This window comes from Mesorhizobium sp. WSM4310 (genome assembly GCF_007003935.1).
Classification (GTDB): domain Bacteria; phylum Pseudomonadota; class Alphaproteobacteria; order Rhizobiales; family Rhizobiaceae; genus Mesorhizobium.
This window is the reverse complement of sequence record NZ_VFTA01000030.1, coordinates 1-55863: the sequence shown is the minus strand read 5'-3', so window position 1 is coordinate 55863 and position 55863 is coordinate 1. Positions and strand designations below refer to the sequence as shown.

The window sequence follows — 55863 nt, the reverse complement described above, 5'->3', positions numbered from 1 at the left end:
ATTTGCCGGCCTGCTTGGCGCGCCGGGTTCCGGCGCCGGCGTCTCGCTCGACGGCGTCAATGGTGAGATCGCTTCGCTGAAAACCGAGATTGCCGGGTTGAAGGACGGCGGCGGCAACAACGACGCAGCGGCCAAGGTGGTCGGACTTTCCTCGGGACTGGAGCAGGTAAAAGCCGATGTCGCGGCGCTGAAATCGGCGGTCGAACAAGGCGGCGCGGGCGACAATGCCGGGCTTGCAGCCCTTGGCGACAAGGTCAAGCAGATCGAAACCGCGGTCGCCGCCCTCGGCAAGGCCGGCAGCGCGGTGCCGGTCGATCTCGGCCCGCTCAACGAAAAACTCGCCGGTCTCGACGCGCTGGTGAAATCGACAGGCGAAGCGGCGAAGGCCCAGGACAGCCGGCTCGCCGCGCTGGAACAGTCGGTGTCGCAGCTTTCCGGCAAGGTCGAGGCGGCGGCAGGACAGCCGAAGATCGCGCTCGCCATTGCCGCGTCGGCCTTGAAGTCGGCGCTCGAACGCGGTGCGCCGTTCTCGGCTGAACTCGATACGCTCGCGGCGATTTCGCCCAACGCGCCTGAGCTCGCGACCTTGCGGCCCTATGCCGAAAAAGGCGTGCCCACCCGCACCGAGATCGCCGCGCAGATGGATGCCGCCGCCAATGCCATGGTCGCCGCCGCCACGCCGGTCGACCAGAATGCCGGCTTCCTGCAGAACCTGATGGCGAGCGCCGAATCGCTGGTCAATGTGCGGCCGATCGGCGCCGTCGAGGGTCCCGGCGCGCCGGAAACCGTGGCGCGCATGGAAGTCGCCGTCACGCAGGGCGACTATGCCAAGGCGCTCGGCGAGTACAATTCGCTGCCTGAGGCCGTGAAGGCCGCCGGCGCCGACTTTGCCGGCAAACTGAAGGCGCGCATCGAGGTCGAAACCCAGGTCGACGCACTGATCTCCGGCGCGATGAAGGCATGAGGGCAAAACGATGATCCGCCTGCTCGCCTTCCTCATCGTCGTCTTCGCGCTCGGGCTCGGCTTTGCCTGGCTGGCCGACCGGCCGGGCGACATGGTCGTCACCTTCAACGGCTATCAGTACCAGGTCAGCCTGATGGTGGCGGCGGTGGCCATCGTCGCCGTGGTCGCCGCCGTGATGATCCTGTGGTGGCTGGTCAGGTCGCTGTGGAACAGCCCCTATACCATCTCGCGCTATTTCCGCGTGCGCCGCCGCGACCGCGGTTATCAGGCGCTGTCGACCGGCATGATCGCGGCCGGCGCCGGCGACGGCGCGCTGGCCCGCAAGAAGACCAAGGAAGCGGCCAAGCTGATCCGTTCCGACCAGGAGCCGCTGATCCATCTGCTCGAGGCGCAGGCCTCGCTGCTCGAAGGCGACCATGAAGGGGCGCGCCAGAAGTTCGAAAGCATGCTCGACGATCCCGAAATGCGGCTGCTCGGCCTGCGCGGGCTTTATCTCGAAGCCGAACGGCTGGGTGACCGCAATGCCGCCCGCCACTATGCCGGCCGCGCTGCCGCCGTTGCGCCGCAGCTGGCCTGGGCGGCCGAATCGACACTGGAGGAATTGACCGCGCGCGGCGATTGGGACGGCGCCTTGAAACTGGTCGACGCGCAGAAGGCGACGCGGCAGATCGAGCGCGACGCCGCCAACCGCCGTCGCGCCGTGCTGTTGACCGCCAAGGCGCAGTCGCTCGCCGACAGCGATCCCAATGCGGCAAGAAGCGCGGCGCTAGAGGCCAACAAGCTGCAGCCGGATTTCGCCCCTGCCGCGGTTGCCGCCGCCGCCGCGCTGTTCAGGCAGAACGATGTGCGCAAGGGTTCGAAAATCCTGGAGACCGCCTGGAGGGCCGAGCCGCATCCCGAGATTGCCGAGCTCTACACCCATGCCAGGCCGGGTGACGCCGTGCTCGACCGTCTCAACCGGGCGAAGAAGCTGCAGGAGATGAAGAAGAACCACGCCGAATCGTCGATGACCGTGGCGCGTGCCGCGCTCGACGCACAGGATTTCGCCACCGCTCGCGGCGAGGCCGAGGCGGCGATCCGGATGGACCGCCGCGAAGGCGCCTATCTGCTGCTGGCCGACATCGAGGAGGCCGAGACGGGCGACCAGGGCAAGGTGCGGCAGCTGCTCTCCAAGGCGGTACGAGCGCCACGCGATCCGGCCTGGGTCGCCGATGGCGTCGTTTCGGAACGCTGGGTGCCGGTATCGCCAGTTACCGGACGGCTCGACGCCTTCGAGTGGCGCGCGCCGATGGAGCGGCTTGGCCAGTTGATCGACAGCCGTGACGATGCGCCTGAGACCACCGTGCCGGTGATCGAGGCGCTGGCGAAGCCGGCCAGTGAAAAGCCGGTCGAAGCGATCGAGCCTGCCACGGCGGGCAGCGAGACAACGGGCAAGGGAACCGATAGAAGCGAAGACCAGGTCACGCCGGTCACGGCGGCTGCGTTCGCGGCGGTGCCGGCCGATGCCGAGGCCGTCGAGCCGGCTGAAGAATTGGCGCGGCTGCCGGATGATCCGGGCGTCGATCCGGACGAGGAAGCGGAAAAATCGCCGCGCCGCTTCCGGCTGTTTTGATCTTGGCCTTCGGGTGATTGACTTGGCCCTTGGGCCGTTTGGGAATGGATTGATGTTCGAACGCGTTCTATCGTTTCTCAGGGATTTGCCGGCCGGCGCCGGCGCGCATACCAGCACGGACGATCCGCGCGTCGCCGCCTCGGCGCTGCTCTACCATGTGATGAATGCCGACGGCGTGCGCCAGGATGTCGAATGGGAGCGGTTCAAGGCCGTGCTCTCCGAGAGCTACTCGATCAGCGGCGCCGAACTCGAAGCGCTCGCCGCTGCCGGCGAGCGGGCCGACAATGAGGCGATCGACCTCTATGCCTTCACCAGCGTGCTCAAGCGCCATCTCGACGCGGGCGGGCGCAAGGCCTTCATCGGCCTGATGTGGGAGATCGTCTATGCCGATGGCGAGTTGCACGAACTCGAGGACAATACGGTCTGGCGCGTCGCCGAACTGATTGGCGTCGAACGCCACGACCGGGTCGAGGCGCGCCGCAAGGCGGCGGCGCAGGCGCCGGGCGCGCGCGGAATTTCGAGCGACGAATAGACGGGAACTCGCCTGACGATGCCGCGCGCAACGAGCTCGAAGCCAAAAATCCTGATCCTGCTGCACCAGGAGAATTCGAGCCCCGGACGCGTCGGCCATATGCTCATCGAAGAGGGTTTCGAGCTCGATATCCGTCGGCCGCCGCTCGGCGACGCCTTGCCGGAGACGCTGGACGGCCATGCCGGCACGGTGGTGTTCGGCGGACCGATGAGCGCCAATGACGAGGATGAGTTCGTTCGCCGCGAGACCAACTGGCTGGAAATCCCGCTCAGGGAAAACCGGCCGTGCCTGGGCATCTGCCTTGGTGCGCAGATGCTGGTCAACCATCTCGGCGGCAAGGTCGAGGGCCACGGCGAAGGGCTGGTCGAGATCGGCTGGTATCCGATCAAGGCGACCGAGGCCGGCAGGAACCTCATGCACTGGCCGGAAATGGTCTACCAGTTCCACCGCGAGGGCTTTTCCCTGCCCAGCGACGCAACGCTGCTGGCGACGGCCGAGACCTACCCCAACCAGGCGTTTCGCTATGGCGACAATGCCTGGGGCATCCAGTTCCATGGCGAACTGACCCGGGTGATGATGCAGCGCTGGGTGGTGCGCGGCGCGCATCGCTTCGAATTGCCGGGCGCGCAGCCCGGCCGCGATCACCTCGGCGGCCGGCTGATCTGGGACATGCATCTGAAGCGCTGGCTGGACGAATTCCTGCGCATGGTGTTCGGCAGGCCGGCGGTGCGATAGCTCCGTCCGTTTCGCAATTCCGGGCGGACTGTTATTCTAGGGTTCGAGCACCGGCCGCATGAAGCTGCGCTCATAGCTCAAAATGCTGCGATTGCGTTTTTCCGCTTCAAACACATCCTGGCATTCCGGGTCGGCCGCCATCCGCATGCGATAGTCCTCGTAGTCGGCAAGGCTCGGAAAGCTGAACATGGCATAGGCGATATTGTTGGCTCCTTCGCTCGGTAGGAAATAGCCATGATGGTTTCCGCCGAGGCGATTGACCAGACCGATCCAGCGGCGGCCATATTCTTCAAACTCGGCAAGCTTGTAAGGGTCGATGACATATTTCAGGTAGCACGTGATCATGGGATTTCCTGTGACAGGGTGAGGTATCTTGCCGGCCATCGGCGAGCGTCAGTTGCGCCCGTCGAGGTGGCGAACCTTGCGCAATTGCGGGAACAGATACGCCCACAGGCCGGCGACCGCGATGGCGCCGACGCCGCCGATCACCACCGCAGGGACGGTGCCGATCAGCGCCGCCATGGTGCCGGCACGGAATTCGCCGACCTCGTTGGAGGCGCCGACGAAGACCTGGTTGACGGCGTTGACGCGGCCGCGCACCTCGTCCGGCGTCCACAGCTGGATCAGCGTCTCCCTGATATAGACGCTGAACATGTCGGTGGCGCCGAGGAGGGCCAATGCGACGATCGACAGCCAGGTGAGGGTGGACAGTCCAAACAGCACGGTGGAGGCGCCGAATGCAGCGACGAAGCCGAGCATGATCACGCCGGCATGGTTGCGGATCGGATGCCCGGCGAGCCACACCGCCACGCAGATGGCGCCGATGCCCGGCGCCGAACGCAGCAGCCCGAGGCCCCACGGGCCGAGCTGCAGGATGTCGCGCGCATAGACCGGCAGCAATGCCGAGGCGCCGGAGAGAAGCACGGCGAACAGGTCGAGCGAGATGGCGCCAAGCACGATCTTCTCGCTCCAGATGTAGCGGAAGCCGGCAAACAGCGTCGCCATGGAGGGCTTGTCGGTGGCGGTCCGCTGGGCGGGCCTGGGAATGGTGAAAATCAAAAGGGCGGCAGCCAGCATCAGGATGGCGGCGCTGGCGTATGCGACCTCCGGAGAAACGCCGTAGAGCAGGCCGCCGGCAACCGGTCCAACGATGGTCGCCGTCTGCCAGGCGGACGAGTTCCAGGCAATCGCGTTGCCGAAATCCTCCGGCGGCACCAGATTGGCGAACAGCGAGGACGAGGCCGGGCCGTAAAAGGCCCGTGCCGTGCCGAACATCGCGAGCACGGCGAAGATCGGCAGCGGGCTGGCGAGACCGCGCAGCGTCAGGACCAGCAGAATGAGGGCGCATATGCCCTCGATCACCGTCGACAGCGCCATGATCAGCCGGCGTCCGAAGCGGTCGGCGACGACGCCGGTGACCAGCACCAGAAGCAGGGACGGCAGGAACTGGACGATGCCGACAATGCCGAGGTCGAAAGGATCGCGGGTCAAATCATAGACCTGCCAGCCGACGGCGACGGAGACGATCATGGTCGCGAAAGTGGTGAGGAAGCGCGCCGTCCAGTAGCTGAGGAAGGCTTTGTGCCGGAAGGCAGCGTAACGCTGCTCAGGTGAAGTTTGCAGGGATGTCATGAATATAAGGGCCCCGTTGCGATGGCATTGGAGCGACGTCCAATTGGACGCACAAAGTATGCTCCAACACTGTTTGGTTTCGCATCGTGCTTTCCGAAAATCGGAGTGGATTTTCGGGCCGATGCGATTGCCGGCGGGGCACTTCCCGGATGGGCGCTGGTCCGACCAATGGAACGTCTAGCAAAGTTCGATGCGCGATGTGTGCGAAAATCGGCACTGGATCAAGGGATTTTCAGCCCGTTGCGTCCATCGCACAAGGAAGTTACCGCCGAAGTGCTGCCGAAATGGCGTCGAGCCCGCCTCGCAACTCGGCCTCCGTCGGCCAGCCGAAGCCGACGCGGAAGAAGCGCTTTTCCATTTCGAACCAGTGGCCTGGCCCGACATAGGTGCCATGGTTTTCCAGCAGGTTCACATAGAACCGGTCGAGATCGAAGCCGGGTTCGACATTGAGGCGCGGGAAGCCGACGACACCGCCTTCGGGCCGCACCCAGTCGACCAGTGGCTCGCGGTCGATCCAGGCCTGGACGATGTCTCGACGCTTCGCCATTTCGGGCAGCAGCACTCCCAGGAAGGCGTCCCGGCGTTCGAGCATGCCGCGCGCAATGCCTTCGTCGATGACGCTGCCGCAGATGCCGATCTGTTCCTTGGCGGCAAGGAACGTCTCCTGTAGCGCTGGATCCCTGGTGATCAGCCAGCCGATGCGGATGCCTGGAATGCCGAAGGCCTTCGACAGCGACGCGACGCTGATTGCCTTCGTGCTGAGCGAGGCCGCCGACGGCAGGCGCCGGCCATAGGAAAGGTCGCGATAGGTCTCGTCGACCAGCAAATGGCAGTTGCGGCTTTCCGCGAGCGCTACCAGCGCGTCGAGATCGGCCTGGCCCATCATCGTGCCTGTCGGGTTGTGCGGGCACGTAACGCTGATCAGCCTGGTGTTCGGTCGCATCGCCGCCTTGATGGCCTCGACGTCGATGGCAAAGCCGTCCTCGAAGGCGAGATCGACAAAGCTGATGGCGCAGCCGATCGCGCGTGGGGTTTCGATGTTGGTGGCGTAGTTGGGCCGGATGACGACGAGATGGTCGCTCGCCGACAGCAGCGATGTCGAGATGATGAACAGCGCGCCGGCGGCGCCGGCGGTGACCAGCACATCGTCAGACGAGATGCCGGCATCCTGCGCCGCGATCAGCGCACGCAAGTCCTTGTCGCCGCGATGCTCGCCATAGAACAGCGTGAGGTCAGGCAGCGACAGGCCGATGTCGGAGAGCTTCTGGTCGGCGATCGAGCTCTCGGACAGGTTGAAGCAGATGCGGTCGTAGCCGTACTCCTCCGGCGCCTCTTTCTCGATCACCATCCTGGTATAGTTCATGGCTTCCCCCACATGACCTTTGTCCGGTCTATCCAAGCCACAAAAGCAGGAAGCCTGCCAAGGCGGTTTCGCCGGCAGGCTCCTGTTCCAGTCGTCCTAAATATTGGCTCAGGCCTGAATGCTCAGGCCGAAACCTTCGCCCTGCGGCCCTTGGCCTTGACAGGCGCCACCTCGACCTTGCGGCCGAGGCCGATGGACTTCGCCAGTTGCGAGCGCGAGGCCGCATAGTTGGGAGCAACCATCGGATAGTCCGAGGGCAGGCCCCATTTGGCGCGGTAGGCGTCCGGCGTCAGGCCAAAATGCACGCCGAGATGGCGCTTCAGTGATTTGAACTTCTTGCCGTCTTCGAGGCAGATGATGAAATCCGGCGTCACCGACTTCTTCGGGTTGACCGCGGGAACCAGGGGAGCCGCCACCGGCACCGCCGGCTTGCCGAGCCCGCCGATCGAGGTGGCGACGCTGGCGATGAGGTCGGCCAGGCCGGAGGCGGGCAGGCGGTTCTTCTCAACGTAGGCGGATACGATGTGGGCGGTCAGCTCGAGAAGGTCGATGCGAGCGTCGTTGCTATCGTCGGTCAATGTTTCCTCCGTCTATGGTGCACGGCCTCGAAAATGGGGATCGTTTTCGAAAGGACGAGGCACAAATCAAAAAATGCTGAAGGGTCTTCAAGCGTATCCAGTGGAGCGCGCGGGTTAGTGCGCGAAATTCCTAGTCGGCAAATCTGCGCAACGCAATGATTAAGCGCGGCGTCACACGTTATTTTGAACAACTATACTAAACAGTAATAATATCAGACAATCAGCGCCTTGTCTCGCCACAGACGAAATCCGCCTTCGAAGGCGCGTGTGTTGTCACCGCGCCTGGCCTCGGCCGGTAACTCGTCGAGCTTATCGACATTGCCGCCGCCAATGATGACATAATCTGGCTGCAGGGCGGCGCGCAGACGGGTGACGACGTCGACGACGTATTTGCGCCACTTCTTCTTGCCGTACTTTTCCAGGCCGCGCTCGCCGACATAGTCCTCGAAACTTCGGCCTTTCCTGTAGGGAAGATGGGCGAGCTCCATCGGCTGGCCGACATTGTCGAAGACCATCGCCGCACCGAGGCCGGTTCCCAGCCCGAGGAACAGCATGCGCCCGCCTTCATAGCTGCCGATAGCCTGCATCAACGCATCGTTGACCACCTTGACCGGCTTGCCGAACTGCGCGTCGAAATCGAAGCCGGCCCAACCCTTGCCGAGATTCTTGGGATCGAGCACCGGCTTGTTGTGACGCACCGGGCCGGGATAGCCCATCGAGATGACGTCGTAGGACAGGCCCTCGGCGAGCTTCTTCACCTTGTCGATCATCTGCTGCGGCGTCAGGTCCGGGCCGGAATCGTCCCGGCGCTCGGCGCCGCCGGCGCTGGTCAGGATCTTGACGTGCGAGCCGCCAATGTCGATCGAAAGCACGATCTGCCCGGCGTCCGATGCCGTCTGCTTCACCGCCTTGGCCATCGTCTCTCCTCCGCTCATGCCACCGGGTCGATCCAGCCGTTGGGAGGCCCGAAGCCGGCCATGGCGTCGGCCGGCCCCCATGTCTTCGGCTCATAGAGATGCGGCGGCGTGGTGTCGCCGAGCACCGGCCCGACAATGCGCCAGGCAAGCTCGGCCGCGTCCTGGCGGGTGAAGAGCTGGCCATTGCCGTTCATGGCGTCGCCGATCAGGCGCTCGTAAGGCGGCATGTCGGCCTTGCTGTCGTCGAGCGCCGTGAGTTCCACCTGTTCGCCGACCATGTCGTCGCCGGGTGCCTTGCGCTGCGCGCCGATGGCGATCACCACTTGCGGGTCGATGCGGAAACGCACGTAGTTCTGGTCGGCGGGCTTGATCGGGTCGAAGACGTCGAGCGGAGGGCGCTTCAGCCGCACCACCACTTCCGTGACATGCACGGGCATGTTCTTGCCGGCGCGGATGAAGAAAGGCACATCCTGCCAGCGCCAGGTGTCGACGAAGAAGCGCACCGCCGCGAAGGTCTCGACCGGCGAATTCGGCTTCACGCCGGGCTCGGCGAGATAGCCGGTGAACTGGCCGCGCACGACATCGTCTTTTGTCAGTGTCCGTATCGCCCTGAGAACCTGCACCTTCTCGTCGATCAGGTCGTCGGCCGAGCGGCCGACCGGCGGCTCCATGGCCAGCAGCAAGAGGATGTTGAGCAGATGGTTCTCGATGACATCCCTGATGCAGCCGACATCGTCATAGAAGCGGCCGCGGCCCTCGACGCCGAAATCCTCGGCCATGGTGATCTGTACGCTCTCGACGAAATTGCGGTTCCAGATCGGCTCGAGAAAGGAATTGGCGAAGCGGAAATAAAGCAGGTTCTGGATCGCTTCCTTGCCGAGATAGTGGTCGATGCGGAAGATCGACTGCTCGTCGAACACCAGATGCAGCACGCGGTTCAGCCAGCGCGCCGACTGCAGATCATGCCCGAACGGCTTTTCCACCATCAGCCGCGCGCCACGCGCGGTGCCCGACTGCTCCAATCCTTGCACGACAGTCTCGAACATGGTCGGCGGCACCGCCATGTAGTGGAGCGGCCGCTGGGCGGTGCCAAGCGCGGTCTTCAGCTTCTCGAAGGTGGCCGGATCGCGGTAGTCGCCGCTGACATAGCGCAGCAGCGAGGCGAATTTGGCGAACACCTTCTCGTCGATCTTGCCGATGGCGTTGACGATGCCGTCGCGGGCGCGGGCCTGCAACTGCTTGATGTCCCAGGCGTCGAAGGCGACGCCGATCACCGGTTCGGTGAGCGTGCCCTTGGCGACCATCTGGTAAAGGGCCGGAAATATCTTCTTGTGGGCGAGGTCGCCGGTGGCACCGAAGAGCACCAGCGTGTCGGACCGTTCCTGGCTCATGCGTGCGTCTCCCCAGGCCGCGTCACTTGCCGGCCTTCGGCTTTTCGACATGGCCGCCGAAGGCATAGCGCATGGCGGACAACAGCTTGTCGGCGAATTCGGATTCGCCTTGCGAGGAGAAGCGGTCGAACAGCGCCGAGGACAGCACCGGCGCCGGCACGCCGGTGTCGATCGCGGCCTTCAGCGTCCAGCGTCCTTCGCCCGAATCCGAAACCCGGCCGCCGAACTGCGCCAGGCCCGGGTCGCCCTTCAGCGCGCCGGCGGTGAGATCGAGCAGCCAGGAGCCGATGACGCTGCCATGCCGCCAGACCTCGGCCACCTGCGGAAGATCGATGTCGAACTGGTAGTATTGCGGGTTTTCCAGCGGGCTGGTCTCGGCGTCGGCCGTGCGTTGCCGCTTGCCGGCATTGGCCGACTTCAAGATGTTCATGCCTTCGGCATAGGCGGCCATGACGCCATACTCGATGCCGTTGTGCACCATCTTGACGAAGTGGCCGGCGCCGCTCGGCCCGCAATGCAGGTAACCGAAGGGCGCGGTGCCGGCGGCCTTGTCGGGAGCCGGCGCGCCGGCATCGGCGCCGGGCGCCAGCGTGGCGAAGATCGAATCGAGGTGCTGCACCGCAACGTCGGGACCGCCGATCATCAGGCAGTAGCCGCGCTCGAGGCCCCAGACACCGCCGCTGGTGCCGACATCGACAAGATGGATGCCCTTGGTGGCCAGTTTCGCCGCCTGGTCGACGGCGTCGTGATAGTAGGAATTGCCGCCGTCGATGACGATGTCGCCGGGCTCCATCAGGACCGAGACCTGATCGATGATTTTGCCGGTGATCGCCGCCGGCAGCATCAGCCAGACACAGCGCGGCTTGGCGAGCTTGCCGACGAATTCCGTCAGGGATGCCGTGCCCAGCGCACCGTCGCTCACCAGGGCGGCGACGCTTGCCGGGTTGATGTCGTAGACGACGCATTCATGGCCGTCGCGCATCAGGCGCCGCACCATGTTGGCGCCCATCCGGCCCAGTCCCATCATTCCGATCTGCATGGTTTCGTCCTGTTTCCTAGAGATTTTCTGGGTTTGTCGAGGAAGGATCTAGCCGCTATCCCGCTCGCCTGATGTGACGGAGAAGTCGACATTCTCCCAATCGCCGGTTCCGGGCCAGAAAAAAGTGAAGATCAGCGTGCTTCCGCCGCGGAGGCTGGCGGTGGGAAGATCGGCAAGATGGATGCCGAAGGCATTTTCCGCCGTCTGGCTGTCATGGGCGGTTGCCCAATTGTCGCTGCTCCAGTGCACTGTGGCCGTGGCCAGCAATTCGATGCGCAGCGTCTTGCCCTCGGGCAGCGTGCGGATCTTGTTGTTGAAGCGCCAGGTCCTGAACGGCGATGTGGTCTTGCCCTGGATGTAGCGCTTGACGCCTTGCGGCGGCATGTCGAAGACAACGCCGTCGCGCAGCGAGCGCAGCAGCTTGATATGCTCGGAATGCGCCCAGACCAGCGGCATGGCGCTGCCCGAGGGGCGGCCGTGCAGCAGTTCGCGCTCGGGCAGGTCGGCGCTGTCCCAGACCTGCTCCGGCAACAGGCCGCCGGGCTCGGCCGAACCTTCCAATGCCGCCAGAAGATTGGCTGCCTTGTCCTTGCGCCCCGCCGCCAGTTCATAATGGGCGCGTTCGCCGGCCAGAAGCGGCCATGGCCGGCCCTGGCCGGTGCCGTCGAAAGGGGCGCCGTCCTGGTGTTCGCCATAGCCGTCGCCATTGTAGCGATACCAGAGCGGGCCTTGCGGCAGCGCGCAGCGTAACTGCGCGTCGATGACCTTGACCGTATCGACGATGCGCGGGTCATCAGCCGACCTCAGGCCGAAGCGCACCAGCGCCAGCGCGTCCGGGCTGACGATTTCCTGCGCCGGGCGGTTTGTGTCACCGGGCGGCCGGTTCTTGATCGGTACATAGCCGTCCTTCGGCGAGGCGGCCTCGGCGCTGTCGGGCGGCGCGATGCGGACATAATAGCCTTTGACGCCGGCCGCCTTGCCGATGGCCGTGTCGGTGGCATAGGTCCAGCGTTCGACCTGGTCGTTCCAGCCATCCGATGTCTCGCGCAGATAGATTGCTTCGTCCTTCTTGCCGCAGGCATCGAGCAGGTCTGCAGCGGCAAGCAGCGCCGCGATCTCCACCGCCAGCGTGAACGGGCTGTAGCCGGCATCCTCTTCCCAGCGATCCTCGCCGGTGACCGGTCCATTGCGCACGACATAGGTCGCGGCGCGCTCGATCATCGGCAGGAAAGCGGCAAGCCTGGCGCGGGGCAGGTGTCCCGCGCGATGCAGGGCGTCGGCCAGAAGCAGCGGGAAGGCGCATTCGTCCATCTGGATGCCGGGCCAATAGGCCGACCCGTCGAGCCAGGCATTTTGCGGCCAATGTCCGTCCGGCTGCTGGATGGAGCGCAGATACTCGAGGATCTGCAGCGCCGAGCCGGCATCGCCGGCGGCGAGGAAGCCGCCCGCCGTCTCGACCAGATCGCGCGGCCAGACCAGATGGTAGCCGCCGAGGTCGTCGTCCCCCTTGTTGAAGCCCCAGGGGATGGACAGGCTGGCGACCGCCGCGCCCGGCATGGCGGTGGAGCGGTGCGTCGCCAGAACCGCGGTCGAGGCGCGATAGGTGTTGATGCCGGATGCCGCGTGCCGGTCCAGGGGCAGCAGTCCCGCCTGCCATTTGCGCCAATTCTGGACATAGGCCTTGGCGGCGGGCTCAAAGCCCGTCTTCAGGCTGGCGAACGCATTTTCGGCGGCCTCGTCCGCTGTCGCGCCGAAACCCAGCGCCAGCACGGCTTTTGTCTTGGTCGGCGAAAAGCCGATCTCGCCGGTCAGCGCGACATTGCCGTCTTCTGCCCGTCGGCAAGCCGGATCGAGCATGCCGGTATGATTGAGTTGCTGCCAGCCGTCGGAGAAGCCGACGTAGCCGGCTGAACAATCCCGCCAGGGCAGCGACGAGGCCAGCGCCAGGCAAGAGCCGCGGCCCGAGGCGAACAGCACGGGCTGTCCCTTGTGGTCGCCGACCCAGGCGGTGTTGCCCATGCCGGCATTGACCAGATGCGGCGCCAGAAGCGCGTAGACGCGGTAATCGCCGGGAGCACCTTTAAGCGCCGTGAAGGTGATTTCCTGCAGCAGCACGGGCCGCGCCGGGTCGCAGAGGATGCGCTTCTCGATGCGGTAGGCGCCGTCGCCGGCGGTGTTGACCAGCCGGTAGGCGGGCACGCCGGCCTCGAAGGGCTCGATTTCATGCGCGGCATCGCGCTTCTCTTCCGAGAAATAGCCGCCGGGACCGGTGACGATCAGGCCGAGATCGCGCGTGCAGGCGCTGTCGAGCCGTGGATAGTAGACTTCGTTGAGGATGCCGTGGCTGATGGTGAACCAGATGTGGCCGGCCGGCGAAAGCGACGTCCCGACGCCGCTCTTGGCGCTCGACGTCCAGCGCGCCGGAATGCCCGGCGCGCCCGGGGGAACGATCGGCGTCACTGCCATCTCTGTTGGCCTCCTGTGCGCATGGCTTACCCATCCACCGACGCCATTTCAATTGGCGCACCGCAAGTTGATCGGCAGGCTTTGCGGATTGCAGTTGACAGGCCGCTATGCCATCTTCATTTGTCTGACAATCGATAAAAAACAGGAACGCAGGCGCGACTTTCCACCTAAAATCCGCACGACCAGCAACTCTTGGGAGGAGTATGAACATGAAGAAACTGTTAGCTCTGAGCGCTCTTGCCGCGATGCTCGCATCGGGCACGGCACTTGCCGATACCAGCGGCAAGAAGATCGCATTCTCCAACAATTACGCCGGCAATTCGTGGCGGCAGGCGATGCTCGACAGCTATGGCATCGTCACCAAGAAGGCGGTTGAAGACAAGATCGTCGGCGCGGCCGACATCTTCACCACCGCCGACAAGGAAGTGCCGACGCAGGCGGCCCAGGTGCAGAACCTGATCCTGCAGGGCTACGACGCCATCGTCATCAACGCCGCCTCGCCGGACGCCCTCAACGGCGCCATCAAGCAGGCCTGCGACGCCGGCATCACGGTCGTCTCCTTCGACGGCACCGTCACGGAGCCCTGTGCCTACCGCGTCGTCGTCGACTTCAAGGACATGGGCAAGCAGGAAGTCGAGCAGATGGCCAAGTTCCAGCCCAAGGGCGGGAACCTTTTGGAAATCCGTGGCCTGGCCGGCACCTCGATCGACGATGCCATCCATGCCGGCATCCTCGAAGGCGTCGCCGCGCATCCCGAGTTCAAGATCGTCGGCTCGGTGACCGGCGACTGGGATCAGACGACGGCGCAGAAAGCGGTCGCGACCATCCTGCCCTCATTGCCCGATATCGTGGGCATCGTCGACCAGGGTGGTGACGGCTATGGCGCCGCACAGGCTTTCGCCGCCGCCGGCAAGCCGCGCCCGACCATCATCATGGGCAACCGGCAGGACGAGCTGAAGTGGTGGAAGGAACAGAAGGACAAGGACGGCTACAAGACCTGGTCGGCTTCGATCGCGCCCGGCGTGTCGTCGCTCGCCTTCTGGGTGGCGCAGCAGGTGCTCGATGGCCGCAAGGACATTCCGCACGACCTGCTGGTGCCGTATCTGGCCTTCACCCAGGACGACTTCGAGGCAGCCCTTCCGAAGATCAAGGAAGGCGGCGTCGCCACCCACGAATACACGCAGGAAGACGCCCTCGCGGCGATCAAGGCCAACATCAAGTGAATGTCGCGCTTGCGTTGCCCTTCGTACCATCGCGCGGATATATCTAGGCATGCCCGAAGGGAACGCTGACATCATCAGACTGAACGGCGCCGAAAAACATTTCGGCGCCGTTCGCGCGCTGGGCGGCGTGGACTTCCACGTCCGGCCCGGCGAATGCGTCGGCCTGGTCGGCCACAATGGCGCCGGAAAATCGACGCTGATGCACATGGTGGCGGGCACGCTGACGCCCGACAGCGGCAAGATCGGCGTGCATGGCGGCATCGAGGACAACTACGCGGTGTCGCGGGCGCAAAAGCTCGGCATACGCTGCGTGTTCCAGGAACTGTCGCTGTGCCCCAATCTCAGCGTCGCCGAAAACACGCGCATCAACCACGCCTCGCTCTCGGGCCTCGGCTGGCGGCGCAAGGCGGCCGCGCTGATCACCGCCAAGCTTGACGAGATCTTTCCCGATCACGGCATCTCGGCCTGGGATATTGTCGGCGACCTGTCGATCGGCCGGCGCCAGATGGTCGAGGTGGCGCGCGCCTTCACGGTGACGCAGGACAGGCTCGACCTCGTCATCCTCGACGAGCCAACATCATCGCTGGACGCGCACACGGCTGGCCAATTGCTGGCCTTCGTGCGCCGCTTCATCGCCGGCGGCAAGAGCTGCATCCTGATCTCGCATGTTCTGGGCGAGGTGCTCAGGAATGCCGACCGCATCGTGGTGATGCGCGACGGCAAGGTGGTGGTCGCCGACGCGGCGAATGCCTTCGACCGCGACCGGCTGGTGACCGCGATGGGCGGGGCGGAAGCGCGCCAGAAGATCGCCGCCGAGATTGCCGCGGCCAAGCCGGCTGACGGTCCGTTGCGGGTGCGGGCGCGTCCCGCCGCGCAGAAGGACGGCGCCGACCTTGTCGCCCGCGCCGGCGAGATCATCGGCCTTGCCGGGCTGGCGGGACATGGCCAGACCGACCTGTTGCTGGCGATCTTCGCGGCCGCCTCCCGCGCCAGGACCGGGATCGAAGTGACCGCGCCGGTGGCGCTGGTCGCCGGGGACCGCCAGTCGGACGGGATCTTCCCGCAATGGTCGATCGCCGAGAACATCGGCATCCGATCGCTGGCGCGGCTGCGCAACGGGCTGCTGATCTCGCCGCGGCGCGAGGCCGAGTTGGCCCAGTTCTGGCAGAAGAAGATCGGCATCCGCACGCCCGACATGAACAACAACATCTTCTCGCTTTCGGGCGGCAACCAGCAGAAGGCGCTGTTTGCCCGCGCGCTCGGCTCGGATGCCCAGATCGTGCTGATGGACGATCCGATGCGCGGCGTCGATATCGGCACCAAGCTGGAAGTCTACGACCTCGTGCGCGAGGAGGCTGGCCGCGGCCGCACCTTCCTCTGGTACACCACGGAAACCGAGGAACTCGACAATTGCGACCATGTCTATGTCTTCAAGAACGGCCGCATCGTCGCCAATCTGGGTCGCGACGAATTGACCGAGGAGAAGATCATCCAGTCCTCCTTCGGCGATGCGGCCTGAGATGACCGCCGCCAGCCTCGACGCCACCACCAGGAGCTCCGCCGAGCGTGGCGCGCTGGCCCGTGCCCGCATGCTGCGCGGGCTGCTGCCGGCGCTGTCGCTGGCATTGGTGCTGCTCGCCATCGCCTGGCTCAACCCACGCGCCATCAGCTATTTCGGCTTCAGCCTGATGCTGAACCTGGCGATCCCGATCGCGCTGGCGACGATCGCGCAGATGTTCGTCATTTCAGGCAATGAGCTCGACCTGTCGATCGGCACCTTCGTCGGTTTCGTCGGCTGCGTCACCGCGACCTGGCTGAAGGACGCGCCGCTCATCGGCGTCGCCATCCTGGTTGGCTCGATCGGCGTCTATGCGCTGCTCGGCGCGCTGATCCGCCTGCGCAATCTGCCGTCGATCGTGGTGACGCTCGGCATGAGTTTCGTCTGGCAGGGGCTCGCCATCCTCGTCCTGCCCAAGCCCGGCGGCAAGGCGCCGGACTGGCTGCTGGCGATCATGTCGTTCAAGCCGCCCTTCGTGCCGTTCCCGATCATCGCGGCGCTGCTGATAGGCCTCATCGTCCATTTCGGCCTGATGCGCACCTCCTATGGCGTGATCCTGCGCGGCTCCGGCGGCAATCCGGCGGCGCTCAAGCGCGCCGGCTGGTCGCTGCTCAGAACCAAGATCGTGCTGTTCGCGCTGGCCGGCGTGTTCGGCGTGCTGTCGGGCATGGCGCTGATCGGCATCACCACCTCGGCCGATGCCAATATCGGCAATGGCTATACGCTGCTGTCGATCGCCGGCGTCATCCTCGGCGGCGGCGAATTCGTCGGCGGCCGGGTGTCGCCGATCGGCGCGGTGATCGGCGCGCTGACACTGGCGCTGGCCGCTTCGCCGCTGCTCACCTTCATGCACATTCCGCCGGACTGGCAGGTGGCCGCCAACGGCGCCATCCTGATCATCGTGCTGGCGGCGCGGGTGCTGATCAGCCGCAGGGAGAGGTAAGCGATGATCCTGGTTAGATCGCTGGCCGGCAAGCCCTGGGTATGGTCGTTCCTCGGCGCGCTTGTCGTGTGGCTGGCGACGATCGCCTTCACCGGCGGCTACGGCGCCGGCGGCATGGTCACGGCGGCGTTGTCGCTCGCGGTGTTCACGGTCATCGTCGGCGTCGGCCAGATGTTCGTCATCACGCTTGGGCCCGGCAATGTCGACCTGTCGCTGCCGGCCAATATCGGCCTCGCCAGCGCGGTCGCCATGAAAGTGATGGCCGGCAGCGATTCCATGATCGTTGTAGGCCTTCTGGCGGCGCTCGCCTGCGGCGCTGCGATCGGCGCGGTCAACTATCTGCTGATCTGGGCGCTGCGCATTCCGCCGATCATCGCCACCTTGTCGGCGAGCTTCATCATCCAGTCGATCGACATCAGCTATGGGCGTGGGCTGCAGATCAAGCCGCCGCCCGGCTTTGCCGATTTCACCAACTGGCAGATCCTGGGCATTCCGGTGCTGGCGGTGCTGACCGTGCTGTTCACCATCGGCGCGGCCATCGCCCTGCAGCGCATGATCTATGGCCGCTCGGTGCTGGCGATCGGCCAGAACATCCGCGCCGCATGGCTCGCCGGCGTCAATGTCGGCCGCATCCGCTTCCTCACCTACACGCTGTCGGGCGCGCTCGGCGGCATCGACGGCGCGCTGCTCGCCGGCTATTTCCGCGGCGCCAATGTCGATATCGGCAATGAATATCTGCTCGCCTCGATCGCCGTCGTCGTCATCGGCGGCACGTCGGTGGCCGGCGGCAAGGCCAATGTGCCCGGCGTGTGGGGCGCGGCGCTGTTTCTGGTGCTGCTCTTGACCATGCTCAACACATTCGGGGTCAGCGCGGGCGTTCGCCTGCTTTTGACGGGGCTGATCATCGTCGGGGTGATTACGGCGGCAGGCGGGGAAAAGGCGGTGCGGTGATCGCCGTTCCCGAGCGTCCGGCGAGCATCGCCGCAAGCTTCTGGGGCAGCCCGTCGCGCCGCCAAACGTTGGGCCAGCCCAACAGCGGGTTCCCATTCGCGGCGCGGCCTAGTAAACCCTTCCGCGATCTCAGTCGGTCCCGGGAGGGCTCTGCTTGTCCAATTCTGTCAGCGTCGTGAACGACAATGGCGTCGCCATCGTCACCATCGACAATCCGCCGGTCAACGCACTGAGTTTCCATGTCCGCGAGCCGCTGATGCAGGCGCTTGTCGACTTGCGCGATGACGCTTCGGTCACGGCCATCGTGATTGCCTGCGCCGGCCGGACCTTTGTCGCCGGCGCTGACATCACCGAATTCGGCAAGCCGGTGCAGCAGCCCGATCTGCGCGCCGTCGTTGCGATGCTGGAAACCATCGCCAAACCGACGGTCGCCGCCATCCACGGCACCGCGCTCGGCGGCGGGCTGGAACTGGCGCTCGGCTGTCATTTCCGCGTTGCCGATGCCGGCGCCAAACTCGGCCTGCCCGAGGTGAAGCTCGGCCTGCTGCCTGGCGGCGGCGGTACGGTGCGGCTGCCACGTCTTGTCGGCGCGGTGAAGGCGCTGAAGATGATTGTCTCGGGTTCGCCGGTCGGTGCCGACGAGGCGCATGCAGCCGGTCTCGTCGATGCCGTTTTCGAGGGCGACCTCACCACGCATGCGGTGAACTTCGCCCGGGAAATCGCCCGCAAGGGTGGTCCGTTCACGCCGGTGCGCGATCGCAATGACGGGCTTGGGGAAACCGATCTGGCGGCTTTCGACGCCGAGGCGGCGGACCTAACCAGAAAAGCGCGCGGGCTGGAAGCGCCGGTCGCCTGCGCGCAAGCCGTGCGCAATGCCCTCACGCTACCCTTCGACGAGGCGCTGGCGGCGGAGCGCGCGCTGTTCGCGAGACTGGTCGCCAGCGACCAGTCGCGGGCGCAACGGCACCTGTTCTTCGCCGAACGCGAGGCGGCGAAGCTTCCGGGCAAGGACACGCCCAAGCGCAGGATTGCCCGCGTCGGCGTCATCGGCGCCGGCACCATGGGCGGCGGCATCGCCATGGCCTTCGCCAATGGCGGTTTTTCGGTCACCTTGCTGGAAACCAGCGCGGAAGCGCTGCAGCGCGGGCTGGGCATGATCGAGAAGAACTATGCCGTCTCCGTTTCGCGTGGTTCCCTGACCGAAGACGCCAGGCGTCAGCGGCTCGCCCAGTTCAAGGGCTCGACCGACTATGCCGATCTCGCCGATTGCGACCTGATCATCGAGGCGGTGTTCGAGGACATGGCGGTGAAGAAGCAGGTTTTCGGCAAGCTGGATGCTATCGCCAAGCCGGGCGCCATCCTCGCTACAAACACCTCCTATCTCGACATCAATGAAATCGCCGGCTCGATCTCGCGGCCGCAGGATGTGCTCGGCCTGCATTTCTTCTCGCCGGCCAATGTCATGAAGCTGCTGGAGATCGTGCGGGCCGACAAGACCGCGCCGGATGCGCTGGCGACGGTGGTCGATCTCGCGCGGCGGATCGGCAAGGTGGCGGTCGTCGTCGGCGTCTGCCACGGCTTCGTCGGCAACCGCATGCTGGCCGCACGCGGTTCGGAATCGGAAGCGCTGCTGCTGGAGGGCGCGACACCCAGCCAGATCGACAAGGCGTTCACCGATTTCGGCTGGCCGATGGGCCCGTTCCAGATGGGCGATCTCGCCGGCCTCGACATTGGCTGGCGCAACCGCAAGGCGCGTGGCCTGACGGCCGACATCGCCGACACGCTGTGCGAACTGGGACGTTTCGGCCAGAAGACCGGTCGGGGTTTCTATCTCTACGAAGCCGGCGCAAGGGCAGGCGTTCCAGATCCGGAGGTCGAGGCGCTGATCCGCGACAAGGCTGCTGAGAAGGGCATTGCGCCGCGCGCGATCAGCGCGGAAGAAATCATCGAGCGCACGCTCTATCCCCTGATCAACGAGGGAGCGAAAATCCTCGAAGAGAAGATCGCGGCCCGTGCCTCCGACATCGATGTCGTCTGGGCCAATGGCTACGGTTTTCCCATCGGCAAGGGCGGCCCGATGTTCTGGGCCGGTCTCGAAGGGCCGGCAAAGATCGTCGAACGGCTCGACCAGTGGCACAAGCGGACCGGCAAGGACGTGTTCAAGCCGGCTCCGCTGCTGAAGCGGACGGCCGAGACCGGCTCCTGGGAGGCGGAGGCGTAAACGTCGTCGAGCCGCGCGGTGTTGCCGCGCCATTCCCTCACACGTGCTTGCGGCCGCCGGTCTCGCGGAACCAGTTGTCGGGGTAGGGATACCACCAGTCCTGGATCGCCGGTCTGTGGTCGATGATGACCATCTTCGAGCGACGGAAGGCATCGAGCCCCTGCCGTCCCAGTTCGCGGCCGAGGCCTGACGCCTTCCAGCCGCCGAAGGGCAGGGCGTCATTGTCGATCAGCGGGTTGTTGACCCAGACCATGCCGGCCTCGAGCCGTTCGGCCGCCTCATGCGCTTCGGCGAGGTCGGTGGTGAACACCGAGGCGCCGAGCCCGAACGGGCTGTCATTGGCAAGCCGTATCGCCTCGTCGAAATCCTTCACCCGGCAGATGGCGGCGACCGGCCCAAAACACTCTTCGCGCACGATCGCCATGCCAGGGGTGACGCCAGTCAGGATCGTCGGCTCGTAGAACCAGCCGGTGTCGTGCGACGGCGGGATGCGCCCGCCGGTGACGGCCTCGGCGCCATGGGCAATGGCGTCATCGACAAGACGCATGACCTTGGCTCGAGCCGCTTCGCTGACCAGGGGGCCGATCTCGGCCTTGTCCATGCCGTTGCCGATGCGCAGCGCGCGTGTCCTTTCGGCAAACAACTCGACGAAGCGGTCATGCACGGCATCGACGACGAAGAAGCGCTCGGCCGAAGTGCAGACCTGGCCTGTGAGGTGGAAGGCGGCGGTGACGCTGCCGGCCGCGGCGACCTCCAGCGGCGCGTGTTCGCTGATGATCAACGGGTCGCTGCCGCCGGCCTCGATGACGCAAGGCTTCATGCGTTCGGCGCAGGCGACGGCCACCGCCTTGCCGGCGGCGACCGAGCCGGTGAAGGCAACCGCATGGGTGCGGTCGGACGTGATCAGCCCCTGGGCGGTCGCCGCGCCGCCGGGCAGGCAGGAGACCAGGCCTGCCGGCAGCGAGCGGAACACGGCCATGTAGTCCAGCGTCGACAGCGTCGTCGCCTCGGCCGGCTTGACGATGCAGGCATTGCCCGCGGCAAGCGATGCCGCCACCGTCCAGCACATCAACAGGATCGGAAAATTGTAGGGCATGATGTGGACGGAGACGCCATAGGGCTCGTAGCGCGCATATTGGAACGAGCCGGCCTGCGTCGTTCCGGCGATCTTGCCGGCGTCGTCGCGCGCCATCTCGGCATAGTAGCGGAAGATCGGCGCGCAATTGGCGATCTCGCCGATGGCTTCCGGATAGGGCTTGCCCATCTCGCGCACCATCAGCTCGGCGCAGCGGGTGAAATCGGCGGCCTCGATGGCGTTGGCTACGGCATGCAGGTGCTTCGCCCGGCTCTTGGCATCGAGCCTTTTCCAGGCGGCCTGCGCCCCGGTCGCGGCGGCGAGCACAGTATCGATCTCACCGTCGCTGGCCGCGGCGATGGCGCCGACCGTTTCCAGCGTGGCCGGATCGATCACCGGTTTGTTTGCACCGGCCATAGGCCGGTAGTCCGGATTGACGAAGAAGGTCGGCCGGTCAGCGGAGAAATGCATGGACATCCTCTCAGATCCGCTCAGCGGATCATGTAGACCTTCTTGATCGTCTCATGGACGGTGCAGACGCCCTTCCAGTCCTGTGGGAAGAAAGCCGCCGTGTCCGGCTCGATTTCGATCACCTCGCCCGATTCGTGCACATAGGTGCAGCGGCCTTCGAGGAAATGGCAGAACTCGTCGCGGGTGACGTGGCAGTGCCATTTGCCCGGCGTGCAGACCCACAACCCGCATTCGGAGCGGCCTTCCGGTCCCTTGTGGAGCAGCTTGCCCGAGGTGTGGGACTGGCCCTCGATCATCGTCGGGATGATGCCCCAGTCGACGAGGTCGGTGACGGCGAGCGGCGATTGCATGATGGGCGTGGTCATATGGATTTCCTTGAAATGATGCTCACCGGCACATGAAGGCCTTGGTCAGCGTTTGCGTGACGATGGAAATGCCGGTCCAGCCGGCCGGAAAGAACACCAGCGTGCCGGCCTCGACCGGAATCTGTTCGCCGTGCTCGTGGACATAGCTGCCGTGACCAGACAGGAAGTGGCAGAACTCGTCGGTGGCGAAGGTGACCTTGCGGGTGCCCGGCGTGCACGACCACAGGCCGCATTCGCTCGACCCGTCCGGATTCTGCGACAGGATCTTGCCGGAGGCGCGCGGCGCGCCGGCAAGCGTGTTGCTGCCCGCACCCCAATCCTCCAGTTCCACGCTCGAGGCCTGTGGCCAGTGCGGTGTCGACATGTCTTGCTCCCGGTGTCGCGATGTCAGGCCAGCATGTAGATGTTGCGCATGGTCTCGTGCACCGTGCATTCGCCCGTCCAGCCGGCGGGGAACATGACCACGGTCCCGGCCGAGACTTCTATCACTTCGCCGACATCCGAGCGGTAGGTCGCACGGCCGACGACGAAATGGCACAATTCATCGCGCGGGATCGAGAGCCGCCAGCGGCCCGGCGTGCAGACCCAGATGCCGGATTCCGGCTGGTTGTTCGGGCCCTTGTGCAGCAGCCTGCCGGTGGAGTGCGACGCGCCGTCCAGTACGTCCGGCTGGGCGCCCCAGTCGACGAGATCGGTGCGGGTGGATGCCTGGTGAAGATGCGGAGCGGAGGAGGTCACAGCAACGCCTCCAGCAAACCGGCAGCCTTCTCAGGCCCGCTCTGCGCGTGCATCTGTGCCGATGTCCTCGCCAGCTCCGCCTTCATCTGGGGATCGGTCAGGCAGGCCTCGATCTTCGCGACCAGATCGGTATCGCTCCAGTCGTAGCGCGGCATGCCGAAGCCATGGCCGGTTTCCTCGACGCGGGTGGCGTTGTCGTGACCATCCCAGACATAGGGCATGATGATCGCCGGCTTGCCGAAATAGAGGCACTCGGTGAACGAGTTGTTGCCGCCATGGTGGATGACGGCATCGACCTGCGGGATCACCGAAGGCTGCGGGAACCAGCTCTCGACGATGACGTTGCCGGGCACGTCCGTATACTGATCCTTGTAGCCGCCGACATTGACCAGCGCGCGGTAGCGGGTCTTGCCCAGCGTGGCGATGATGCGCTTCAAGAGCTCGACATCGCCGGCGCCGAGGCTGCCGAAGGAGACATAGAGCAGCGGCCCGTCATTGTTCTTCGCGAAGGTGGGCACCGCATAGGGCTTCTCCTGCCGCACGCAGCCTTCGAGATACTGGAATTTCACCGGGTCGAGCGGATGGCGGCGCTTGAACTTCGCCGCTTCGGGATAGAGCAGCAAATTGAGATAGGGCGAGGCCTCGAAGAACTGGCCGATCGGGTAAGGCGCCTCGTTGTTGGCCTTCAGGAAGGCATTGAAGTCGTCATGGATCGGCTTGATCACCGCGTTGAAGTGGTCGCGGTAGCGCTGGTGGCCGGCATGGTCATTCTCGCCGCAGCCCGACAGATGCGGCGGGATGTCCTCGTCCTCGATCTCGTTTTCCGAGCAGGAGATGACGCGCACCCATGGCTTGCCGAACTGTTTTATGGCTGGGAACAGGATGACATTGTCGACGCAGATGACGTCGGGCTTGATGGCGGCCAGCACGCCCGGCAGATCCTTCTGCGCCCATTTGGCGCTGTCGACGATCGCCGTCCAGCAATCCTTGACGTAATTGTCGACCTGGTCGTAGGGCGATTTGCGGAAATTCGGGATGTGGCCGTTGATGAAGTCCTCCCAGAATTTCGCCATCTGCTCGGGCGGCATCGGCTCGGACAGGTTCACCGGATGCGCCTCGAAGCCGTAGCCCCGATAGACCTCGACGAAGCCGGGATCGGACAGAAACACCGCCTTGTGGCCGCGCGCCTCGACGGCCTGGGCGATGCCGACGGAATTGAGCGCCGGGCCGTAGGCGGCTTCCGGGAAAAAGGCGATCGTCTTCTGCGCCATCAAGCTTCTCCTATTCTGCGAAAATTCTGACATCAGCGGCATCCCAGCCGAGTTCGACCTGGTCGCCCGACGACACTGGCCGGCGGTCGGCTGCGTCCGCGGTGACGCGCACCAGGAACGGCTTTGGCGACAGCGGTGTGCGGATATGCAGCTGCAGATCGAGGCCGTGATAGGCCAGCGCCTCGACCGTGCCGATGGTGCGGTTGGCGGTCTCGATCGATGGGAATAGCCTGATGCGTTCCGGCCGCACCGAAGCTACGGCCGAAGCACCGGGCGTGAGCGTTGCGGGAACCTTACCGGCAATGCGCGCGCCATTCACGGCCACCACACCATCGGCTGACGCCTTGCCCGGGATGAAATTCATCACGCCGATGAAGTCGGCGACGAAACGGTCGGCCGGATGCTCGTAGACCGTGTGCGGGGTGTCGCATTGCAACAGTTTGCCATCCTTGAGCACCGCCATGCGATCGGCCATGACGAGCGATTCTTCCTGGTCGTGGGTGACGATGACGAAGGTGATGCCGACCTCGTGCTGCAGGCGTTTCAATTCCAGTTGCATGGCGCCGCGCAGTTTCTTGTCGAGCGCGCCGAGCGGCTCGTCGAGCAGCAGCAGCCTTGGCCGCTTGACCAGGGCGCGGGCCAGCGCGACGCGCTGCTTCTGGCCGCCCGACAATTGCTCCGGCCTGCGGTCGGCGAAGGGGACGAGCTCGGTGGTCCCCAGGATGGCGTCGACGCGGGAACGGATTTCGTTAGCCGGCAAGCGCTCCATCTCCAACCCATAGGAGACATTGGCGCGCACGCTCATATGCGGGAACAGCGCGTAGGACTGGAACATCAGGTTGACCGGCCGCTTGTTGGGCAGGGTCCTGGCGATGTCCTTGCCGTCGAGCAGGATGCGCCCGTCGCTCGGGGTCTCGAAACCGGCCAGCATGCGCAAGAGCGTGGTCTTGCCGCAGCCGGAGGGCCCAAGCAGCGCGAAGAACTCGTTCTCCCGGATATCGAGCGAGATGCCGTCAACGGCGGTGACCCGGCCGAAATTCTTCGACACATGATCGATGGCCAACAGCGTGCGCGGTTCGCTCATTGGCCGATCATTCCCCTGTTAAGCCGCTGCGACAGGGTCAGCGCGGTGATGCTTACGGCCATGACGATGGTCGCCAGCGCGTTGATCTCAGGTGTGATGCCGAAGCGGATCATGGCGTAGATCTGCATCGGCAGCGTGGTCGAGGCACGGCCGGCGCCAGCGGTGAAGAAGGCGATGATGAACTCGTCGACCGACAGCGTGAAGGCGAGCAGCGCGCCGGCGATCACGGCAGGCGCGATGACCGGCAAGGTCACGCGCCGAAAGGTGGTGAGCGCGGAGGCGCCGAGATCGGCGGAGGCCTCGACGATCGACCAGTCGAAGCTCTTCAGCCTTGCGCGCACCACCGAGCAGACGAAGGCGAGGTTGAAGACGACATGGGCGAGGATGATTGTGTGCAGGCCCATGGTCAAATTGAGCATGGAGAAGAACGACAGCAGCGCGATCGCCAGCACGATGTCGGGAATGATCATCGGCGCGAAGATCAGGGCTTCCAGCCCCTTGCCATACCGCCGGCGCATCTCGACGCCGATCGCCAGCAGCGTGCCGAGCAAGGTGGCGATGGCGGTGGAGACCAGCGCCACGATCAGCGTGTTGAGGGCGGCCGACAGGATCGCGGAATTGTTGGCCAGCGAGGCGTACCATTTCAGCGAGAAGCCGGACCAGGCCGTCGGCAGCCCGCCTTCGTTGAAGGAGAGTGCCACCAGCACGGCGATGGGGATGTAGAGGAAGGCGAAGACTAGGCTCAGCACGAGCCATAGCGTGCGCCGCGTCGCAGGGGGGCGCTCAGCCATCCGCGCCTCCCCCGGCCTGCATTGCCCGCCCCGAGGCGCGGTCGGCGGCGAGCGCCTGCGCCATCAGGACCAGCAGCATGATGGCGATCAGCGCCATCGCCAAGGCGGCACCGAAGGGCCAGTCATTGGCGGTGAGGAACTGGTCGTAGACGAGATTGCCGATCATCTGGAATCGGCCGCCGCCGAGCAACGCCGGGGTGACGAAATTGCCGATCGACAACACGAAGACGAAGACGGCGCCGGCGGCGATGCCGGGCACGGTCAGCGGCAGGATGACACGGCGGAATGTGGTGGCGGCCGAGGCGCCGAGATCGCGCGAGGCTTCGGCGAGTTCGGGGTTGAGCCGCGACAGCGGCGCGTAGCAGGCGAGGATGACGAAGGGCAGATAGTTGTAGACGAGGCCGGCGATGACCGCGCCTTCGGTATAGAGCATTGACGGCGGTTCGCCGGTATAGCCGAACCAGCGCAGGAGCTGCGTGATCAGGCCTTCGCGGTTGAGCAGCACGATCCAGGCATAGGTGCGGATCAAATAGTTCGACCAGAACGGTAGCACGGCAAAGAACAGGAACACAGGCTGCCAGCGGCGCGGGGCAGCGGAGATGGCGTAGGCGGCGGCATAGCCGATCACCACCGCGATCAGGGTGGCGGTGCCGGCGATGCGCGCCGACTTCAGGAAAATGCCGGCATAGAGCGGGTCGAAGACCAGCCCGAAATTCTCCAGCGTGAAGGTGTAGTCGATGCCGCCATAAATGCCGCGGCGGACGAAGGCGAGCGCCAGCACCAGCGCGCACGGCACCACCATCAGCGCCGTCAACCAGACCAGAGCCGGGGCCATCAGCAGGGAGGAGCGAGAGGGGACGGAACGCAAGCTTGCTTCCAAGATGCTGCTGGAATGCCGCCTACTGCGCGGCCTTGATCTCGCTGACGATCTTGGAATAGTCGCGCTGGGCTTCGCCGACGTCACGCAGCTGCTCGAACTTGACGAGATCGGCCACCGGCATCGCCATGTTGGGGAATTTGGCCAGGAAATCGGCCGGCAGGCTTTCCATCGCCGGCTTGTTCGGCACCTTGTAGTCGATGTTCTGCGCCGCCCAGGCGTGGTTCTTGGCGTCGAGCATGAAGTTGATGAACTTGAAGGCGTCGTCCTTGTGCTCGGAAGCCTTCATCACCACCATCGTGTCGACCCAGAGGTCCGAACCTTCCTTCGGAATGACGTATTTGATCTCCGGCTTCTCGGCGATGCCGTAATTGCACCAGCCGTCCCAGGCCTGCACCATCAGCGCCTCGCCCGAAACCAGCTTGGAATAGAAGGTGGTGTCGTCATAGGCGAGCAAGGTCTTCTTTGCCGAGATCAAGAGGTCCTTGACCTCGGCCATCTTGGTCGGATCGGTCTCGTTGACTGAAAAGCCCTTGTCGAGCTGGCCGGCCGCCAGCAGCCAGCGATCGGTCGCCAGCATGGTGGTCTTGCCCTTCAGCGCGTCTGAAGGCGCGAGCAGATCGCTCCAGCTCGTCGGCGCCGTCTTGACCAGGTCCGAGCGGTAGCAGAGGCCGGTCGTGCCCCAGGTGTAGGGCACGGAGAAGGAGTTGCCGACATCGTGCGGCAGCTTGGTCGCTTCCGGGTAGAGGTTGGCGAGATTGGGGATCTTGGCGTGGTCCATCGGCTCGATCAGGCCGAGCTTGTTCAGCACCTCGGCAAAGGGCGAGGAGACGAAGACCACGTCATAGCCCTTGCCGCTGGCGGCGATCAGCTTGCCCATGATCTCTTCATTGGTGGCGTGCACCACCACTTCGCCGGAGACGCCGGTGGCGGTCTTGAAGGCGGCCATGGCATCGGGCGCCATGTAGCCGTCCCAGTTGGAGATGACGAGGTCGGCGGCGATTGCCGGCGCCGACAGCGCCATGGCAAGGCCGAGAGCGATTGAAGAGACCTTGAGCGCACGGCGTCGTGGGCTGGTAGCGGTCATGGCAGACTCCCGTTCCGGTTGATCGTCGAATTCTGTGCTGGACCGGGCGCGACCCATGCCGCTGCTTTCGATCCTGTTCCCTCGGTCTTTTTATCGCCGATTATCCTGACAGTACTATTGCAGAAAAAAGTACGTCAATCCATAATTTGCCAAGCGACCGAGGAATCTGGCCGATTGCGCTTGTGCCCGCGATCGGCCAAACCAATACGGTCATATCCATCCGCCGAGACAAGTCATGCAAGCCGCAGCCCGACGACCTCGCACCAACCATCTCGACCTGGCGCAGCGCATCCTGGATGTGGCGCGCCAGCGCGGCTTCGAGCCTGGCGCGCGCCTGCCCGAACAGCAGATCGCCTCGCTGTGCAATGTCTCGCGTACGCCGGTGCGGGCGGCACTCAGCCTGCTCGCGGAACGGGGCGTCGTGCGCTGGGAGGCCGATACCGGCTATCATCTGGCGGTCGACCTCGCGGCGCAGCCGGCCATCGCCGCCGAGCTTCCGAGCGCGGAGGAGGATGATCTGGCCGAGGCGATCCTGCGCGACCGGTCGGCGCGGCGGCTGGACCAGACAGTGACCGCCGCGGCGCTGATGCGACGCTACAGTGCTGATCGCAAGACGGTACTAAAAGCGCTTAATAAACTGACAGAGGAGAATCTGCTGGACCGCGCGCCCGGCCAATCCTGGCTTTTCCGGCGCACGCCCGACGATCCCGAGGCGCAAGGCGAAAGCTATGAGTTCCGCTTGCTGCTCGAGCCGGCGGCGATCCTGACGCCGGGATTCCGGCTGGACGGCGCGCGGGCGGCGGCGTTGCGCCAGGGCATGGACGCTCTGTCGGCGTTGCCGGATGCCGCCTTCGACACGCGTGAGTTCCAGCGGCTGGACATGGATTTCCACGGCATGATCGCCGAGGGCTGTGCCAACCGGTTCATCGCCGACGCGCTGGCCGATCATCTGCGCCTGCGCCGGCTGCCGGGCATCTATGCCGGGGTCAACGTCTTCCGGCTGCGGCAGTCCTTGCTGGAACACCTGAACATACTCGACCATCTCGAAAGCCGGCAGTATGAGGTGGCTGCCGATCTGCTTCGCATCCACCTGCGGCTCTCCCGCAACCAGCGACCGCAAGCGGCCAGCCGCGGGGCGCCCGCCCTGTTCGGCATGATCAGCCGGCCGGAATGAAGAGGATTAATTGACGCGTAGAGCCAGCCCGACCATCGCGCTGTTTCCCGAAGCAAGCTTCGGCGCCGCGTTGAATTGCGTCGGCATCGCGCAGGCCTTGCGGGCGCGGGGCGCCCGGCCCGTCTTCATCTGCCATGCCGGTTTCTCCGGCGTCTTTGCCGACTATGGTTTCCAGGAATACCAGCTGCCGACCGACGAGCCGCTGAGCGACAGCGAGCGCCAGAGCTACTGGCAGGCCTTCGTGCGCCGGCACCTGCCGCATTTTAGGCTCAGTCCGATCGACCAACTCGAAACCTATGTCGCGCCGACCTGGCAAGCGATTGTCGACACGGCGGTCAATGCCGAGGCGCCGCTGCGGCAATTGCTGGCGCGGCTGAAGCCCGACGCGGTGGTGCTCGACAATGTCATCATGTTTCCGGCGATCGCCGCCGCCGGCTGCCCCTGGGTACGCGTCGTCTCCTGCGCCGAGACCGAGCTGCCGGACGCCGAAGTACCGCCCTACCTTTCCGGCATGGCTGCCGATGACCCGCAACGCGCGGCGTTCGAGGCGCGCTATCTCTCGGCCTCGGCGCCGGCGCATGACCGCTTCAACCGCTTTCGCGTGGATGCCGGCCTGGCGCCATTGCCCAAGGGCCTGTTCCTGGAGGCTTCGCCCGACCTCAACCTGCTGCTGACGCCGTCGATCGTGCGGCGCGAGCGGGCCAAACCGCTCGATCCCGCCCGATTCGTCTATCTCGAAGGCTGCGTGCGCTCGGAAGGGCCGTTCGAGGTGCCGGTGTTTCCGCGCAATGGCGGGCCGCTGGTCTATGTCAGCTTCGGCAGTTTAGGGGCCATGGATGTCGGACTGATCGAACGCATGCTTGCCGTGTTCGACAGGCTGCCGGCGCGCTTCATCGTCAATGTCGGCGGCCTGCGCGACGCCTATCGCGCGGTGCCGGACAATGTCTATCTCGACGCCTGGTTTCCGCAGCCTTCGGTGGTGGCGAAGTCGGACCTGTTCATCCACCACGGCGGCAACAACAGCTTTTGCGAGGCGCTGCGCTTCGGCGTGCCGTCGCTGATCATGCCCTATTGCTGGGACGGACATGACAATGCGCGCCGCGCCGGCGAGACCGGCACCGGCGATCATATCGGCCGGGATGCCTGGACTGAAGGAGTATTGGAGAGAGCCATTCTCGGCCTGCTGGCCGACGACGCCATGCGCGCCCGCCTGAGGGACAACGCAGCCCAAATGGCGCTGCAACCCGGAACGGACGTGGCCGCGCAAGCCATACTCTCTCTGATACGGACTTGAACGACATGCTTGATAAGAACACGAATACCGCGACCAACGATCCCAGGGCCTGGTTGGCACAGCACGGCATCAACGAGGTCGAATGCCTGGTGCCGGACATGAACGGCGTGCTGCGCGGCAAGGCGCTGCCGACGGTCAAATTCCTCAAGGCGCTGGAAGACCGCGCGCTGTATCTGCCGAGCAGCGCCTTTCTCGTCAGCATCGACGGCCGCTATTCCGGCTCGATCGACGAGGGCTTTGCCTATTCGGATCCGGACATGCGCATGGTGCCTGACGTCTCGACGTTGTGCCTGGCGCCGGGCGCCGGGCCAGGGAAGGCCTATGTCTTCGCCGACGCCTTCCACATGGATGGCCGGCCATGGATGGCCTCGCCGCGGCATGTGTTGCGCGCCGTGCTCGATCTCTACCGCCAGCGCGGCTGGCGCGCGGTGGTGGCGCCGGAGGTCGAATTCTATCTGACCGCGCCCAACCCGGATCCGGACAGGCCGCTGATCGCGCCGGTCGGGGCGAATGGCCGTGCCGAGGGCGTGCAGCATCCCTATGACATGGCGGCGCTGGAAGAATTCGAGCCGGTGATCCGGCGCGTCTACGACTATGCCGCGGCCGCCGGGCTGCCGCTCGATACGCTGATCCATGAATCGGGCACGGCGCAGCTGGAGATCAACCTCCTGCATGGCGACGCGCTGCCATTGGCCGACCAGGTGCTTTTGTTCAAGCGGCTGACGCGCCAGGCCGCGCAGCAATGCGGCATGCATGCCACCTTCATGGCCAAGCCGATCGCGGCCCAGGCGGGCAGCTCGATGCATCTGCACATGTCCGTTGTCGATGAGGCGGGCAATGCGCTGTTTGCCGGCGACGATGATGCCGACACCGAGATGTTCGGCCATTTCATCGGCGGCCTGCAGACATATGTGCCGGAAATCATGCCGCTGTTCGCGCCCAATGTGAATTCGTTCCGCCGCATAAGGCCGAACCACAGCGCGCCGGCCAACATCGAATGGTCGCATGACAACCGCTCCTGCGGCTTGCGCGTGCCGGCCGGCGGCCGTTCGGCGCGGCGGGTGGAGAACCGTTTGCCGGGCGCCGATTCCAATCCCTATCTGGCGATCGCCGGCTCGCTGCTCGCCGGTTATCTCGGCGTCGAGCAGAAACTCGCGCGCTCGGCCGAAGCTTCGGGCAATGCCTACAAGATCAAGAGCACGCTGCCCAAGACCATGGAGGAGGCGCTCGATCGCTTCACCGCCTGTGAGCCAGTGCGCAAACTGCTCGGCGAGGATTTCTTCCAGACCTATCTGCGCGTCAAGAGCGTCGAGCTCGACCTGTTCCAGAGCGTGGTGACGAGCTGGGAACGCGATCACCTGCTGCTGAAGGTGTGATCATGGCATCTTCAACAGGTTTCAATTCCGGTCTCGATATCGGCAAATCCTACTATGTCGCCACCGCCAATCCGGCGCCGGACCATCCGGCGCTTGCCGGCGATGTCGAAGCCGATCTGGTTGTCGTCGGCGGCGGCTGCACCGGCCTGTCGGCTGCTCTTCACGCCGCCGAGCGCGGCCTGAAGGTGGTGCTGCTCGAAGGCGGCAGGATCGGCTGGGGCGCATCGGGCCGCAATGGCGGCCAGATGATCCCCGGCCTGCGCAAGGGCGCCAAGGGCCTGGTCAAGCTTTACGGGCCGGAGCGGGCGAAGGTGCTGTTCGACCTTGCCTTCGAAGCGCGCGGCCTGGTGCTCGACATCATCGAGCGCCACGCCATCGACTGCGATCTCAGGCTCACCGGCCATCTGGTCGGCGCCGTCAACGGCTCCGATCTCAAGGATTTGGAGGAAGAGGCCAAGTGCCTCGACAGCGTGATGAAATTCCGCGACGTCGAGATCCTGTCGGCAGCCGACGCCCGGGCCAAGGTCGACACCGCATATCATGGCGCGATGTATGAGCCGCTTGGCGGCCACATGCATCCGCTGAACTACACGCTTGGCCTTGCCCGCGCGGCGGTGGCCGCCGGCGTCACCATTCACGAGAATTCGGTGGCGGTGAAGCTGGAGCGCGAGCCTTCGATCCGGGTCTCGACATCGAATGGCTCGGTGCGCGCAAAACATGTCGTGCTGGCGGGCGATGCGCTGCTCAATGGGCTGGAGCCGCGCGTCAACAGCCGCATCATGCCGGTCGGCAATTACATCGTCGCCACCGAGCCGCTGGAAGGCAAGCGCAACGTCATCCCGGCCAATGTCGCGGTCTCCGACACACGCTTCGTCGTCAATTACTATCGTATGTCGGCGGATGGACGGCTGCTGTTCGGCGGCGGCGAGCGCTACACGCCGTCGCCGCCGGCCGACATTGCCGGCTTCGTGCGGCCTCACATGGAAGCCACCTTCCCGCAGCTCAGGGGCTGCCGCATCGATCATGCCTGGGGCGGGCTGGTGTCGGTGACGACATCGCGGCTGCCGCATGTCGGGCACTATGGCGAGGTCTATTTCGCGCATGGCTATTCCGGCAAGGGCGTCATCCTGTCGACGCTGTCGGGCAAGCTTTTGGCCGAAGCCATCACCGGCGACGCCTCGCGGCTCGACCTGTTCTCGACGCTGACGCCGCTGCCGTTCCCCGGCGGCACGGCGCTGCGCGGGCCGCTCTATGTGCTGGGCATGCTTTGGTACGCGATGCGAGACAGGATCAAGCACTGAGGGTGCAACTATCGGAGGCTGGCCCGCCGGCGTTCGACCTCTTAGACCACAAAAAAATCCTCGATGCGCTGTCTGGCTCCAAGCAGCGCCGGCAGGATTTCCCGCTCCATCTCGGCGACGGTAAACCGCGCCGACTGGGTCGAGACGTTGATGGCCGCGACCGTTTTGCCAGCGCGGTCGCGGATCGGCACGGCGATGGAGCGCAGGCCGAGTTCCAGCTCCTCGTCGACGATGGCAAAGCCGTTCGCCTTCGCCTTGCCGATGGCCCCGGCCAGCAGCCCGATGTCGGTGATCGTCTTCGGCGTCCGTCTCTCGATGGTCGCCTGGTGCAGAAATTCGTCGAGTTCCTCCGGCGCCAGGCCGGCGAGCAGCATGCGCCCCATCGAGGTGCAATAGGCGGGCAGCCTGGTGCCGACATCGAGCGAGACGCTGAGGATGCGCCGGCCAGGAATGCGGGCGACATAGACGACATCCTGGCCCGACAGGATCGCCGCAGAGCAGGCCTCGTTCAGCTGCGCGGCGACCGCGCGCATGATCGGCGCGGCGAAGCTCCACAGCGAGCCGCCACCGAGCCATGTGCGGGCAACGGCCAGCAGGCGCGGCGACAGCGAGAACACACGGCCGTCCTGGGTGGCATAGCCTGATGCGACAAGCGTCAGCAGGAAACGGCGGGCGCCGGCCCGGGTCAGGCCGGCTTGCTGGGCCATTTCCGTCAGCGTCATGCCGGAGGGGTGGCGGGCGAGGATCTCCATGACCGCAAGGCCGCGCTCGAGCGAGCCGACATGATCACGGGAAGCGGCTTCTTCGCCCATCTCACCTCCGCCAAAGGTATCGACGCCCGGATTGACTCCATGACCTTACCCGGCGTAGAAAGTTTCGCATACAAAACATAAGTTCGCAATACGAACTTTTGGACCGGGAGTCGACGATGGTCAAGTTCCTGCCGCTCAAACAGGCCGTGGCCGAGAATTTGAACGATGGCGACTCCGTCGCCTTCGAGGGCTTCACCCACCTGATCCCGACAGCCGCTGCGCATGAGGCGATTCGCCAGGGGTTTCGCGACCTGACCCTGATCCGCATGACGCCGGACCTGATCTACGACCAGATGATCGGCATGGGCATGGCGAAGAAGATCGTCTTCTCCTATGTCGGCAATCCCGGTGTCGGCCTGCTGCGGCGCGCCCGCGATTCCATCGAGAACGGTTTTCCCCGGACGATCGAGGTCGAGGAGCACAGCCATGCCGGCATGGCCAACGCCTATGAGGCGGGCGCGGCCGGCCTGCCCTGCGCGGTGTTCCGCGGCTATCGCGGCGCAGGCCTTGCCGCGGTCAACCCGAACATCAAGTCGGTCACCTGTCCGTTCACCGGCGAGGTGCTGGCGGCCGTTCCCTCAATTCGGCCTGACGTCACCTTCATCCATGCGCAGAAGGCCGACAGGAAAGGCAATGTGCTGGTCGAGGGCATCATCGGCATCCAGAAGGAGGCCGTGCTGGCGGCCAGGCGCGCCGTGGTGACGGTGGAGGAGGTGGTCGACAATTTCGACGATCTGCACCCCAATCTGACCGTGCTGCCGCGCTGGACGATCGCGGCGATCTCGGTGGTGCCCGGCGGCTCGCATCCGTCCTATGCCCATGGCTATTACGCGCGCGACAACGCCGCCTATCTCGAATGGGACGCGATCGCCGCCGACCGCGAGAAGTTCCAGGCCTGGATGCAGGCGAATGTCATCGAAAAGAGCGCCGACGATTTCGCTGGCCGCGTCGAGCATCTGAGGAAAGCTGCATGAGCGACAATCCGGGCTTCACCCCCAACGAGATGATGACGATCGCCGCCAGCCGCGCGCTGCGCAATGACGATGTCTGCTTCGTCGGCATCGGCGCGCCGTCCGCCGCCTGCAACGTGGCGCGGCTGACGCATGCGCCTGACATCACGCTGATCTACGAGAGCGGCACGATCGGCACCGCGCCTGACGTGCTGCCGCTGTCGATCGGCGATGGCGAATTGTGCGAGACCGCCGTCACTACCGTCGCGGTGCCGGAAATGTTCCGCTACTGGCTGCAAGGCGGCCGCATCTCGATCGGTTTCCTCGGTGCCGCGCAGCTCGACAAGTTCGGCAATATCAACACCACGGTCATCGGCGACTATGTCCATCCCAAGACAAGGCTCCCCGGCGGCGGCGGCGCGCCGGAGATCGCGACCTCGTCGAAGGAGATCTACATCACCATGGCGCAAACCAGGCGCGGCATGGTCGAGAAGATCGACTTCTTCACCTCCTTCGGCCATGGCGAGGGCGGCGATCACCGCAAGCGGCTGGGCATCGACACCGCCGGGCCGACACTGCTGATCACCGATCTCGCCATCTGGAAGCCGGACCCGGTGACCAAGGAATTCACGGTCGTGTCGCTGCATCCCGGCGTCACCCGCCAGCAGGTGCAGGACAGCTGTGGCTGGGTGGTTAAGTTCGCCGAGGCGCTTGACGAAACACCGGCGCCAAGCGAACTCGAACTCAATACATTGCGCGACCTGCAGGCCCGCACCAAGGCGGCGCATGAGGGAACCGGAAAAGCAAAGGCTGCATGACATGGCCGAGGCCTATATCTGCGACTACATCCGCACGCCGATCGGCCGCTTCGGCGGTTCGCTGTCCTCGGTGCGATCAGACGATCTCGGCGCCATACCGCTGAAGGCGCTGGTCGAGCGCAATGCCGGCATCGACTGGCAGGCGGTGGACGACGTCGTCTATGGCTGCGCCAACCAGGCCGGAGAGGACAACCGCAACGTAGCGCGCATGGCGCTGTTGCTGGCGGGCCTGCCAAAGGAAATCCCGGGTTCGACCGTCAATCGCCTGTGTGGTTCGGGCATGGATGCGCTGACCATTGCCGCGCGGGCCATCAAGGCCGGCGAAGCGGAATTGATGATCGCCGGCGGCGTCGAATCGATGAGCCGGGCGCCCTTCGTCATGCCCAAGGCCGACACCGCGTTCTCGCGCAATGCCGAGATTTACGACACCACCATCGGCTGGCGTTTCGTCAACCCGCTGATGAAGAAGCAGTATGGCGTCGATTCGATGCCGGAAACCGGCGAGAACGTGGCAGAAGAATTCGCCGTTACCCGCGCGGCCCAGGACGCCTTTGCCGTGCGCAGCCAGGACAAGGCTGTCGCGGCACAGACCAATGGCCGCCTGGCCAAGGAAATCACTCCGGTGACCATCCCGCAGCGCAAGGGCGATGCGGTGATGGTCTCGAAAGACGAACATCCACGCGCCGGCACGACGGTCGAGGCGCTGGCCAAGCTGCCGACGCCGTTCCGCCAGGACGGCACGGTGACCGCCGGCAATGCCTCCGGCGTCAATGACGGCGCGGCGGCGCTGATCGTTGCTTCCGAGGCCGCGATAAAGAAATACGGCCTGGCGCCGATCGCCCGCATCCTTGGCGGCGCCGCCGCCGGCGTTGCGCCGCGCATCATGGGCATCGGCCCGGCGCCGGCGACGCAGAAACTTTGCGCGCGGCTTGGCCTGACGCCGCGACAGTTCGATGTCATCGAGCTCAACGAAGCCTTTGCCTCGCAAGGCATCGCCGTGCTGCGCCAGCTCGGCATTGCCGAGGATGCCGAACACGTCAACCCGAATGGCGGCGCCATCGCGCTCGGCCATCCGCTGGGCATGTCGGGCGCGCGCATCTCGGGCACGGCGGCCCTGGAGCTGCGTGAGCGCGGCGGCCGCTACGGCCTGGCGACGATGTGCATCGGCGTCGGCCAGGGCATCGCCATCGCGCTCGAACGGGCCTGACCGCCGCCTGCCGTTTGGCCAGCGAGAATCAGGGCTGGATTCGGCGTGTCGCCAAATTTGACCATGTGGACAAAAGTCCGGACCCGTTCCATAGTTCCCCGTCTGATTTTTAGAACGGCCGGCTCGACACGGCTGTCAAACAGAGGGGACTGCAATGGAAAACCGGAAGAACAAATCTTCGTCGACACGCGAAGGGATTTCGCGGCGCAATGTGCTGGAGCTCGGCGCGCTTGGCCTGGCAGCGGCCATGCTGCCGGGTGCGGCCTTCGCCAAGGACAAGAAGCTGAAGGTGGCGGCGATCTTCGCCACGCCGATCGAGGAGCCGTGGGACAACCAGATCCATGTCGCCTTGCAGAAGGCGGAGAAGGAACTCGGCATCGAATACAAATGGTCGGAGAAGGTGCAGACCGCCGACTTCAGTCGCGTCATGCGCGAATATGCGCAGGGCGGCTACCAGCTGGTGCTGGGCGACGCCTTCGCCGCCGAGCGCGAATCGCGCCGCACCGCAAAACAATTCCCGAAGACCGCCTGGCTGTTCGGTTCGGGCGCCGGTCCGGCCGAACCCAATTTCGGCGTCTTCGACAACTGGATCCATGAGCCCGCCTATCTCTCCGGGATGATCGCCGGCAAGATGTCGAAATCAGGCACGGTCGGCGCCGTCGCGGCGATGGGCATTCCGGAAGTGAACCGGCTGGTCAACGCCTTCTTTGCCGGCGCCAAGGAGGTCAATCCGAACGTCAAGAAGAAGGTCGCCTTCATCGGTTCCTTCTTCGATCCGCCCAAGGCCAAGGAAGCCGCGGTGGCGCAGATCGATGCCGGCGTCGACGTCATCTATGCCGAGCGCTTCGGCGTCATCGAGGCGGCGGTCGAGAAGAAAATCCTCGCCATCTCCAACATGTCGGACCAGTCGAGCCTCGGCCCCGACACGGTCATCACCGGCCCGGTCTGGGACATGTATCCGACGGTCGAACAAGCGATCAAACTGGTCAAGGCCGGCGTCTACACCGCGCAGGACTATGGCGATTTCTCGCGTATGGCCAAGGGCGGTTCGTATCTCGCCCCCTACCACAAGTTCGACAAGACACTGCCGGCCGAGGTCAAGGATCTGGTCGAGAAGAAGAAGGCCGAGATCCTCGAAGGCAATTTCCGGGTGGACGTCGACGAGAACACGCCGGTTTCGGATTGAGGCTTGCTTTGAGGGGCGGTGCTAAGCGCCCCCCTCTGTCCTGCCGGACATCTCCCCCTCAAGGGGGGAGATTGGCAGCTTCACCCGAGTCACTTTTCTTTCGACCTAGAAAAACTGGCGAAAGCCGAAAGTGACATCCAATCTCCCCCCTTGAGGGGGAGATGGCCGGCAGGCCAGAGAGGGGTGCAGCGCCACCCGATCAGTCAAAGCTGAATCGTAAAGCCAATTCCGATCAGGAGTATCCTTGCCGACGCCCGCCCCACTCATCGAAATGCGCGGCATCACCAAGAGCTTCGGCGCCGTCAAGGCGAACGAGGCTGTCGACCTCAGCGTCGCGCCTGGTGAAATCCTCGGCCTGCTGGGCGAGAACGGCGCCGGCAAGACGACGCTGATGAATGTGCTGTTCGGCGCCTACGCGCCGGATGCCGGGGAAATCCTGATCCAGGGGCAGCCCGTGCGGATCACCAGTTCGGCCGATGCGCTGGCCGCCGGCATCGGCATGGTGCACCAGCATTTTCACCTGGCGCCACGGCTGACGGTGCTGGAGAACCTGCTCATCGGCATTCCCGGGAAATCGGGACGGATCGACCGCGCCGGCGGGCTGGCGCGGCTGGCCGAAATCGGCCGCCAGCATGGACTGACGCTCGATCCCGACCTGCCGGTCTCGGCGCTGTCGGTCGGCGAACAGCAGCGGCTCGAGATCGTCAAGGCGCTGTTTCGCGGCGCAAAGCTTTTGATCCTCGACGAGCCGACGGCGGTGCTGGCGCCGAGCGAGGTCGACGGGCTGTTTTCAGCGCTGCGCTCGATGGCGGCGCAAGGTCTCGGCATCATCTTCATCTCGCACAAGCTCAACGAGGTGCGGGCGCTCACCCATCGCTGCACGGTGCTGCGGCATGGCCGTGTCGCCGGCCGCGTCGACGATCCTGCCAACACCACGTCCGCCGCCATGGCGCAGCTGATGTGCGGCCACGAGATCGTGCCGCCGGCCAGGGGGCCTTCGACGCCGGGCGAAGCGGTGCTGACGCTCGACGGCATTTCCACCTCGACGCATTCGGGAACCGCGCTGCGCGATGTTTCGCTTGCCGTCCGCTCCGGCGAGATTCTTGGCATTGCCGGCGTGTCGGGCAATGGCCAGCGGGCGCTCGCCGAAGTGATCTCCGGCGTGCGCGCGCCCGATGCCGGCCGGATGACGATCGCCGGCCAGACGGTTTCACGGTTTTCGCCGCGCGAGGTGCAGGCGCTTGGGCTTGGCCGCATCCCGGAGGACCGCATGACCACGGGTCTGGTCACCAATTTGCCGCTTGCCGATTCGATGGTGCTGCCACGCATCGGTACCGCCGCATTCAGCAGCAAAGGCCTGCTCAAGCCGGACGCGATCCGCACCTTCGCCGAAGAACAGATCAAGACCTATGACATCAGGTGCCCTGGACCGATGACGCGTGCCGGGGCGCTGTCCGGCGGCAATCTGCAGAAGGCGCTCCTGGCGCGCGAGCTTGCCTTCGACCCGAAGGTTTTGATCGTCTCTCAGCCGACGCGCGGCCTCGACATCGGGGCTGCCCGCTTCATCCACGAGAAGTTCCTCGACATGCGCGCCAAGGGCTGTGGCATCATCGTCATCGGCGAGGATCTCGAAGAGCTGCTGGCGCTCTGCGACCGCATCGCGGTGATGTATGAGGGCCGCATCGCCGGCACGCTCGACAGTGGTGATGCGACGATCGCGCGGCTCGGCCTGCTGATGACCGGAGCGGAGGGCCACGGCTGATGTTTCGCCTGGAAGTGCGCAACTCGACGCCGACCTGGTTCAATCTTGCGCTTCCGTTGGTGGCGATCGCGGCGACGCTTGTCCTGTGCAGCGGCCTGATCGCGCTGGCTGGCGCTGGCGTGCTCGAATCTTACGGCGTGATGTTCACGGCCTCGCTCGGCGACAGCTACGCCATCACCGAAACGCTGGTGCGCGCCGCACCGATGATCTTCACCGGACTGGCGGTCGCCGTCGCCTTCCGCGCCAAATTCTGGAACATCGGCGCCGAGGGCCAGTTGCTGGCCGGCGCCGTCGCCAGTTGCTTTGTCGGCGCCATCCCGATGCCGGGGGCGCTCGCCATGCTGTTGATGGCAATTGTCGGCGCCGCCGCCGGTGCCGCAGTCGCGTTGGTGCCGGCGACGCTACGGGTCAAATTCAAGGTCGACGATGTCGTCAGCTCGCTGCTGCTCAACTCGGTCATCTACTATGCGCTGATGGCGCTGATCGAAGGGCCGTGGAAGGACAGCTTCAGTGGCTATCCGATCTCGCCGCCAATCGAGGATTCGGCCAATTTCCCGGTGCTGGTCGAAGGCACGCGGCTGCATCTGGGCGTCATCGTGGCGCTGATCGCAGCACCTCTGATCTGGTTCCTCATCGCGCGCACCACGCTTGGTTTCCGCATCAGGGTCACCGGCGAGAACCCGGAAGCCGCCCGCTACGGCGGCATTCCTGTCGAGCGTGTGCTGCTCTCGACCGCGCTCATGTCCGGCGCGCTGGCGGGGCTCGCCGGCGTCGGCGAAGTCGGCGGCGTGCATTTCCAGGTGATGAGCGACATCTCGCCCGGCTACGGCTATTCCGGCATCGTCGTCGCCATGCTGGCGCGGCTCAATCCGCTGGGCGTGGTGCCGGCGGCGATCTTCCTCGCCGCCGTAATGACCGGCGCCGAGGCGATGTCGCGCGCGACCGGCGTGCCGGCGTTCCTCAGCGACGTCATCCAGGGCACCGCCTTGCTCGCCATGCTGGTGGCCCTGCTGTTTACCGCCTATCGCATTCGCCGTGTGGGGGCCGCCCGATGAGCGCGGTGCTGGAACAGATCTTCCAGGTCGGCTTTTTGGCCGCCATCATCCGCATCGCCACGCCGCTGGCCTTCGCCACGCTCGGCGAAATGTTCTCCGAGCGCGCCGGCGTGCTCAATCTCGGCATCGAAGGCATCATGCTGCTCTGCGCCATGACTGGCTTCACCGCCACCAGCCTCAGCGGCAGCCTGTGGCTCGGCGTCCTGGTGGCGGTGCTGACCGGGATGCTGATGGGCGCGCTGCATGCGCTGTTCACCGTGGCACTGGGCCTGAGCCAGCATGTCTGCGGCATCGGCGTGACTTTGTTCTCGTCGGGCCTTGCCTATTTCCTCTACCGGCTGATCTTCGGTCAGCAATCGGTGCCGCCTGCCATCAAGGGCTTTCAGACGCTGCCGATCCCGGTTCTATCGGACATTCCGGTGCTCGGGCCGGCGGTGTTCAACCAGTTCGCGCTGGTCTACATGGCGATCATCACCATACCGCTCGCGGCCTTCGTGCTTTACCGCACCCCCTGGGGCCTGTCGGTGCGCATGGTCGGTGAGAACCCGCGCGCCGCCGATTCGGCCGGCGTCAGCGTCATTGCCACGCGCTTCCAGGCCGTCATCCTCGGCGGCGCCCTGATGGGGCTGGCCGGCGCCTTCCTGTCGATGGCGCAGTTCAACGCCTTCACCTTCGGTGTCGTCTCCGGACGCGGCTGGGTGGCGATCGCGCTGGTGGTGTTCGGCCGCTGGGACCCGTGGCGCTCGGCGGGCGCGGCACTGCTGTTCGCCTTTGTCGATGCTCTGCAACTGCGCATGCAGGCGAGCGGGCTCGGGCACATCCCCTACGAAGCGTTCCTGATGCTGCCGTTCATCTTCACCATCGTCGCCATGGCGGTGATGTCGCGCAACGCGGTGGCGCCGTCGGCGTTGTTGAAGCCGTTTCGCAGGGAAGAGCGGTAGCGAGGCCCTTCTCCTGGAAAGCTCACATCGCCGTAAAACCATTGTCGACGAACAGATGCGCGCCGTTGACGAAGCTCGATTCGTCGCTGGCCAAATACAGCGCGGCCTTGGCCACCTCTTCCGGCTCGCCGATGCGGCCCTGCTGCGCAGCCAGTGCCGCGTCGGAGACGTCGACGCCGAGCTTGCCGAGGTCGGCGACCTCGCGCAGGCCGTGCGGTGTCCTGATAAAGCCGGGGCAGACGGCGTTGCAGCGGATGTTGCGGTCGCGGAACTCGACGGCAATGGCGCGGGCGAACATGTGGCAGGCGCCCTTGGTGGTGTCGTAGAGCACTTCGTTCGGTGTCGCCGCCACCGCCGAGATCGACGAGGTGCAGACGATCGAGCCGCCGCCCGCCGCGATCATGCCGGGCAGCACGGCGCGCGTCATCAGGAACATCGAACGCACATTGACGGCATGCAGCCAGTCCCATTCCTGCACGGTCGTCTCCAGGAACGGCTTTATCACGATGGTGCCGGCGTGATTGAACAGCACCGTGACCGGGCCGAGTTTTTCGGTCGCGCCCTTCACTGCCGCCTGAACCTGCGCCTCGTCTGACACGTCGGCGACAAAATGCTCGGCGACATGGCCGCGTGCACGGATTGCCGTCGCGGTGGCGGCGGCTGCCTCGCCATTGCGGTCGATGATCGCCACCTTGGCGCCTTCAGCCGCGAACAGTTCCGAGGCCGCTCCGCCCATTCCCGTCGCGCCGCCCGAAATGATGGCAACCTTGCCCGCCAGTCTTTCGCCCATTTCTATTCCCCTGTTCGACCCAGGTCGCATTTGCTTGTCGGGGGATGCTACCGCGCCCGCACAAGGCGGCCAATGGACCAATTGGGTGCAGCGGGAACAAGGCCGTAGGTCCATTCGGACGCGCCCGGAGGAAGGCTCATGCCCTGCCGATCAATTGCGCCGGCAAGCGATCCCAGCAATTCATGACCAACTTAACCCCTGGAGGGAGAAAATTATTCTGCCTACAGCGCAAAAATAGCAATCGACAAAGTCTACAAGTTTTATAGATTAACCGGCGAGACGGAGGTCGATATGTCCTATATCCAGAACGCTCAGACTGACAGCAGCGGCCAGAGGCTGGCCAATGCCCAGACCTTTCGCCCGGCCTATGCCGGAGCTTTCGCCTATCTCGTCTTTGCCCTTGCGTTCGTGTTCACCGGGGCCGTCGTTCTGGGCCTTATTCCCTAGGGCACCGGATCGACAGGGGCCAGCCGCCCCGCTGTATCAGGCAATCGGAGTTGAATGAACCGGATCCGGTGCGTTTGCGCGCGGCCGCGATTCGAATTTCAGCGCGTCCATGATTCCAGCGATGGAGGAGATGACAATGCCGATCGAATTCACCCATGTCCCTGGCAAGACCGCCGACGCCGCCATTCCGTTTTTCTATGATTTTGCCGAGACGGCGACCAAGCTCGGACTGATCGAAGATGGCGGCTTTCAGAAGATCGTCGTCGACGATTCGGCCGGGCTGCTGACCAATATGGATCTTGCCGCTCAGGTGCTCGACCGCACCGCCGCGCTCGAGGTCGTGCTGACCCACTGGGCAGGTGTCGTCGAGCCGACCGTGGCGGCCCGTCAGCTGGCATCGATAGATCGAAAAAGCGGCGGCCGGCTGGCGCTCCGGATGATCAGCGAGCCGTTGAACGATGACGATGCCGAGTCACGGCCGGTCGGGCACAGCGTCGTCTGGCAGCGCATCGACGAATATCTCGTGCTTTTGAAGCGGCTGTGGTCGAATGACCGACCCTTCGATCATGAAGGCGCCTTCTACAGTATCAAGGGCGGCTACGTGCCGCGCAAAGGCCCGCACGGCGCCGACCTGACCATCCGCATGGGCGGGCAATCAGGAACGGCGCTGAAAGTGGCCGGCCGGCATGCTGATGTCTTCGAACTGGCACCGGGCTCGATCGACGATGTCAGGCAGTTGATGGAGCGGGTGCGTGGCGCCGCGGCCGAACATGGCCGGGCCGGCAAACTGCGCTTCGCGCTTCCGGTGCGGATCCACCAGGGCGCTTCCGCCACCGGCCACAAGGCGGTCGACCTGTCCGGGCCGCCCGCCCAGGTCGCGTTGTCGCTGCTTGCCTATGCCGGGCTCGGGATCGATGAGTTCATGATCATCGGCGTCGACACGCCGCGCGAGATCGCGACGGCCGGCCGGGAAACGATCGCGCTGCTGCGCAACTCGCTGGCGCGCCGCGAACATGATGTTTTCCAGCCGGGGGCCTACGCGCCTCGCACGGGGCTGGAGACGCGTGCAGCAGGGTGAAGCCGATCAATCGTCTGCGTGATGCCTGTCGCCAAGCCGCGACAGACCATTGATGACGGCGGCCGAATCGGCCAGGACGCCGAAGACGCCGTCCTCGACCGTCACCATGTGCAGCGCCGCCTCGTGGGCTTGTCTGTCGCCGCTGGCGCAGGCGTCCGAGATCGTGAGGCACTGAAAGTTGCGGTCGCAGGCCTCGCGCAGCGTGGTGTGGACGCAGACGTCGGTCGTGCAGCCGGAAAACATGAGATGCGTGATGCCTTGCGCGCGCAGCACAAGCTCGAAATCCGTATAGGTGAAGGCGCTGTTGCAGGTCTTGTCGACGATTATGTCATCAGGCGCGACATCGATCTCCGGAACGATCTGGAACCCCGCCCCCGAGCGCAGCAGTATGTCTGTGCCGTCGAGACCGGAGCGCCTGCGGCGCCATTTCTCATAGGGCGTCATGTCGGCCATGTCGGCGCGATAGCCCTGCCTGGTGTGGATGACCGCGACGCCGGCTTTGCGCGCGGCTGATATCAGCCGGTTCACCGTGGGCAGGATCGCCCGCAGCGGCGAGGGGTCATACCCCTTTCTGGCGAAATAGCCCGTGGTCGACAGGAAATCCTGCTGCAGGTCGATGACGACAAGCGCCGTGTTTTCGGCCGCCAGCCTGCGGTCATACGGGAAGTCGAAGGGCGTTGCCTTGATCATCCGAGAGTGTCTCCTTGCCGATCGTGAGAGCCATCCTGACTGGCGAAGCTCAAGTCGTCCACTCAGGCCGCGGCTCTGACGCCAAGAAGCAGGATGTTCGGGCATCGTGCTGCCGCCGGCGAACGTCATCGGTCGTCCCGACGAATTGTTGACTGTTGCACTCATCTTCAATGTTGACTAGTAGAGCCATGTTTCATGCCCGGAGATCGGACCGCCGGGGTGGCGGAATAGGAAGCGGCCGGCCGTTGTGAGGACAAGGAAGAAGCTGTTGTTGTCTAGAACCAGTTTGCTGGCGGCGTTGGTCGCATCCGTCATCCTGTCGGTCGGCAGTGCATCGGCCCAGCAACAGCCGGCCAGCGCTGCCCCTGCGGCGGGGGCAGCGCCGGCGTCTACCGCACCGGCACCCGCCGCAACGGCCCCGGCCACATCAGGGCCCGCGACACCGCCGCCCGGCGCGCCAGCAGCTGTGGCGCCCGTCGCAGCAGCGCCGACGGGGGCGATGGAGCTGACCCTGCAGCACGATCTGTCGCCATGGGGCATGTTCATGGCGGCCGACATCATCGTGAAGGCGGTGATGATCGGACTGGCCTTCGCCTCGCTCGTCACCTGGACGATATGGCTGGCCAAATCGCTGGAGATTTTTGGCGGCAAGCTGCGCATCCGCCGTGCCGTTCGCGCGATCGGTGATGCCGCGACGCTGACGCAGGCGAGCCGCGCGCTCGATCGCAACGGCGGCCCCGGCGCGCTTCTGGTCAAGGCGGCGGAAGAAGAGACCGCACTCTCGGCCGGCGCGCTCGACCATGTCGGCGGCGACGGTTTGAAGGAACGGGTCACCTCGCGCCTGTCGCGCATCGAGGCGGCGGCGTCGCGGCGCATGTCGCGCGGCACAGGCGTGCTGGCGACGATTGGCTCCACCGCACCTTTCGTCGGCCTGTTCGGCACGGTCTGGGGCATCATGAACGCCTTCGTCGGCATTTCGCAGGCGCAAACCACCAATCTGGCAGTGGTCGCGCCGGGCATTGCCGAGGCGCTGCTGGCCACGGCGATGGGCCTCGTCGCGGCAATTCCAGCAGTGGTGGTCTACAATGTCTTCGCCCGCTCGATAGCCGGCTACCGCCAGATCCTCGCCGATGCCTCGGCGGGCGTCGAGAGGCTGGTCAGCCGCGACCTGGATTTCCGCACGGTCGCGCCGGCGACGGCGCTGGCGGCGGAGTAGCGACGCCATGGGAAGCAGAATCCGCCAGACCCTGGACGACGATCTCGAGGAGAGCCACGAGATCAACGTCACGCCCTTCATCGACGTCATCCTGGTGCTGCTGATCATCTTCATGGTCGCCGCGCCGCTGGCGACGGTGGACGTCAATGTCGACCTGCCGGGCTCGACGGCGACGCCCGCGCCGCGACCCGAAACGCCGCTGTTCCTGACCTTGAAGGATGATCTTACGCTGGCTATCGGCAATGACAGCGTGCCGCGTCCGGCCTTCGCGGCCACGTTGGACAGCAGGACCAGGGGTGACAAGCAGACGCGTATCTTCATGCGCGCCGACAAGGCGGTCGCCTATGGCGACCTGATGGAGACCATGAACCTGCTGCGCGGCGCCGGCTATCTGAAGATCGCGCTGGTCGGCCTGGAGACGGCGCCCGCGAGCGATGCGCCGGCACACGCGCCCGCGCGAACGGCGGCGCCATGACGCAGGCGGCGGCCCTGCCGACGACTTACCCGACGCGCTTCGGCTGGCGCGACCTTGGCTTGTGGACGGGTGCGGCGGCGCTGATGATTGGCGCCCATGTCGCGGTCGCCTATGCGGTGCAGAGCTTCAGTCCGATCGAGGTGGATGGCGGACCGCCGCCGGCTCCGGTGATCGAAATGGTGCCGATGGCGGTGATGCCGGCCGTGCCCGAACAGGCCGCGATGCTGGAAGCGGCGATGCCCGACCAGGCCGAACCAGCCGAGGAGGCCGAGAGGGTCGCCGAAGCCGAACCCGAGAAAATGGCCGAACAGACCGAACCGACAGCCGAGCAACCGGAAACGGTGCCGCCCGACGGGACCGAGCCGACCACGACAGCCGACGCCGAACCGATCGACCAGCCGCCGCCGGATCAGGTCGTTCCCGAAATCGTCGAAGCCGTGACGCCAGAGGTCGTCATTGCGTTGCCGCAGCCGAAGCCGGTCGAGAAAACCAAGGAAAAGAAACCGGCCCAGGCCAAGGCGAAAAAACCGGCCGAAAAGCCGAAGCCGCGGCCAAGGAAGGAAAAGGCCGAGCCGGCAAGGACGGTTGCCACCGCAAGCGCACAGACAAGGCCGGCGGCCAGGGCGGCCGCGCCGAAATCGGCGGCAGGGGTCTCGGGCATAGATCCGGCCAAGTGGGAATCCCGGCTGGCGTCGTGGATCAATCGGCACAAGCGTTATCCAAGTGCCGCGAAATCCAGGGGAGCGCAGGGCAATGTGAACGTGGCCTTCGCGGTGGACGCATCGGGCAGGGTGGTGTCTGCGCGCGTGGCCCGTTCTTCCGGCGATCCCGACCTCGACCGCGCCGCGCTCGCCGTGCTGCAGGGCGCAACGGTGCCGGCACCGCCGCCGGGACTTGGCTCGCGCGTCAGCCGCACGGCGCCGTTCGTGTTCAATTTGCGGGATTAGAGCAGAGGCCCGGCCCGATACTGGTGCTGTCCGATCTTTGTGAGGACCGCGGTCAGTGGCTCATCGAATGGCACAGCGCTTCGACCTGCTCCAGATAGAAGCGGCATTTCACGCGCAGTGTCCTGAGGTTCGGATCGTCGGCGCCGTTGATCTCGATGGTCTGCATCATGAAGTCGAAATGGGCGTGGAAGGCGTCCGCCGCGCCCCATAGGCTGTCTGCCTGCCAGGTGTCGGCCATCGCCAGGGAAATCATTTGCCGGGCCTCGGCGCGTGCGGCATCCGGCGATGCCGGCCGACGGGCGATCAGGGTCTGGAGCCGGCCGAAGACGCTGTCCGTGGCGTCGGCGCTCCTGATGGGTGCGATCATGTTCATTGGCGGATCCCCCTCGAATCTCTATGCATGAAGTCCATTTGCGGGCCGCGGGCGATCAAGGCGGGGGTCGCGATACCAGAGCGCGCAGGGCTAAGTGTTGCATCCGCTACGCTCTCCTTTGCTGAGCGTGGTTGTCCTTCGGCCTGGCATGCATCGGGTTGCCGCTGAGCTGCGCATGCCTTGCCGGCTGCGCGCCGCGCAGGACGTCGAAGGCTTCGGCATAGGCCATGCCGAGCAGGTAGGAGATCATGGGAAAACGGCTTGCTTCGGCCATCTGTACGAGCTCATTGCTCATCGTCGCGATATATTGAAGGCTATCGATCTCTGACTGACGTAGGGACTGATTGGCCACGTGCTTCTCCTGTCATCTGGTGGAACTCAGGGAACGCGTACTGGCTACACGGACATACTAAGACGGCTAATTAATGGACTGGCCCGCCGAATGCGGGTTTGGTTCCGGGGTCGAAAGGGTCAACGCATAGATGGGTGCATCGGTGAGGCGGTCGAGGCCGAGAAGACGCTTGATCGCCGAATGGCTGAGCGCTGCCGTGGGGCAGGCCGACAGACCATGCCTGGTCGCCGCCAGCATCATGTTCTGGCCGATATGGCCGGCCTCGATCAGCACGACGCGGTAGGCGTTGGCATCCTCATATTTCCACATGGTGCGGTCGAGCTTGGCGCAAAGCAGGATCAGGCAAGGCATGGCATCAGCCCATTCCTGCCCGCCGACCAGTTCGGAAATCCTCGGCAGATGGTTGGCCGAGATCCTGCCGAGGTCGTGATCGGCGGCGGAATAGTGGTAGACGCCGGGCTCCAGGCTCTCGACGCCAAGCGCAATCACATAGGCCTCGTAAGGATTGCGTGCGCCGCCCGAGGGGGTCATGCCCAGCGGCAGGGCGCCGACGCAGTTGCTGGTCTCGCCGGTGATGCCCATGCCCGCGAACAGGCAGTCGGAAAGCTGCCGCGCGGTGATCGTGGGGGCGGCCGCGGTGCGGTTGGTGCGGCGCCGCGCCATCAGGGTCAGGAGTTCGTTGTCGTCGAGCGCGTTCGGCAGCCGAATGGCGTCGGCGGCATTCTTGAGCATGAGGTCGGGCTGCGCGACATGGCCGGCGCGTTCGATTTGGCGGGCCTCGGCTTGCTCAATGGTCATGAAGTCCGAGTCCTGGACGCAGAAATGCATCAGCGCGGTCGGGATGCCCCAGTTCCACTGTCCGGAGAATCTTGTTTCCTGTTCGGCCAGCGGCGAACCGGCGGTGACCAGGGCGGAAAAATCCAGCAATTGCGGGACGACGGCGTTCAGGTCGGACCTCGACCATCCGTGAGCGCGCGCGATTTCCGCTGGGGAGGCCCATTCGTCCCAGGATGCGAGAAGACCGATCACCTCGGGGCTGCATTCGAAGACGCTTCGGGTCAGGAAATTGCAGGCCGTGACCTTGTTGGTCCCGGGATACAGGACGAGCGTTTTTGAAGAGCGCATTTTCATGATGCTGAATGCCGTTTTGCCAATGTGAGGCGCCGACAGGCGAACCGCCCATCGGCGCCGAACGACCTCAGCGCTTGTTGTAGTGCATGCCCTGCGAGAAGAAGACAGTCTGCGTGCCCGCCGCAACCGTCAGCTTCGGGGCATTGTTCACTTTCTTGGCCATTTTCGTCCCTTTTCCCGACCCCCAATGGGATCTGTTGAAAGATCCCCACAGCGGGATCCGCGTGAAGAAAGGTAAGGTCGAAAGAGTTAATGGTTTGTTAAAATTGTAGTAAAGCCGACGTGGTCTAAAATATCTTTCTTGGCGGTAAAGTCTAAAATATCGATTTTGCTCAGATACGGAGTAGGCAATCGCTAGCATACGCTTTTTTGGGATATTCTTATTCTTATTTAGCGTAACCGATCGACTAACCCAGCCCGTCTCGGGCGAGGCTGACGACGAGTTGATCGATGCCGGGATCGTCGAGCCCGACGACATGCGCCATGCGGATGGCATGCCGTGGCCGGATGCCGGACATATCCTGCCGCATGATGACCGATACGAATGCCGGCCCGGCCTCTGTCAGAAGCATGGCCTTGCCCGTCAGCACCGGTTCGGAGATCGGAGCCCATTGCACGGAGATCAGCGACGGTTCGCCGGTCTGGCGACGGTTGACGCCGCTGAAATAGATCCAGTTCAGGCGCGAGATCGCCACACCATAGTGGTTGCCGCGCGCCCGCGCCCATGTCGAGCCACGGCGCTCCGACCACCCGGTGACCCGGCGGAATGTGACCAGCTCGGCCTCGCGACGCACGAAGGTCACCGAACGCATCAAGAGGTCGGGACGGGTGGGGATCGAAAAGTAGGTGAAATAGGTACCGCCCGCGATCGACGGGGCGGGCGGGCGGATCATCTGGTTGAACAGACTTTCGGAAATCGGCGGCAGACCGGGAGCCCTGTGCTCGGGTGCGCCAGGGTCCTGGTAGAGTTCGGGCTCGTTGATGCGGAAGTAGTCGCAGATCAGCTTGGCGGTGGCCTTGTTCGGAACGGTCTGCCCTTGCAGGTACCGCTCGAACTGCGTGCGGTTGATACCCAACTCACGGCATACCGCACTAACGGAGGCATGGTTCTTGCAGAGCCGTCTGAGATTTGCAGCGAGGTTCTCGCGAATGGACACGTCTTTGCTTTCGCAGGCGAATTCTTCATTTCAACTCGGAATCCGTATAGCGCCTTCGGTCGCCCCCGCCGAAACGCCTTGTCACAACACACAGAAAAAACGATTTGAGAACGCCACTCTAATGGGGCGGCTTCCAAAAAAAATAGCGGCGATCCGGCAACGGCCATCGCCATAAGTCCAATTGACAATTGCCTGGCCCCGGAGGTCGCGAAATTGCCTGCGGCCTTTTTTGGGGTGACATTGGCGCGCGGCGCTGCATGGGACGACCATGCGTCCCGGCGGCGCGGCAGAAAAAGTGGAGAACCGACGACTTTGCTGGTGGAGCTGAGGGGGATCGAACCCCTGACCTCATCATTGCGAACGATGCGCTCTCCCAGCTGAGCTACAGCCCCGTTCCAGCAAGTGGCGCATTTATCGGGCGCGGCTGATTTCTGTCAAGGCTGCGTTGCCGAAATCCTCGTTGCCTGGCGCTTCGGTTGCCGGCCCTTGCCGGTTTGGCGTGCAATGGCTACATGTCGGCAACAATTGGAGACCGGCATGCTCGCCCTCATTCAAACCATCGTCATGGCGCTTGACCTCTACTGGTGGATCATCATCGCCTCGGCGATCTTTTCCTGGCTCTATGCCTTCAACGTCGTCAATTCGCGCAACCAGTTCGTCGGCAGCATCGGCAATATGCTCTACCGGCTGACCGAGCCGGCGCTGCGGCCGATCCGCCGCTTCATGCCGGACCTTGGCGGTATCGACATCTCGCCGATCATCCTGCTCTTGATCCTGTTCTTCGTCAGGCAGTTCATTCTCACCACGGTAGCACCGCTGGTGCTGTGAGTCTGCCGATCGCATGAGCGCGCCGTTCCGCATCCGTGAGAACGGCATCGACCTGTTCGTGCGGCTGACACCAAAATCTTCCGTGGACAGGTTGGAAGGTGTCGAAACGGCGGCGGACGGGCGAAGCCATTTCAAGGCGCGGGTCCGCGCCGTGCCGGAAAACGGCGCCGCCAATCACGCGCTGGAGAGGCTGGTGGCCAAGACGCTGGGTGTGCCGGCGTCGGCCGTTTCGGTGGTCGCCGGCGGCACGGCACGGCTCAAGACGCTGCGCATAGCCGGTGATCCGAAGGTGCTGGCACGGAGCGTCGAAGCACTCGGTCAATCCTCTGGCTGACGTTCAATCCCCCAATGGGAGCCTTGGATCGTCGACCTTCAGCGTGTTCACGCTCTGCTTGATGCGGCGCAAGTTCTCCAGCACCTTCGGACCGCGCGTCTCGGCAACCGATGTCACGATCATGTCGACGATCGCCAGCAGCGCGTAACGCGACGATGTCGGCTTGTAGATGTTGCCGTCCTCGAGCGGCTGCAAATGGATGACCGTGTCGGCGGCCTTGGCCAGCGCCGAATCGGGCGCGGTGATGGCGACCGTGGTGGCGCCATATTGCTGGGCCACCTGCACCGCCTCGATGACCGAGCGCGCATAGCCGGACACCGAAAAGGCGACCAGGGTGGTTTCCGATGTGGCTACGGCGGCATACATGCGCTGCAACTGGCCATCGATCTGCGCCAGCACCGGCAGGCCAAGGCGGAACAGCCGATTCTGCATCTCGGTCGCCATCATCGAGGAGATGCCGCCAGAGCCGATGCACAGCACATTGCCTGACGTCGCAAGCCGCTCGGCGACGGCGACCAGCGTCGTCATGTCGAGGTTCTCGCTGGCGCGCTGGATGGCCGAGATCGCCGCTTCGGTGATGGCCGAGGCGATGCGCTGTTCACGCGCGTCGCGGCTCAACGGTTCGGGCGACAGATACTGGCCGCCAATGGCGATGGCCTGGGCCAGGTAGAATTTGAAGTCGCGCAGGCCCTCGCAGCCGAGATTGCGGCAGAAGCGCGTCACCGTCGGTTCGCTGACGCCAACGCGCGCGGCAATCTCCGAGATTGCCGCCTTGGAAGCGAAATCGAGATCCGACAGCACAAGGCCGGCCAGCCGGCGATCCGACTTGGTGCCGTCCTGCGACACCAGCTGCAGCCGCGTGATGATGTCTGCCGGCGTCTTCATGTCTGTCGTTTCGTCTTCATGCCGTTGCCCCCGGGGCAGGCCTTATAGCGGCAGGCCGGTCGCCTTGTCGAACAGATGGATGTTGCCGGGATCGACCGAGACCGGCAGCAGGTCGCCCGGCTTGACCGGCACCCTGTCGCGGAACACGGCGCGCACCGTATCGGTGCCGATGGCGCCATAGACATGGGTCTCGGAGCCCGTCGGCTCGACGACATCCACCTTGAGCGCCATGGCGTCGGCGGCCTCGCCGATGATGAAGTGCTCGGGCCGGATACCGGCCTCCACAGCATTGCCAGCCGGTGCCGCCTTGCCGGCAAGCGCAAGCCGTCCGCCGCCGGCCGATTCGAACCAGCTTTTCTCGGGCGTCGCCTTGAGGGCGCCGGAGACAAAGCTCATCGAGGGGGAGCCAAGAAAGCCGGCGACGAACTTGTTGGCCGGCCGGTCATAGAGCTCAAGCGGGGCGCCGACCTGCTGGATCCGGCCGCGGTCCATCACGACGATGCGGTCGGCCATGGTCATGGCTTCGATCTGGTCGTGGGTGACATAGACGATGGTCGATTTCAGCCGCTGGTGCAGCGCCTTGATCTCGGTGCGCATCTGGACGCGCAACTGCGCGTCGAGATTGCTGAGCGGCTCGTCGAACAGGAACACCGAGGGTTCGCGCACAATGGCGCGGCCCATGGCGACGCGCTGACGCTGGCCGCCTGAGAGCTGGCGGGGATAGCGGTCGAGATAGGAGAAGAGGTTGAGCACCCCGGAGGCCTTCTTGACCTTGTCGTCGATGGCGGCACGGTTCTCGCCACGGATCTTCGGGCCGAAGCCGATATTGTCGGAGGCCTTCAAATGCGGGAACAGCGCATAGGACTGGAACACCATGGCGATGTTGCGCTGCTGTGGCGGCAGATCGTTGGCGCGCGTGCCGCCGATCATGAGGTCTCCGGAACTGATCGTCTCCAGGCCGGCCAGCATGCGCAGCAAGGTCGACTTGCCGCAGCCGGACGGGCCGACCAGCACCACGAACTCGCCGCTCCTGATGTCGAGGTTGATGTCCTCGAGGATCTTATGCTGGCCAAAGGATTTCGACAGGTTGCGAAACAGGACGTCGGTCATGGTCACGCTCCCAATATGTCGTCGATGAACGGCAGGCAGCCGGCGGTCAGTCCGGCATCCACGGGCATCACCACGCCTGTTACGCCCGATGCGCGGTCCGAGGCAAGGAAAGCCACGGCTTCAGCCACTTCCGCGGCGTCGACGATGCGGCCGAGCGGGTAGAGGCGCTTGAGCTTGCCCAGGATTTCCGGTTCCTTGGCCAGGCGATGGTCCCAGGCGGCGGTGCGGATCGATCCGGGACAGACGACATTGGCGCGCACGCCGCTGCGGCCGAGTTCGACGGCGATCGATTTGGCATAGGCGTTGATGCCGGCCTTGGCCGCGGCGTAGGCCGGATTGCCGAAATGCGCGATGGCGTTGACGGAGGAGATGAAGACGACGCTGCCTGACCCGCGCGCCGCCATCGCCTTGACGATAGGGTCGGCGAAAGTCATCACCCCGGTCAGATTGAGGTCGAGCTCGTGCTCGATCCTGTCGGCATCGAGCGCGGAAATCGTCTCGGCGCGCGTCCAGCCGGCATTGTTGATCAGGATATCGGGCACGCCGTCTCTGTCCAGCACAGCGGCGATCCCCGCCTCGATCGAAGCCCGGTCGAGAAGGTTGAAGACATGGCGCGAGGCAAGGTGCGGGCTTGCCAGCGCCTCCTGCGACTGGTCGCAGCCGACCACCCGTGCGCCCCTTCCGGCCAGCAATGCGACGATCGCCGAGCCAAGGCCGCCGCCGGCACCGGTGACGACGACAGAGCGGCCTTCGAATTCGGCTTTCGAAACCACGGCGCTTGCTCCTCCCGCAGGTCAGGCAGATGCCGGCAGGTTACTGAAACGAATGTAATTAAGCAACATGATAATCCGCTTGCATGCGCTGAATTCCTCGATAATGTAGGAAAGTCACATAAATCTTGTGCCCGTCATCGGCACAGGAGCGCAAATGCGCGGAACAATGGGAGAGATCAGATGAGCCTTGCCAAATGGACTGTCGGCCTGATGGCCGGAATGAGCATGCTGGCCTTCGCGGCGCAGGCGAATGCGGGTGAAGTGCGCGTCACCGTCGCCGAATACAGCGCCAAGACCGGTCCGTATTTCGAAGCGGTCAAGAAGGAATTCGAGGCCAAGAACCCCGGCATCACCATCAAGTTCGAGGTCGTGCCGTGGGATGTGCTGTTGCAGAAGCTGACCACCGACATCACCGCCGGCACCAATGCGGACCTGTCGATCATCGGCACGCGCTGGCTGATCGACTTCGTCCAGCAGGACGTCGCCGAACCGCTCGACAGCTACATCACGCCCGACTTCAAGGGCCGCTTCATCGACACCTTCCTGTCGCCCTCGATCATGGACGGCAAGACCTACGGCCTGCCGATCGCCGCTTCGGCGCGCGCGCTCTATTACAACAAGGAGCTGTTCGAGAAGGCCGGCATCGCCAAGCCGCCGGCGACCTGGACCGAACTGCAGGACGATGCGCGCAAGATCAAGGCGCTGGGGTCCGGCACCTTCGGCTTCGGCCTGCAGGGCAAGGAGATCGAGACCGACGTCTACTACTACTACGCCATGTGGTCGCAAGGCACCGAGATCCTCAACAAGGACGGCACGTCGGGCCTCGGCACGCCGGGCGCGCTCGAAGCCGCCAAGCTCTACAAGTCGATGATCGACGAGGGGCTGACCGAGCCAGGCGTGACCTCCAACAACCGCGAGGACGTGCAGAACCTGTTCAAGCAGGGCAAGGTCGGCATGATGATCACCGCACCCTTCCTGTCCAACCAGATCAAGGACGAGGCGCCGAAGCTGAAATACGGCGTGGCGGCCATTCCGGCCGGCCCGACCGGGGCGCGCGGGACCTATGGCGTCACCGATTCCATCATCATGTTCAAGAACTCCAAGAACAAGGATGAGGCCTGGAAGCTGCTCGACTTCCTGTTCACCACGGAACAGCGCGCCAAGTTCACGCAAGGCGAAGGCTTCCTGCCGGTGAACAAGGAAGAGGCCAAGATGGATTATTACGTCAACAATGCCGATCTCGCCGCCTTCACCGCGCTGCTGCCCGACGCTCGTTTCGCGCCGGTCATTCCGGGCTGGGAAGAGATCGCCCAGATCACGTCCGACGCCATGCAGAAGATCTATCTCGGCGGCGACCCCGAGGCAGGCCTGAAGGACGCGGCGGCGAAGGCCAACGCCGTGCTGAAGAAATAGGGGCCGTGCTGAAGAAATAGGGGCCGTGCTGAAGAAATAGGGGCCGTGCTGAAGAAATAGGGCGTATCTCCCTGCGCCCCGTGGCGCGCCCCAGACTCAGGCGG

The 55863-nt window shown here is 64.8% G+C and carries 55 protein-coding genes and 1 tRNA gene (1 of these 56 only partly in view); 28 read left to right on the top strand and 28 right to left on the bottom strand.

Annotated elements, in window-relative coordinates:
* The 4 genes in view from FJV80_RS26415 to FJV80_RS26400 are tightly spaced (at most 52 nt apart) and all read left to right on the top strand, a layout consistent with a single transcriptional unit that may run on beyond the window.
* On the top strand, positions 1-964 hold the 3' portion of the coding sequence (locus FJV80_RS26415) for a COG4223 family protein (RefSeq protein WP_142877837.1). 503 nt of this gene lie to the left of the window's left edge; the window shows 964 of its 1467 coding nt (coding positions 504-1467); its start codon lies beyond the left edge, outside the window; its stop codon occupies positions 962-964.
* Positions 965-974: 10 nt separating this feature from the next.
* Positions 975-2576 (top strand): heme biosynthesis protein HemY, encoded by a 1602-nt coding sequence (locus FJV80_RS26410; RefSeq protein ID WP_142877836.1) that lies wholly within the window; start codon positions 975-977, stop codon positions 2574-2576.
* A 52-nt stretch (positions 2577-2628) separates the two neighbouring features.
* A complete protein-coding gene (locus FJV80_RS26405) occupies positions 2629-3108 on the top strand; it encodes a TerB family tellurite resistance protein (protein WP_142877835.1) in 480 nt (159 codons plus the stop codon).
* 18 nt (positions 3109-3126) lie between these two features.
* Positions 3127-3843, top strand: coding sequence for a glutamine amidotransferase (locus FJV80_RS26400; protein ID WP_095774745.1), 717 nt, complete (start codon positions 3127-3129; stop codon positions 3841-3843).
* 36 nt (positions 3844-3879) lie between these two features.
* On the opposite strand, the gene FJV80_RS26395 is transcribed toward FJV80_RS26400, so the two are convergent.
* From FJV80_RS26395 to FJV80_RS26360, 8 genes are all read right to left on the bottom strand, one after another.
* Positions 3880-4188 (bottom strand): NIPSNAP family protein, encoded by a 309-nt coding sequence (locus tag FJV80_RS26395; protein ID WP_095774744.1) that lies wholly within the window; start codon positions 4186-4188, stop codon positions 3880-3882.
* A gap of 48 nt (positions 4189-4236) precedes the next feature.
* On the bottom strand, positions 4237-5475 hold the full coding sequence (locus FJV80_RS26390) for an MFS transporter (RefSeq protein WP_095774743.1): 1239 nt from the start codon (positions 5473-5475) through the stop codon (positions 4237-4239).
* A gap of 262 nt (positions 5476-5737) precedes the next feature.
* On the bottom strand, positions 5738-6838 hold the full coding sequence (locus FJV80_RS26385; protein WP_142877834.1) for a pyridoxal phosphate-dependent aminotransferase: 1101 nt from the start codon (positions 6836-6838) through the stop codon (positions 5738-5740).
* Positions 6839-6960: 122 nt separating this feature from the next.
* The gene (locus FJV80_RS26380) at positions 6961-7416 is read right to left on the bottom strand and encodes a MucR family transcriptional regulator (RefSeq protein WP_140890572.1); all 456 of its coding nucleotides are present in this window, start codon (positions 7414-7416) and stop codon (positions 6961-6963) included.
* 212 nt (positions 7417-7628) lie between these two features.
* Entirely contained in the window at positions 7629-8333 is a 705-nt protein-coding gene (locus FJV80_RS26375) for an ROK family protein (RefSeq protein ID WP_095792223.1), read from the bottom strand.
* A gap of 14 nt (positions 8334-8347) precedes the next feature.
* On the bottom strand, positions 8348-9724 hold the full coding sequence (gene zwf, locus FJV80_RS26370; protein ID WP_095774739.1) for a glucose-6-phosphate dehydrogenase: 1377 nt from the start codon (positions 9722-9724) through the stop codon (positions 8348-8350).
* A 22-nt stretch (positions 9725-9746) separates the two neighbouring features.
* Positions 9747-10763, bottom strand: a complete 1017-nt coding sequence (gnd, locus tag FJV80_RS26365) for a phosphogluconate dehydrogenase (NAD(+)-dependent, decarboxylating) (protein ID WP_142877833.1) — start codon at positions 10761-10763, stop codon at positions 9747-9749.
* Positions 10764-10811: 48 nt separating this feature from the next.
* Positions 10812-13229, bottom strand: coding sequence for a glucan 1,4-alpha-glucosidase (locus FJV80_RS26360; RefSeq protein ID WP_142877832.1), 2418 nt, complete (start codon positions 13227-13229; stop codon positions 10812-10814).
* A gap of 209 nt (positions 13230-13438) precedes the next feature.
* On the opposite strand from FJV80_RS26360, the gene FJV80_RS26355 reads away from it, so the two are divergent.
* The 5 genes from FJV80_RS26355 to FJV80_RS26335 all read left to right on the top strand — a co-directional run bounded on the left by FJV80_RS26355 (position 13439) and on the right by FJV80_RS26335 (position 20125).
* A complete protein-coding gene (locus FJV80_RS26355; protein ID WP_142877831.1) occupies positions 13439-14452 on the top strand; it encodes an ABC transporter substrate-binding protein in 1014 nt (337 codons plus the stop codon).
* A gap of 49 nt (positions 14453-14501) precedes the next feature.
* The gene (locus FJV80_RS26350; protein ID WP_142877830.1) at positions 14502-15971 is read left to right on the top strand and encodes a sugar ABC transporter ATP-binding protein; all 1470 of its coding nucleotides are present in this window, start codon (positions 14502-14504) and stop codon (positions 15969-15971) included.
* A gap of 1 nt (position 15972) precedes the next feature.
* Positions 15973-16953 carry an ABC transporter permease gene (locus FJV80_RS26345; protein WP_185975269.1) on the top strand — a complete coding sequence of 327 codons (981 nt, stop codon included), beginning with the start codon at positions 15973-15975 and terminating at the stop codon, positions 16951-16953.
* 3 nt (positions 16954-16956) lie between these two features.
* Entirely contained in the window at positions 16957-17904 is a 948-nt protein-coding gene (locus FJV80_RS26340) for an ABC transporter permease (RefSeq protein WP_095788895.1), read from the top strand.
* A 154-nt stretch (positions 17905-18058) separates the two neighbouring features.
* Positions 18059-20125, top strand: a complete 2067-nt coding sequence (locus FJV80_RS26335; protein ID WP_142877828.1) for a 3-hydroxyacyl-CoA dehydrogenase NAD-binding domain-containing protein — start codon at positions 18059-18061, stop codon at positions 20123-20125.
* A gap of 37 nt (positions 20126-20162) precedes the next feature.
* On the opposite strand, the gene FJV80_RS26330 is transcribed toward FJV80_RS26335, so the two are convergent.
* The 9 genes from FJV80_RS26330 to FJV80_RS26290 form a co-directional block, all read right to left on the bottom strand.
* Positions 20163-21671 carry an aldehyde dehydrogenase family protein gene (locus FJV80_RS26330; protein WP_095774872.1) on the bottom strand — a complete coding sequence of 503 codons (1509 nt, stop codon included), beginning with the start codon at positions 21669-21671 and terminating at the stop codon, positions 20163-20165.
* A gap of 20 nt (positions 21672-21691) precedes the next feature.
* Positions 21692-22036, bottom strand: a complete 345-nt coding sequence (locus FJV80_RS26325; RefSeq protein WP_095774732.1) for a cupin domain-containing protein — start codon at positions 22034-22036, stop codon at positions 21692-21694.
* Between the two features lie 22 nt (positions 22037-22058).
* Positions 22059-22400, bottom strand: a complete 342-nt coding sequence (locus FJV80_RS26320; protein WP_095774731.1) for a cupin domain-containing protein — start codon at positions 22398-22400, stop codon at positions 22059-22061.
* 23 nt (positions 22401-22423) lie between these two features.
* On the bottom strand, positions 22424-22774 hold the full coding sequence (locus FJV80_RS26315; RefSeq protein ID WP_095792217.1) for a cupin domain-containing protein: 351 nt from the start codon (positions 22772-22774) through the stop codon (positions 22424-22426).
* On the bottom strand, positions 22771-24045 hold the full coding sequence (locus tag FJV80_RS26310) for a glycosyltransferase (protein WP_095774729.1): 1275 nt from the start codon (positions 24043-24045) through the stop codon (positions 22771-22773). Before FJV80_RS26310 ends, FJV80_RS26315 begins: the two co-directional genes overlap by 4 nt.
* A 10-nt stretch (positions 24046-24055) precedes the next feature.
* On the bottom strand, positions 24056-25129 hold the full coding sequence (locus FJV80_RS26305) for an ABC transporter ATP-binding protein (protein ID WP_095792215.1): 1074 nt from the start codon (positions 25127-25129) through the stop codon (positions 24056-24058).
* Positions 25126-25920 (bottom strand): ABC transporter permease, encoded by a 795-nt coding sequence (locus FJV80_RS26300; protein WP_142877827.1) that lies wholly within the window; start codon positions 25918-25920, stop codon positions 25126-25128. The genes FJV80_RS26305 and FJV80_RS26300 overlap by 4 nt, the downstream gene beginning before the upstream one ends.
* Positions 25913-26755: an ABC transporter permease gene (locus FJV80_RS26295; protein WP_142877851.1), complete on the bottom strand. Its 843-nt coding sequence runs from the start codon at positions 26753-26755 to the stop codon at positions 25913-25915. Before FJV80_RS26295 ends, FJV80_RS26300 begins: the two co-directional genes overlap by 8 nt.
* A gap of 64 nt (positions 26756-26819) precedes the next feature.
* Positions 26820-27884, bottom strand: coding sequence for a spermidine/putrescine ABC transporter substrate-binding protein (locus FJV80_RS26290; protein WP_095792212.1), 1065 nt, complete (start codon positions 27882-27884; stop codon positions 26820-26822).
* A 235-nt stretch (positions 27885-28119) separates the two neighbouring features.
* On the opposite strand from FJV80_RS26290, the gene FJV80_RS26285 reads away from it, so the two are divergent.
* From FJV80_RS26285 to FJV80_RS26270, 4 genes are read left to right on the top strand one after another with little or no spacing between them, the layout of a single operon-like run.
* The gene (locus FJV80_RS26285) at positions 28120-29058 is read left to right on the top strand and encodes a GntR family transcriptional regulator (protein ID WP_095774724.1); all 939 of its coding nucleotides are present in this window, start codon (positions 28120-28122) and stop codon (positions 29056-29058) included.
* A gap of 10 nt (positions 29059-29068) precedes the next feature.
* Positions 29069-30352, top strand: coding sequence for a glycosyltransferase (locus tag FJV80_RS26280; RefSeq protein WP_142877826.1), 1284 nt, complete (start codon positions 29069-29071; stop codon positions 30350-30352).
* 5 nt (positions 30353-30357) lie between these two features.
* On the top strand, positions 30358-31728 hold the full coding sequence (locus FJV80_RS26275) for a glutamine synthetase family protein (RefSeq protein ID WP_142877825.1): 1371 nt from the start codon (positions 30358-30360) through the stop codon (positions 31726-31728).
* Positions 31729-31730: 2 nt separating this feature from the next.
* A complete protein-coding gene (locus tag FJV80_RS26270) occupies positions 31731-33029 on the top strand; it encodes an FAD-binding oxidoreductase (protein ID WP_185975268.1) in 1299 nt (432 codons plus the stop codon).
* A 41-nt stretch (positions 33030-33070) separates the two neighbouring features.
* Here the strand turns inward: FJV80_RS26270 and FJV80_RS26265 are convergent, their stop codons facing one another.
* Positions 33071-33841 (bottom strand): IclR family transcriptional regulator, encoded by a 771-nt coding sequence (locus FJV80_RS26265; protein ID WP_142877824.1) that lies wholly within the window; start codon positions 33839-33841, stop codon positions 33071-33073.
* Between the two features lie 116 nt (positions 33842-33957).
* Here FJV80_RS26265 and FJV80_RS26260 point away from each other — a divergent pair, with 116 nt between their 5' ends.
* From FJV80_RS26260 to FJV80_RS26225, 7 genes are all read left to right on the top strand, one after another.
* Positions 33958-34815 carry a CoA transferase subunit A gene (locus tag FJV80_RS26260; protein WP_142877823.1) on the top strand — a complete coding sequence of 286 codons (858 nt, stop codon included), beginning with the start codon at positions 33958-33960 and terminating at the stop codon, positions 34813-34815.
* Positions 34812-35609 carry a CoA-transferase subunit beta gene (locus FJV80_RS26255; protein ID WP_095774719.1) on the top strand — a complete coding sequence of 266 codons (798 nt, stop codon included), beginning with the start codon at positions 34812-34814 and terminating at the stop codon, positions 35607-35609. The genes FJV80_RS26260 and FJV80_RS26255 overlap by 4 nt, the downstream gene beginning before the upstream one ends.
* Before the next feature lies 1 nt (position 35610).
* Complete coding sequence (gene pcaF / locus FJV80_RS26250) at positions 35611-36816, top strand: 3-oxoadipyl-CoA thiolase (protein ID WP_142877849.1); 1206 nt, start codon at positions 35611-35613, stop codon at positions 36814-36816.
* Positions 36817-36970: 154 nt separating this feature from the next.
* Positions 36971-38002 (top strand): BMP family protein, encoded by a 1032-nt coding sequence (locus FJV80_RS26245; RefSeq protein WP_095774718.1) that lies wholly within the window; start codon positions 36971-36973, stop codon positions 38000-38002.
* A gap of 271 nt (positions 38003-38273) precedes the next feature.
* The gene (locus FJV80_RS26235) at positions 38274-39764 is read left to right on the top strand and encodes an ABC transporter ATP-binding protein (protein WP_142877848.1); all 1491 of its coding nucleotides are present in this window, start codon (positions 38274-38276) and stop codon (positions 39762-39764) included.
* Positions 39764-40819 carry an ABC transporter permease gene (locus FJV80_RS26230; RefSeq protein WP_095792207.1) on the top strand — a complete coding sequence of 352 codons (1056 nt, stop codon included), beginning with the start codon at positions 39764-39766 and terminating at the stop codon, positions 40817-40819. Before FJV80_RS26235 ends, FJV80_RS26230 begins: the two co-directional genes overlap by 1 nt.
* Positions 40816-41760: an ABC transporter permease gene (locus FJV80_RS26225; RefSeq protein ID WP_142877822.1), complete on the top strand. Its 945-nt coding sequence runs from the start codon at positions 40816-40818 to the stop codon at positions 41758-41760. The genes FJV80_RS26230 and FJV80_RS26225 overlap by 4 nt, the downstream gene beginning before the upstream one ends.
* Before the next feature lie 22 nt (positions 41761-41782).
* On the opposite strand, the gene FJV80_RS26220 is transcribed toward FJV80_RS26225, so the two are convergent.
* Positions 41783-42550 (bottom strand): SDR family oxidoreductase, encoded by a 768-nt coding sequence (locus FJV80_RS26220; protein ID WP_095774714.1) that lies wholly within the window; start codon positions 42548-42550, stop codon positions 41783-41785.
* A 291-nt stretch (positions 42551-42841) separates the two neighbouring features.
* Between FJV80_RS26220 and FJV80_RS26215 the strand changes: the two genes are divergently transcribed.
* Both FJV80_RS26215 and FJV80_RS26210 read left to right on the top strand, forming a co-directional pair.
* Entirely contained in the window at positions 42842-42997 is a 156-nt protein-coding gene (locus FJV80_RS26215; RefSeq protein ID WP_010912229.1) for a hypothetical protein, read from the top strand.
* 136 nt (positions 42998-43133) lie between these two features.
* A complete protein-coding gene (locus FJV80_RS26210; protein ID WP_142877821.1) occupies positions 43134-44075 on the top strand; it encodes an LLM class flavin-dependent oxidoreductase in 942 nt (313 codons plus the stop codon).
* 6 nt (positions 44076-44081) lie between these two features.
* Here FJV80_RS26210 and FJV80_RS26205 read toward each other — a convergent pair whose 3' ends face one another.
* Complete coding sequence (locus FJV80_RS26205) at positions 44082-44765, bottom strand: isochorismatase family cysteine hydrolase (RefSeq protein ID WP_142877820.1); 684 nt, start codon at positions 44763-44765, stop codon at positions 44082-44084.
* 271 nt (positions 44766-45036) lie between these two features.
* Between FJV80_RS26205 and exbB the strand changes: the two genes are divergently transcribed.
* From exbB to FJV80_RS26190, 3 genes are read left to right on the top strand one after another with little or no spacing between them, the layout of a single operon-like run.
* Positions 45037-45981 carry a tonB-system energizer ExbB gene (gene exbB, locus FJV80_RS26200; protein WP_142877819.1) on the top strand — a complete coding sequence of 315 codons (945 nt, stop codon included), beginning with the start codon at positions 45037-45039 and terminating at the stop codon, positions 45979-45981.
* A gap of 7 nt (positions 45982-45988) precedes the next feature.
* Positions 45989-46456: a TonB system transport protein ExbD gene (exbD, locus tag FJV80_RS26195; protein ID WP_142877818.1), complete on the top strand. Its 468-nt coding sequence runs from the start codon at positions 45989-45991 to the stop codon at positions 46454-46456.
* Positions 46453-47403, top strand: a complete 951-nt coding sequence (locus FJV80_RS26190) for an energy transducer TonB (protein WP_142877817.1) — start codon at positions 46453-46455, stop codon at positions 47401-47403. Before exbD ends, FJV80_RS26190 begins: the two co-directional genes overlap by 4 nt.
* 52 nt (positions 47404-47455) lie before the next feature.
* On the opposite strand, the gene FJV80_RS26185 is transcribed toward FJV80_RS26190, so the two are convergent.
* The 5 genes from FJV80_RS26185 to FJV80_RS26160 all read right to left on the bottom strand — a co-directional run bounded on the left by FJV80_RS26185 (position 47456) and on the right by FJV80_RS26160 (position 50808).
* The gene (locus tag FJV80_RS26185) at positions 47456-47776 is read right to left on the bottom strand and encodes a hypothetical protein (protein WP_095774710.1); all 321 of its coding nucleotides are present in this window, start codon (positions 47774-47776) and stop codon (positions 47456-47458) included.
* A 106-nt stretch (positions 47777-47882) separates the two neighbouring features.
* Entirely contained in the window at positions 47883-48128 is a 246-nt protein-coding gene (locus FJV80_RS26180; protein ID WP_095774709.1) for a hypothetical protein, read from the bottom strand.
* 66 nt (positions 48129-48194) lie between these two features.
* Positions 48195-49253 carry a SagB/ThcOx family dehydrogenase gene (locus tag FJV80_RS26175; protein WP_246689059.1) on the bottom strand — a complete coding sequence of 353 codons (1059 nt, stop codon included), beginning with the start codon at positions 49251-49253 and terminating at the stop codon, positions 48195-48197.
* Positions 49254-49666: 413 nt separating this feature from the next.
* The gene (locus FJV80_RS26165) at positions 49667-50416 is read right to left on the bottom strand and encodes a helix-turn-helix transcriptional regulator (RefSeq protein WP_095774707.1); all 750 of its coding nucleotides are present in this window, start codon (positions 50414-50416) and stop codon (positions 49667-49669) included.
* Positions 50417-50732: 316 nt separating this feature from the next.
* A tRNA-Ala gene (locus FJV80_RS26160) sits at positions 50733-50808 on the bottom strand.
* 145 nt (positions 50809-50953) lie between these two features.
* Here FJV80_RS26160 and FJV80_RS26155 point away from each other — a divergent pair.
* Positions 50954-51244: a YggT family protein gene (locus FJV80_RS26155; protein WP_027047523.1), complete on the top strand. Its 291-nt coding sequence runs from the start codon at positions 50954-50956 to the stop codon at positions 51242-51244.
* 13 nt (positions 51245-51257) lie between these two features.
* On the top strand, positions 51258-51578 hold the full coding sequence (locus FJV80_RS26150; RefSeq protein ID WP_095788875.1) for a DUF167 family protein: 321 nt from the start codon (positions 51258-51260) through the stop codon (positions 51576-51578).
* Positions 51579-51581: 3 nt separating this feature from the next.
* Here the strand turns inward: FJV80_RS26150 and FJV80_RS26145 are convergent, their stop codons facing one another.
* Genes FJV80_RS26145 through FJV80_RS26135 form a run of 3 tightly spaced genes read right to left on the bottom strand, consistent with a single transcriptional unit; the run spans position 51582 to position 54346 of the window.
* The gene (locus tag FJV80_RS26145; protein WP_095788874.1) at positions 51582-52463 is read right to left on the bottom strand and encodes a MurR/RpiR family transcriptional regulator; all 882 of its coding nucleotides are present in this window, start codon (positions 52461-52463) and stop codon (positions 51582-51584) included.
* A 42-nt stretch (positions 52464-52505) separates the two neighbouring features.
* A complete protein-coding gene (gene ugpC, locus FJV80_RS26140) occupies positions 52506-53573 on the bottom strand; it encodes a sn-glycerol-3-phosphate ABC transporter ATP-binding protein UgpC (RefSeq protein ID WP_095774704.1) in 1068 nt (355 codons plus the stop codon).
* Positions 53574-53575: 2 nt separating this feature from the next.
* Positions 53576-54346: an SDR family oxidoreductase gene (locus tag FJV80_RS26135; protein WP_142877815.1), complete on the bottom strand. Its 771-nt coding sequence runs from the start codon at positions 54344-54346 to the stop codon at positions 53576-53578.
* A gap of 180 nt (positions 54347-54526) precedes the next feature.
* Here FJV80_RS26135 and FJV80_RS26130 point away from each other — a divergent pair, with 180 nt between their 5' ends.
* Entirely contained in the window at positions 54527-55759 is a 1233-nt protein-coding gene (locus FJV80_RS26130) for a sugar ABC transporter substrate-binding protein (RefSeq protein ID WP_095788872.1), read from the top strand.
* Positions 55760-55863: the final 104 nt, after the last annotated feature.

Coding starts and splice junctions, on each gene's coding strand:
- FJV80_RS26190 (WP_142877817.1), top strand. CDS start 46,453: ATGACGCAGGCGGCGGCCCTGCCGACGACTTACCCGACGCGCTTCGGC.
- FJV80_RS26255 (WP_095774719.1), top strand. CDS start 34,812: ATGAGCGACAATCCGGGCTTCACCCCCAACGAGATGATGACGATCGCC.
- exbD (WP_142877818.1), top strand. CDS start 45,989: ATGGGAAGCAGAATCCGCCAGACCCTGGACGACGATCTCGAGGAGAGC.
- gnd (WP_142877833.1), bottom strand. CDS start 10,763: ATGCAGATCGGAATGATGGGACTGGGCCGGATGGGCGCCAACATGGTG.
- FJV80_RS26405 (WP_142877835.1), top strand. CDS start 2,629: ATGTTCGAACGCGTTCTATCGTTTCTCAGGGATTTGCCGGCCGGCGCC.
- FJV80_RS26395 (WP_095774744.1), bottom strand. CDS start 4,188: ATGATCACGTGCTACCTGAAATATGTCATCGACCCTTACAAGCTTGCC.
- FJV80_RS26385 (WP_142877834.1), bottom strand. CDS start 6,838: ATGAACTATACCAGGATGGTGATCGAGAAAGAGGCGCCGGAGGAGTAC.
- FJV80_RS26275 (WP_142877825.1), top strand. CDS start 30,358: ATGCTTGATAAGAACACGAATACCGCGACCAACGATCCCAGGGCCTGG.
- FJV80_RS26410 (WP_142877836.1), top strand. CDS start 975: ATGATCCGCCTGCTCGCCTTCCTCATCGTCGTCTTCGCGCTCGGGCTC.
- FJV80_RS26245 (WP_095774718.1), top strand. CDS start 36,971: ATGGAAAACCGGAAGAACAAATCTTCGTCGACACGCGAAGGGATTTCG.
- FJV80_RS26225 (WP_142877822.1), top strand. CDS start 40,816: ATGAGCGCGGTGCTGGAACAGATCTTCCAGGTCGGCTTTTTGGCCGCC.
- FJV80_RS26295 (WP_142877851.1), bottom strand. CDS start 26,755: ATGGCCCCGGCTCTGGTCTGGTTGACGGCGCTGATGGTGGTGCCGTGC.
- FJV80_RS26355 (WP_142877831.1), top strand. CDS start 13,439: ATGAAGAAACTGTTAGCTCTGAGCGCTCTTGCCGCGATGCTCGCATCG.
- FJV80_RS26390 (WP_095774743.1), bottom strand. CDS start 5,475: ATGACATCCCTGCAAACTTCACCTGAGCAGCGTTACGCTGCCTTCCGG.
- ugpC (WP_095774704.1), bottom strand. CDS start 53,573: ATGACCGACGTCCTGTTTCGCAACCTGTCGAAATCCTTTGGCCAGCAT.
- FJV80_RS26205 (WP_142877820.1), bottom strand. CDS start 44,765: ATGATCAAGGCAACGCCCTTCGACTTCCCGTATGACCGCAGGCTGGCG.
- FJV80_RS26320 (WP_095774731.1), bottom strand. CDS start 22,400: ATGTCGACACCGCACTGGCCACAGGCCTCGAGCGTGGAACTGGAGGAT.
- FJV80_RS26285 (WP_095774724.1), top strand. CDS start 28,120: ATGCAAGCCGCAGCCCGACGACCTCGCACCAACCATCTCGACCTGGCG.
- FJV80_RS26400 (WP_095774745.1), top strand. CDS start 3,127: ATGCCGCGCGCAACGAGCTCGAAGCCAAAAATCCTGATCCTGCTGCAC.
- FJV80_RS26290 (WP_095792212.1), bottom strand. CDS start 27,884: ATGACCGCTACCAGCCCACGACGCCGTGCGCTCAAGGTCTCTTCAATC.
- FJV80_RS26270 (WP_185975268.1), top strand. CDS start 31,731: ATGGCATCTTCAACAGGTTTCAATTCCGGTCTCGATATCGGCAAATCC.
- FJV80_RS26210 (WP_142877821.1), top strand. CDS start 43,134: ATGCCGATCGAATTCACCCATGTCCCTGGCAAGACCGCCGACGCCGCC.
- zwf (WP_095774739.1), bottom strand. CDS start 9,724: ATGAGCCAGGAACGGTCCGACACGCTGGTGCTCTTCGGTGCCACCGGC.
- FJV80_RS26175 (WP_246689059.1), bottom strand. CDS start 49,253: ATGCGCTCTTCAAAAACGCTCGTCCTGTATCCCGGGACCAACAAGGTC.
- FJV80_RS26340 (WP_095788895.1), top strand. CDS start 16,957: ATGATCCTGGTTAGATCGCTGGCCGGCAAGCCCTGGGTATGGTCGTTC.
- FJV80_RS26220 (WP_095774714.1), bottom strand. CDS start 42,550: ATGGGCGAAAGACTGGCGGGCAAGGTTGCCATCATTTCGGGCGGCGCG.
- FJV80_RS26305 (WP_095792215.1), bottom strand. CDS start 25,129: ATGAGCGAACCGCGCACGCTGTTGGCCATCGATCATGTGTCGAAGAAT.
- pcaF (WP_142877849.1), top strand. CDS start 35,611: ATGGCCGAGGCCTATATCTGCGACTACATCCGCACGCCGATCGGCCGC.
- FJV80_RS26130 (WP_095788872.1), top strand. CDS start 54,527: ATGAGCCTTGCCAAATGGACTGTCGGCCTGATGGCCGGAATGAGCATG.
- FJV80_RS26230 (WP_095792207.1), top strand. CDS start 39,764: ATGTTTCGCCTGGAAGTGCGCAACTCGACGCCGACCTGGTTCAATCTT.
- FJV80_RS26325 (WP_095774732.1), bottom strand. CDS start 22,036: ATGACCACGCCCATCATGCAATCGCCGCTCGCCGTCACCGACCTCGTC.
- FJV80_RS26215 (WP_010912229.1), top strand. CDS start 42,842: ATGTCCTATATCCAGAACGCTCAGACTGACAGCAGCGGCCAGAGGCTG.
- FJV80_RS26260 (WP_142877823.1), top strand. CDS start 33,958: ATGGTCAAGTTCCTGCCGCTCAAACAGGCCGTGGCCGAGAATTTGAAC.
- FJV80_RS26235 (WP_142877848.1), top strand. CDS start 38,274: ATGCGCGGCATCACCAAGAGCTTCGGCGCCGTCAAGGCGAACGAGGCT.
- FJV80_RS26360 (WP_142877832.1), bottom strand. CDS start 13,229: ATGGCAGTGACGCCGATCGTTCCCCCGGGCGCGCCGGGCATTCCGGCG.
- FJV80_RS26150 (WP_095788875.1), top strand. CDS start 51,258: ATGAGCGCGCCGTTCCGCATCCGTGAGAACGGCATCGACCTGTTCGTG.
- FJV80_RS26155 (WP_027047523.1), top strand. CDS start 50,954: ATGCTCGCCCTCATTCAAACCATCGTCATGGCGCTTGACCTCTACTGG.
- FJV80_RS26330 (WP_095774872.1), bottom strand. CDS start 21,671: ATGCATTTCTCCGCTGACCGGCCGACCTTCTTCGTCAATCCGGACTAC.
- FJV80_RS26345 (WP_185975269.1), top strand. CDS start 15,973: ATGACCGCCGCCAGCCTCGACGCCACCACCAGGAGCTCCGCCGAGCGT.
- FJV80_RS26300 (WP_142877827.1), bottom strand. CDS start 25,920: ATGGCTGAGCGCCCCCCTGCGACGCGGCGCACGCTATGGCTCGTGCTG.
- FJV80_RS26145 (WP_095788874.1), bottom strand. CDS start 52,463: ATGAAGACGCCGGCAGACATCATCACGCGGCTGCAGCTGGTGTCGCAG.
- FJV80_RS26350 (WP_142877830.1), top strand. CDS start 14,502: ATGCCCGAAGGGAACGCTGACATCATCAGACTGAACGGCGCCGAAAAA.
- FJV80_RS26265 (WP_142877824.1), bottom strand. CDS start 33,841: ATGGGCGAAGAAGCCGCTTCCCGTGATCATGTCGGCTCGCTCGAGCGC.
- FJV80_RS26375 (WP_095792223.1), bottom strand. CDS start 8,333: ATGGCCAAGGCGGTGAAGCAGACGGCATCGGACGCCGGGCAGATCGTG.
- FJV80_RS26310 (WP_095774729.1), bottom strand. CDS start 24,045: ATGGCGCAGAAGACGATCGCCTTTTTCCCGGAAGCCGCCTACGGCCCG.
- FJV80_RS26185 (WP_095774710.1), bottom strand. CDS start 47,776: ATGAACATGATCGCACCCATCAGGAGCGCCGACGCCACGGACAGCGTC.